This is a genomic window from Benzoatithermus flavus, from assembly GCF_037908215.1.
Taxonomy (GTDB): domain Bacteria; phylum Pseudomonadota; class Alphaproteobacteria; order Geminicoccales; family Geminicoccaceae; genus Benzoatithermus; species Benzoatithermus flavus.
Genome location: NZ_JBBLZC010000003.1, coordinates 56,378 through 113,900 on the forward strand (window position 1 = coordinate 56,378; position 57,523 = coordinate 113,900).

General features: G+C 70.1%; 46 protein-coding genes (2 of these 46 cut by a window edge). 22 read left to right on the plus strand and 24 right to left on the minus strand.

From position 1 onward, the window contains the following. A protein-coding gene (locus tag U1T56_RS04185) for a LuxR C-terminal-related transcriptional regulator (protein WP_418158186.1) crosses the window boundary here: on the plus strand, positions 1 to 178 show its 3' end. The gene continues 572 nt to the left of window position 1, outside the view; 178 of the gene's 750 nt are visible here — the last part of the coding sequence; its start codon lies beyond the left edge, outside the window; it ends in the stop codon at positions 176 to 178. Positions 179 to 445: 267 nt separating this feature from the next. Here the strand turns inward: U1T56_RS04185 and U1T56_RS04190 are convergent, their stop codons facing one another. Beyond that, complete coding sequence (locus tag U1T56_RS04190; protein ID WP_418158187.1) at positions 446 to 3,028, minus strand: two-partner secretion domain-containing protein; 2,583 nt, start codon at positions 3,026 to 3,028, stop codon at positions 446 to 448. Between the two features lie 1,300 nt (positions 3,029 to 4,328). On the opposite strand from U1T56_RS04190, the gene U1T56_RS04195 reads away from it, so the two are divergent. The 5 genes from U1T56_RS04195 (at position 4,329) to U1T56_RS04215 (ending at position 9,249) form a co-directional block, all read left to right on the plus strand. Beyond that, entirely contained in the window at positions 4,329 to 5,543 is a 1,215-nt protein-coding gene (locus U1T56_RS04195; RefSeq protein WP_418158188.1) for a TolC family protein, read from the plus strand. A 12-nt stretch (positions 5,544 to 5,555) separates the two neighbouring features. Continuing rightward, a complete protein-coding gene (locus tag U1T56_RS04200; protein ID WP_418158189.1) occupies positions 5,556 to 6,863 on the plus strand; it encodes a multicopper oxidase family protein in 1,308 nt (435 codons plus the stop codon). A gap of 37 nt (positions 6,864 to 6,900) precedes the next feature. Then, complete coding sequence (locus U1T56_RS04205) at positions 6,901 to 7,398, plus strand: cupredoxin domain-containing protein (protein ID WP_418158190.1); 498 nt, start codon at positions 6,901 to 6,903, stop codon at positions 7,396 to 7,398. Between the two features lie 232 nt (positions 7,399 to 7,630). Next, on the plus strand, positions 7,631 to 8,560 hold the full coding sequence (locus U1T56_RS04210; protein ID WP_418158191.1) for an aldo/keto reductase: 930 nt from the start codon (positions 7,631 to 7,633) through the stop codon (positions 8,558 to 8,560). Continuing rightward, positions 8,560 to 9,249: a DUF6064 family protein gene (locus tag U1T56_RS04215; protein WP_418158192.1), complete on the plus strand. Its 690-nt coding sequence runs from the start codon at positions 8,560 to 8,562 to the stop codon at positions 9,247 to 9,249. Before U1T56_RS04210 ends, U1T56_RS04215 begins: the two co-directional genes overlap by 1 nt. A gap of 97 nt (positions 9,250 to 9,346) precedes the next feature. On the opposite strand, the gene chrA is transcribed toward U1T56_RS04215, so the two are convergent. After that, complete coding sequence (chrA, locus tag U1T56_RS04220) at positions 9,347 to 10,774, minus strand: chromate efflux transporter (protein WP_418158193.1); 1,428 nt, start codon at positions 10,772 to 10,774, stop codon at positions 9,347 to 9,349. Then, entirely contained in the window at positions 10,771 to 11,748 is a 978-nt protein-coding gene (locus U1T56_RS04225; RefSeq protein WP_418158194.1) for a chromate resistance protein ChrB domain-containing protein, read from the minus strand. The genes chrA and U1T56_RS04225 overlap by 4 nt, the downstream gene beginning before the upstream one ends. Before the next feature lie 373 nt (positions 11,749 to 12,121). On the opposite strand from U1T56_RS04225, the gene U1T56_RS04230 reads away from it, so the two are divergent. Beyond that, positions 12,122 to 13,000, plus strand: coding sequence for a DUF1259 domain-containing protein (locus U1T56_RS04230; protein WP_418158195.1), 879 nt, complete (start codon positions 12,122 to 12,124; stop codon positions 12,998 to 13,000). Between the two features lie 86 nt (positions 13,001 to 13,086). On the opposite strand, the gene U1T56_RS04235 is transcribed toward U1T56_RS04230, so the two are convergent. The 8 genes from U1T56_RS04235 to U1T56_RS04270 all read right to left on the minus strand — a co-directional run bounded on the left by U1T56_RS04235 (position 13,087) and on the right by U1T56_RS04270 (position 19,995). Continuing rightward, on the minus strand, positions 13,087 to 13,311 hold the full coding sequence (locus U1T56_RS04235) for a heavy-metal-associated domain-containing protein (RefSeq protein WP_418158196.1): 225 nt from the start codon (positions 13,309 to 13,311) through the stop codon (positions 13,087 to 13,089). Between the two features lie 67 nt (positions 13,312 to 13,378). After that, positions 13,379 to 15,754 (minus strand): heavy metal translocating P-type ATPase, encoded by a 2,376-nt coding sequence (locus U1T56_RS04240; protein ID WP_418158197.1) that lies wholly within the window; start codon positions 15,752 to 15,754, stop codon positions 13,379 to 13,381. Positions 15,755 to 15,825: 71 nt separating this feature from the next. Further along, a complete protein-coding gene (gene copM, locus U1T56_RS04245) occupies positions 15,826 to 16,566 on the minus strand; it encodes a CopM family metallochaperone (RefSeq protein ID WP_418158198.1) in 741 nt (246 codons plus the stop codon). A 16-nt stretch (positions 16,567 to 16,582) separates the two neighbouring features. Continuing rightward, positions 16,583 to 16,774: a hypothetical protein gene (locus U1T56_RS04250; protein WP_418158199.1), complete on the minus strand. Its 192-nt coding sequence runs from the start codon at positions 16,772 to 16,774 to the stop codon at positions 16,583 to 16,585. Positions 16,775 to 16,790: 16 nt separating this feature from the next. Continuing rightward, positions 16,791 to 18,455, minus strand: a complete 1,665-nt coding sequence (locus U1T56_RS04255; protein ID WP_418158200.1) for a cbb3-type cytochrome c oxidase subunit I — start codon at positions 18,453 to 18,455, stop codon at positions 16,791 to 16,793. After that, the gene (locus U1T56_RS04260; RefSeq protein ID WP_418158201.1) at positions 18,452 to 19,153 is read right to left on the minus strand and encodes a cupredoxin domain-containing protein; all 702 of its coding nucleotides are present in this window, start codon (positions 19,151 to 19,153) and stop codon (positions 18,452 to 18,454) included. Before U1T56_RS04260 ends, U1T56_RS04255 begins: the two co-directional genes overlap by 4 nt. After that, positions 19,150 to 19,407: a DUF2933 domain-containing protein gene (locus U1T56_RS04265; RefSeq protein WP_418158202.1), complete on the minus strand. Its 258-nt coding sequence runs from the start codon at positions 19,405 to 19,407 to the stop codon at positions 19,150 to 19,152. The genes U1T56_RS04260 and U1T56_RS04265 overlap by 4 nt, the downstream gene beginning before the upstream one ends. Before the next feature lie 198 nt (positions 19,408 to 19,605). After that, entirely contained in the window at positions 19,606 to 19,995 is a 390-nt protein-coding gene (locus U1T56_RS04270; protein WP_418158203.1) for a hypothetical protein, read from the minus strand. 340 nt (positions 19,996 to 20,335) lie between these two features. On the opposite strand from U1T56_RS04270, the gene U1T56_RS04275 reads away from it, so the two are divergent. After that, entirely contained in the window at positions 20,336 to 21,010 is a 675-nt protein-coding gene (locus U1T56_RS04275; protein ID WP_418158204.1) for a protein-L-isoaspartate(D-aspartate) O-methyltransferase, read from the plus strand. Positions 21,011 to 21,121: 111 nt separating this feature from the next. Here the strand turns inward: U1T56_RS04275 and U1T56_RS04280 are convergent, their stop codons facing one another. Next, positions 21,122 to 21,751, minus strand: a complete 630-nt coding sequence (locus tag U1T56_RS04280) for a PRC-barrel domain-containing protein (RefSeq protein ID WP_418158205.1) — start codon at positions 21,749 to 21,751, stop codon at positions 21,122 to 21,124. Between the two features lie 282 nt (positions 21,752 to 22,033). Between U1T56_RS04280 and U1T56_RS04285 the strand changes: the two genes are divergently transcribed. From U1T56_RS04285 to U1T56_RS04305, 5 genes are all read left to right on the plus strand, one after another. Further along, entirely contained in the window at positions 22,034 to 25,411 is a 3,378-nt protein-coding gene (locus U1T56_RS04285) for a PAS domain S-box protein (protein WP_418158206.1), read from the plus strand. Next, positions 25,390 to 25,788 (plus strand): response regulator, encoded by a 399-nt coding sequence (locus tag U1T56_RS04290; protein ID WP_418158207.1) that lies wholly within the window; start codon positions 25,390 to 25,392, stop codon positions 25,786 to 25,788. Before U1T56_RS04285 ends, U1T56_RS04290 begins: the two co-directional genes overlap by 22 nt. Continuing rightward, a complete protein-coding gene (locus tag U1T56_RS04295; protein WP_418158208.1) occupies positions 25,785 to 26,111 on the plus strand; it encodes an Hpt domain-containing protein in 327 nt (108 codons plus the stop codon). Before U1T56_RS04290 ends, U1T56_RS04295 begins: the two co-directional genes overlap by 4 nt. Before the next feature lie 126 nt (positions 26,112 to 26,237). Further along, positions 26,238 to 27,929: an acyl-CoA dehydrogenase family protein gene (locus U1T56_RS04300; protein WP_418158209.1), complete on the plus strand. Its 1,692-nt coding sequence runs from the start codon at positions 26,238 to 26,240 to the stop codon at positions 27,927 to 27,929. A 95-nt stretch (positions 27,930 to 28,024) separates the two neighbouring features. Continuing rightward, positions 28,025 to 29,170 carry a hypothetical protein gene (locus tag U1T56_RS04305; RefSeq protein ID WP_418158210.1) on the plus strand — a complete coding sequence of 382 codons (1,146 nt, stop codon included), beginning with the start codon at positions 28,025 to 28,027 and terminating at the stop codon, positions 29,168 to 29,170. Positions 29,171 to 29,187: 17 nt separating this feature from the next. On the opposite strand, the gene spt is transcribed toward U1T56_RS04305, so the two are convergent. From spt to U1T56_RS04325, 4 genes are read right to left on the minus strand one after another with little or no spacing between them, the layout of a single operon-like run. Beyond that, a complete protein-coding gene (gene spt / locus U1T56_RS04310; protein WP_418158361.1) occupies positions 29,188 to 30,402 on the minus strand; it encodes a serine palmitoyltransferase in 1,215 nt (404 codons plus the stop codon). After that, positions 30,402 to 30,659: an acyl carrier protein gene (locus U1T56_RS04315; RefSeq protein WP_418158211.1), complete on the minus strand. Its 258-nt coding sequence runs from the start codon at positions 30,657 to 30,659 to the stop codon at positions 30,402 to 30,404. Before U1T56_RS04315 ends, spt begins: the two co-directional genes overlap by 1 nt. A 53-nt stretch (positions 30,660 to 30,712) precedes the next feature. Further along, a complete protein-coding gene (locus U1T56_RS04320) occupies positions 30,713 to 31,657 on the minus strand; it encodes an NAD-dependent epimerase/dehydratase family protein (protein WP_418158212.1) in 945 nt (314 codons plus the stop codon). A 24-nt stretch (positions 31,658 to 31,681) separates the two neighbouring features. After that, positions 31,682 to 33,466: a fatty acyl-AMP ligase gene (locus tag U1T56_RS04325; RefSeq protein ID WP_418158213.1), complete on the minus strand. Its 1,785-nt coding sequence runs from the start codon at positions 33,464 to 33,466 to the stop codon at positions 31,682 to 31,684. A gap of 414 nt (positions 33,467 to 33,880) precedes the next feature. Here U1T56_RS04325 and U1T56_RS04330 point away from each other — a divergent pair, with 414 nt between their 5' ends. Continuing rightward, the gene (locus U1T56_RS04330; protein ID WP_418158214.1) at positions 33,881 to 35,587 is read left to right on the plus strand and encodes an ABC transporter ATP-binding protein; all 1,707 of its coding nucleotides are present in this window, start codon (positions 33,881 to 33,883) and stop codon (positions 35,585 to 35,587) included. Positions 35,588 to 35,594: 7 nt separating this feature from the next. On the opposite strand, the gene U1T56_RS04335 is transcribed toward U1T56_RS04330, so the two are convergent. Continuing rightward, entirely contained in the window at positions 35,595 to 37,118 is a 1,524-nt protein-coding gene (locus U1T56_RS04335) for a Ppx/GppA phosphatase family protein (protein WP_418158215.1), read from the minus strand. Between the two features lie 5 nt (positions 37,119 to 37,123). After that, positions 37,124 to 39,247 (minus strand): RNA degradosome polyphosphate kinase, encoded by a 2,124-nt coding sequence (locus U1T56_RS04340; protein ID WP_418158362.1) that lies wholly within the window; start codon positions 39,245 to 39,247, stop codon positions 37,124 to 37,126. 218 nt (positions 39,248 to 39,465) lie between these two features. Between U1T56_RS04340 and U1T56_RS04345 the strand changes: the two genes are divergently transcribed. The 4 genes from U1T56_RS04345 (at position 39,466) to U1T56_RS04360 (ending at position 44,406) form a co-directional block, all read left to right on the plus strand. Continuing rightward, positions 39,466 to 39,984, plus strand: a complete 519-nt coding sequence (locus tag U1T56_RS04345; protein ID WP_418158216.1) for a SixA phosphatase family protein — start codon at positions 39,466 to 39,468, stop codon at positions 39,982 to 39,984. A gap of 203 nt (positions 39,985 to 40,187) precedes the next feature. Then, positions 40,188 to 42,158, plus strand: coding sequence for an acyl CoA:acetate/3-ketoacid CoA transferase (locus tag U1T56_RS04350; RefSeq protein ID WP_418158217.1), 1,971 nt, complete (start codon positions 40,188 to 40,190; stop codon positions 42,156 to 42,158). A gap of 387 nt (positions 42,159 to 42,545) precedes the next feature. Continuing rightward, complete coding sequence (locus tag U1T56_RS04355; RefSeq protein ID WP_418158218.1) at positions 42,546 to 42,896, plus strand: GYD domain-containing protein; 351 nt, start codon at positions 42,546 to 42,548, stop codon at positions 42,894 to 42,896. Positions 42,897 to 43,284: 388 nt separating this feature from the next. Next, positions 43,285 to 44,406, plus strand: a complete 1,122-nt coding sequence (locus U1T56_RS04360; protein WP_418158219.1) for an FG-GAP repeat domain-containing protein — start codon at positions 43,285 to 43,287, stop codon at positions 44,404 to 44,406. 304 nt (positions 44,407 to 44,710) lie between these two features. Here the strand turns inward: U1T56_RS04360 and U1T56_RS04365 are convergent, their stop codons facing one another. From U1T56_RS04365 to ku, 3 genes are all read right to left on the minus strand, one after another. After that, positions 44,711 to 46,306, minus strand: a complete 1,596-nt coding sequence (locus U1T56_RS04365; protein WP_418158220.1) for a phytoene desaturase family protein — start codon at positions 46,304 to 46,306, stop codon at positions 44,711 to 44,713. 100 nt (positions 46,307 to 46,406) lie between these two features. Continuing rightward, complete coding sequence (gene ligD, locus U1T56_RS04370) at positions 46,407 to 47,306, minus strand: non-homologous end-joining DNA ligase (RefSeq protein WP_418158221.1); 900 nt, start codon at positions 47,304 to 47,306, stop codon at positions 46,407 to 46,409. Positions 47,307 to 47,311: 5 nt separating this feature from the next. Beyond that, positions 47,312 to 48,157, minus strand: coding sequence for a non-homologous end joining protein Ku (ku, locus tag U1T56_RS04375; RefSeq protein ID WP_418158222.1), 846 nt, complete (start codon positions 48,155 to 48,157; stop codon positions 47,312 to 47,314). 128 nt (positions 48,158 to 48,285) lie between these two features. On the opposite strand from ku, the gene U1T56_RS04380 reads away from it, so the two are divergent. The 4 genes from U1T56_RS04380 (at position 48,286) to trpS (ending at position 54,416) form a co-directional block, all read left to right on the plus strand. Then, positions 48,286 to 49,680 (plus strand): UdgX family uracil-DNA binding protein, encoded by a 1,395-nt coding sequence (locus tag U1T56_RS04380; protein WP_418158223.1) that lies wholly within the window; start codon positions 48,286 to 48,288, stop codon positions 49,678 to 49,680. Positions 49,681 to 49,820: 140 nt separating this feature from the next. Next, the gene (locus U1T56_RS04385; protein ID WP_418158224.1) at positions 49,821 to 50,870 is read left to right on the plus strand and encodes a glycosyltransferase family 4 protein; all 1,050 of its coding nucleotides are present in this window, start codon (positions 49,821 to 49,823) and stop codon (positions 50,868 to 50,870) included. Between the two features lie 19 nt (positions 50,871 to 50,889). Further along, complete coding sequence (locus tag U1T56_RS04390) at positions 50,890 to 53,073, plus strand: amylo-alpha-1,6-glucosidase (RefSeq protein WP_418158225.1); 2,184 nt, start codon at positions 50,890 to 50,892, stop codon at positions 53,071 to 53,073. Between the two features lie 305 nt (positions 53,074 to 53,378). Next, entirely contained in the window at positions 53,379 to 54,416 is a 1,038-nt protein-coding gene (trpS, locus tag U1T56_RS04395) for a tryptophan--tRNA ligase (protein WP_418158226.1), read from the plus strand. Here trpS and U1T56_RS04400 read toward each other — a convergent pair. The 3 genes in view from U1T56_RS04400 to treZ are tightly spaced (at most 26 nt apart) and all read right to left on the minus strand, a layout consistent with a single transcriptional unit that may run on beyond the window. Continuing rightward, positions 54,413 to 54,997, minus strand: coding sequence for a hypothetical protein (locus tag U1T56_RS04400; RefSeq protein WP_418158227.1), 585 nt, complete (start codon positions 54,995 to 54,997; stop codon positions 54,413 to 54,415). The two genes, trpS and U1T56_RS04400, sit on opposite strands and share 4 nt — an antisense overlap. 26 nt (positions 54,998 to 55,023) lie before the next feature. Further along, positions 55,024 to 56,625, minus strand: coding sequence for an alpha-amylase family glycosyl hydrolase (locus U1T56_RS04405; RefSeq protein ID WP_418158228.1), 1,602 nt, complete (start codon positions 56,623 to 56,625; stop codon positions 55,024 to 55,026). Next, positions 56,622 to 57,523, minus strand: partial view of a malto-oligosyltrehalose trehalohydrolase gene (gene treZ / locus U1T56_RS04410; protein ID WP_418158229.1) — the final stretch only. The gene runs 1,081 nt beyond the window's last position; only the last 902 of its 1,983 coding nucleotides appear in the window; its start codon lies beyond the right edge, outside the window; the stop codon is at positions 56,622 to 56,624. Before treZ ends, U1T56_RS04405 begins: the two co-directional genes overlap by 4 nt.

Below are 57,523 nucleotides of genomic sequence, written 5' to 3' on the forward strand. Positions count from 1 at the left end.
CGCCCACGAGCTCGGGATCGAGGAGAGCACGGTCAAGATCCATGTCTGGCATCTCATGCGCCGGCTGGGAGTGAGCAACCGCACCCAGGCGGCCCTGCGCACCCGCCAGCTCGGCATCCTCGGTCACGAGCCGGGGAAAGAGCCGCGGGCAGTGGAGGAGCATGCCGCGGCAGCGTGAGCGTGCCGACCCAAAAGGCGAGCCGATGCTCGCCCGGCGGTGATCGAAGGTTTTTTCGAACAGGACGGTCACCTGCCGCGCAGGGATCGGCGATGCGCGATAGTAGTAGCTCAGCGGGCACGGGTGCTCAAACGATGGTTCTCGCGGATAGAGAACATTTATGAGACAAAAACGGGGTGAGCTCGTTCTTTCGGTTCGCGAGCAGCCACCGGTCCGATCGCCGGACGCTCCGGAAGAGAGCCGGGGATCCGGCCGCAGCGGGCGGCGCTAGCCCCCTGGAGCCGTCCTGCAGCCCTCGCCGAAGCGGGTCGCGAGCCTCGGCCCGACCGGGGCCGTCGGCGCACGATCCGGGTCAACATAAGCGCCGGGGAGCGGCTTTGCCGGATCGCGCGGCAGACCGCCCCGACCCATGGCGGTGAAGCTGCTGGCCGTAGCGCTCCGCCGGGCGGCGCAGCTCTCCCGCAGCAGGTTGTCGGCATTCAGGAACACGCCCTGTGGCACCGTCAGCTCGGAGCCGATCTCGTTCTCGGGCGTCACGCCCGCCACCAGGCTGTCGGACGAGATCACGGTCGTGCCGCCGAACAGCTGCACGGCGCTGATGCCCTCGAGCAGCCGCCCGGTCTCGGTGAGGGAGGCCACCCGGCTGTTGTTGAAGGCGATCAGAGGAGCCTGCAGCGTGATCACGCTCCTGCCCGCCTCGGGCAGGAGACCCGTCGAGATCAGCTCGGCATCGCGCAGGCGGATCAGATCCGAGGCGACGTCGATCCGGCCCCCCTGGCTGCCGGCGCCTACCGTGCGGATGCTTGCGCCTTCCACCTCCAGGGTGTCGGCCGTGAGCTGCACGTCCCCGGCGGGGCCGGTGCCGGTGCCGGAGGAGCTGATCTCGCCGCCGTCGCGCACGATCAGGCTCGTGGCGTCGATGGACACGTTCCCGGCAGCACCGGTCGCGTCCTCGCTGTTGGTCTGCACCGTCCCGCCGTTCGAGATCGTCAGGCGACCGGCACGGATGGAAACCTCGCCGGCATCGCCCGGCCCGAAGGTCGCGCTGCTGATCTGGCCGGTGTCGCGCAGCTCGATGCTGCCGGCTCCGACCGTCACCCGGCCGGCATCGCCGGTGGAGCGAGCCGCGGCCCGGCTGAAGATGCCGGTCGCGAGAGTCGATGCGGGGTCGCCGGTGACGGTCAGATGGCCGGCGGTGACCGCGACCTCGCCGGCATCACCCGCCCCGAAGGTGGAGCTGCTGATCTGGCCGGTATCCTGCAGCTCGATGCTGTCGGCTCCGACCGTCACCCGGCCGGCCGGGCCGGTCGAGCCGGATGCCGCATCGCTGGAAATGCTGGTGAGGTTGAACGGCGCTGCGGGGTCGCCGGTGATGCTCAGACGACCGGTGGTCACCGCCACCTCGCCGGCGCTGCCCGGCCCGAAGGTGGAGCTGCTGATCTGGCCGGTGTAGCGCAGCTCGATGCTGTCGGCGTCCACCGTCACCCGGCCGGCATTGCCGGTCGAGCGGGGGGCGGCCCGGCTGAGAATGCCGGTGACGAAGGACGATGATGGATCGCCGGTGACGGTCAGATGGCCGGCGGTGACCATGACCTCGCCGGCATCGCCCGAGCCGAAGGTGGTGCTGCTGATCACGCCGGTAGCGCGGAGCTCGATGGTGTCGGCCTTGACCGTCACCCGGCCGGCATCGCCGGTCGAGCCGAGCTCGGCAGGGCTGAAAATGCCGGTCACGAGAAACGATGCGGGGTCGCCGGTGACGGTCAGATGGCCGGCGGTGACCGCGACCTCGCCGGCCCTGCCGGAGCCGAAGGTGGCGCTGCTGATCTGACCGGCATCGCGCAGCTCGATGCTGTCGGCGTCCACCGTCACCCGGCCGGCATTGCCCGTATCGAACGTGCTGGCCGTCACCCACGAGCCGTCGGCGAGGCTCACGTCCCCGGCCCGGATCGCGACCCCGCCTTCGGCGTTCGCCCTGCCGAAATTGTCGGCGAAAACATACGAGCTGTTTTCGGCCACGAGCCGGCCGCCCTGGATCCGGATCGTGCCGCCACCATCGCCGCTCGCGATCACCGAAGCCTCGCCGCTCAGATGCACCACCCCGGAGACGGCGCCGGTGGCCTTACCCGTCTTGACCGCGACCGCGCCGGGACCGCCCAGGGCCGCCAGGGTGATCCGCCCCGCCCGCGCCCGAACGGTGCCGGGCTCGTCGGCGAACTCGGTGCCGTTCGCGATGCCGTCGCTGTTGCCCCGGATCGTGACGTCGCCGCCCGTGAGCGAGAGCGCCTGGCCTTCCGGCACGTCGAGCACGCTCCGGTCGACCGTGACCGGTGCCGGACGAGCGCCTAAGAACCCGAACGCCTGCGGGGCAGCGACCGAGAGCACGCTCCCGCCCGGCTCGCGCGCGCTGAACACCGCCCCGTCGGCAAAGCGCAGCTCGTCGGCGGTGCTGGCGTGGAACGAGCCCTTCACGTCCAGCTTCGCGTTGGGGCCGAACAGGATGCCGGCTGGGTTGAGCAGCCACAGGTCGGCGCCGGGGACCTTGGAGCGCAGGGTGCCATCGATGGTGGATGGCGCGCCGCCGGTGACCCGGCCGATGATGTTCTTGAGCCCCGAAGGCCCGGTGAAGGTGACCCGCTGCCCCTCTTCGACCCCGAAGCGGGCGAAGCTGTGGAACAGGTTCTGGCCGCGGATCCGGCCGAGCCGGGCGGGGATGGTGACCTCCGGGCCGGCAAGGCGCAGCCTGGGCCCGAGCGTGCCGTCGGTCGCCACCTCGGCCGCGCCCGCGACCGGCCACAGCAGCGTGCCCAGCGCGAGCCCGACGAGCCGGCCGTAGTCCCTGCGGTGCGCCATCGCGCTTCCCTCTCTACCGCCGCATCCCAACCGGACATCCTTCCCTACGCCGCTGCGGAGCACAAGCGCCGGTTCGGCAGCAGATCGGCCGCACGGCGGCAGTCCGATCGAGGCTCGCTCCAGTCTGTGGTGGTCTTGGTGGGACCGCATCGGCCGTGAGCCGGTCACCTGTGACCGAGATCATTCCGGGAATCCGGGATCTCTCCGCAGCATCTCCTGTGTCGCTTCCCATCATCACCGGTCGCCTCCGATCACGACCGGCTCACCTGTGATCGTTGGCACTCGGGCGATCATTGCGGATGGCGCGCGGCTTGTGTATTGGTTCGCGGCGTGCGGCAGAGCGGTTTCGCCGACCGTCGGAGGGGCAGGACGCCGACCTCATGGAGTCCCACCTGATGGACCGAGCAGGCCGAGCCGCTATCCACGTTGCGGCGAGGGCGGCGATTCTTGCTTGACCTTCCAGTCACTGGAAGCTGCATGCCTCGGCTCATGCGCATCACGGGCCTCATCGTTCTCCTCTGCCTCTTCCTGGGGTGGGCCGTCACGCCGGTTCCTGCCGAGGCGGAGCCCTGTCCATTCCATCCGCACGACGGGGCCGGCGCGCATCACGCTTCGGACAATTCCGCCCCGGCATCGGGCTGGAGTGCTGTCGATGGCACGGGCGGACCGATCCTCGCCGAAGACGAGCCTGCAACGAAACATACCCCGGCCGTTCCCGACGACGCGATCGCTTGGGGGCATCCATGCTGCCATGCGGCGGCGGCTTGCGTCCCGACGGCGGGACCCGACCACACCGTACGGGTACCGGTGCGCCGGTCGCTGCCGCCGCGCGAGGCTCCTCCCTTCTGCAAGATTGCTGCCGCCGACATCTTCCGCCCGCCTGCCTCTGCTGCCTGATCGCGCCCGGCTCCGTCCGGGCTCTTGAACCGCACCACCGCTTCCGTCCGCTCGATAGCGGGCGGCGCTTGGTGCGCTTGGCCGGCGGGCCTCGCCGCCCGCCGGCTGGAGCGAGAACCGCGATCGGAAAAAACATCACCATGACGATGCAGCGATCCTCCTGGATCGTGGCGGGTGCCATTGTTCTCGGCGTCGTCGCCCCGCTCGGAGCGCAGACTGCCCAGAGGCCCGCTCCACGCACCGCTTACGACACCTATGTTCCCCTGCTCGAGCGTGATGCACCTGAACCGTCGTTCCTGAACGCCGATCCGACCCCGGACGAGCGCCTCGCTGCCGACGGGCCGGCTGAGAACGGTATCCGCCGGGATGGGCATGCCCATCCTCGGTCGAGGGAGGCCGGCCGATGACCCGCGCCGAGCAGCGACGCATCGCGTTTACCATGGTGCTGTCCGTGCTCCTGCTGGCCGGGTGTGCGGCTTCCGCACCATCCTACCCGATCGCGGCCCTGGATCGGCCGGGCGCCATCGGTGAGATCGCGCGCGGCGTGGGCTACGGAAGCTACGCGCCCCTGTGGCATTCCGGCTACGAGCGGGCGCTCGCCGAGCGCGCCGCAGCACTTTCGGGCTCACCGATGACCGTCGGAAACGCGCTCGAGATCGGCCTCCTCGCCGACCCCGGCACGCGCGGGCTCCTGCAGGAGATCGGCTTCGAGCGCGCCGGCACGATCGAGCATCTGACGGACGGGCAGGATGAGGAACCTGCCTCTTTCGAGTGGCGGCTGATCGACTTTCTCATGCGCAACCGCAATGCCGGCAGCCGGGAGGACTGGGTGCCGCGGAACACCTGGGCCTACGGCGAGCTCTATGCCGCCGTCGCGCACGCGGTGCTGGAGAAAGCCAACGCGATTCGCCGGGCCTACTACGAGGCCGTCGCAGCGGGCGAGATCGCCGCCATGCACGCGCGCCTGGCCGACGCCGCCAGAGCCACGGCCGAGCTCGCCAACGAGCAGTACCGTTCGGGCACGGCGTCGCGGCTGGAGCAGGCGCAGCGCCAGCTAGCCTACGTCGAAACGCTGAAGGCTTCGGTCGCCGCCCGCCAGGAAGCCACACGGGCACGCGAAGCGCTGAACGCGCTCCTGCACTTGCAGCCGGCGCAGGCCATCTGGGCGCTGCCGGATCGGCTGCCCGAGCTGCCGGCGGAACGGCCCGAGATTTCGGACGTCGCTGCCGTAGCCCTCGCGAACCGCCCCGAGGCGCTCTCTGCCGGCGTTGCCGACGCGGGCTCGCCGCTCGGGGCCCGGATCGTGGCCGAGGCGCGCGACGCCTATGACCGCATGCTCACGGCCTACGACACCGCGCGCTTCCAGCGCGAGCAGGTCCTGCCGGTGGCGAACGTGATGCTGGAAGAGACGCAGCTTCACTACAACGCCATGCTCGAGGACGTGTACGCCCTGATCGAGGCCGGGCAGAAGAACATCGAAGCTGGCAAGGAGTACGTCGAGAACGCGGCCGCGTTCTGGGTCGCGCATGCCGAGCTCGCCGACGTGCTGGGCGGTACCATCCCCGGAGATCACGGCGCCGCGGTCACGGCCGACGGTTCTGCTCCCGCCACGAACTGAGAGCACGAGACCATGCTGAGCAGACGCACCTTCGCCACGGCCGGCCTCGTAGCCGCTGGTACGACCATTCTGACCGCAGGCGAGGCCAGAGCCTTGGGCGAGCCCCAGCGCTTCACCGACCCTGCCACCCGCGAGCCGCTGTCGCGGAAGCAACTCGGTGGCAGGACGCCGTTCGTCACGCTCAACGGTGGCTCGCTGCCGTGGCGGATGAAGGACGGGGTCAAGGAGTTCCACCTCGTCGCCGAGCCGGTACAGCGCGAGCTGGCGCCGGGCTCGGTAGCACACTTATGGGGCTACAACGGCAGCTCGCCCGGCCCGACGATCGAGGCCGTGGAGGGCGACAGGGTACGGATCTTCGTCACCAACCGTTTGCCCGAGCACACCACGGTCCACTGGCACGGCATCCTGCTCCCGGCCGGGATGGACGGGGTCGGCGGGCTGACCCAGCCGCAGATCCAGCCCGGTGAGACCTTCGCCTACGAGTTCACGCTCAAGAAGAGCGGAACCTTCATGTACCATCCGCATGCCGACGAGATGGTGCAGATGGCGATGGGCATGATGGGCATGTTCATCGTCCACCCGAAGGATCCGTCGTGGCGCCGCGTGGACCGCGACTTCGGGTTCCTCATGGCGAGCTTCAGGCTCAAGCCCGGTACTTTCGTCCCCGACGCTTCGGAGATGACCGACTTCAACATCTGGGCCTGGAACGGCCGGGTGTTTCCGGGCATCGACCCGCTCGTGGTGCGGAAAGGCGATCGGGTCCGGATCCGGATCGGCAATCTCACCATGACCAACCATCCGATCCACCTGCACGGCTACGACTTCAGGGTGACGGGCACGGACGGCGGCTGGCTTCCCGAGGTGGCGCAGTGGCCGGAGGTCACGGTCGACGTGCCGGTGGGGGCGATGCGCACGATCGAGTTCGTGGCCGACGAGGAAGGTGATTGGGCGTTCCACTGCCACAAGTCGCACCACACCATGGGCCCGATGGGGCACGGGGTCGCCAACATGCTGGGCGTGCGCCAGGCCGGGGCGACACCCCGCGTCAAGAAGCTCCTGCCCGACTACATGTACATGCCGATGGGCGAGAAGGGCATGGCCGAGATGCAGGACATGGCCGCCCACATGCCTCCACCCGAAAACACGCTGCCAATGATGATCGGCGAGGGTCCGTTCGGGCCGCTCGAGATGGGCGGCATGTTCACAACCGTGAAGGTCCGGCGCGATCTCGCCCCCGGCGACTACACGGACCCCGGCTGGTACGAGCACCCCGAGGGCACCGTGGCCTGGAAGGTCGACGCGAACGGCCGCCGGGCCTGACCGCTTTCGTTCCCCCGAGCGCCCCAAGGAGAGAGACATGCGTGCATATGGCAAGGTATTCGCGGCCGCCGCTGCGGCCATCGTCATCGCCGTCCCGGCTTTCGCCGGCGGCAGCCACAAGGGCGGCCACTATACGTTCGGCGAGCCCGGCAATGCGGCCGAGGTCACCCGCACGGTCGAGGTGATCGCCGACGACAGCGACGGCCTGGGCTTCAGGATGGACCTGCCGGCGGTGAAGCAGGGCGAGACCATCCGGTTCGTGGTGACCAACAAGGGCACCGGCCCGCACGAGTTCTCGATCGGCGACACCGCTTCGCAGCGGGCGCATGCCAGGCTGATGCAGAGCAACCCCGACATGAAGCACGACGACGATCCGAGCGCGGTCACGCTGGCGCCGGGCGAGACCAAGGAGATCATCTGGAAGTTCAGCAAGCCCATCCAGGGCCAGCTCGTCTTCGCCTGTCAGATGCCCGGCCACTACGAGGCCGGCATGGTGCACACGGCGAAGCTCGAGAAGGCGAAGAGAGCGAGCTGAGGCTCTCCTCGCGCGGATCGTCGCTCCGCGATCGCCGCGCCATCGAGCTTGCTCCACCCCGACCGTCCCCGCCGGCAGGACGGGTCGGGGCGGCAAGCGCGCGCGACCGGGCCGCCTACGGGCGGCTCTTGTCTCCGGCATCGAATTGCGGCCTTCGTCGGGTATCTGCCGACTGAGCGCTGTGGCATTTCCCGAGCACGCCCGCCGGCAGGCTGCGAGAGAGGAGGCCACGATGAGCAGCCGTCATCCGAAGCGTCGCGCCGTCCTCGCCGCCGGGGCAGCGCTCGCCATGGCCGCGGCGACGTCACCGTTCCCGGCTCGTGCGCAGCCGGCAGCGCCCGCCACGCGCCGCATCCCGTCGAGCGGCGAAGCGATCCCGGCCGTCGGTCTCGGCACCTGGATCACCTTCAACGTCGGCGACGACCCGGTGCTCCGCGACGAATGCGCCGCCGTGCTGGCCGCGTTCTTCGCGGCGGGCGGGCGCGTCATCGATTCCTCGCCCATGTACGGCTCGTCGCAGGCCGTGATCGGCTATGGCCTCGCGAAGCTCGGCGTCCCGCCGGGCCTGTTCACGGCCGACAAGGTCTGGACGTCCTCGGGCACGGCGGGGCCGGCACAGATCGAACAGTCGCGCCGACTTTGGGGCATTCCCCGCTTCGATCTCCTGCAGGTGCACAATCTCCTCGCCTGGGAGGAGCATCTGCGCACGCTGTTCGCGATGAAGGAACGGGAGGAGGTGCGCTATGTCGGAATCACGACCTCCGAGGGGCGGCGGCACGATCTGCTCGAGACGATCATGCGCACCCAGCCGCTCGATTTCGTGCAAGTTACCTACAACATCGTCGACCGCGAGGTGGAAGAGCGCATCCTGCCGCTCGCCATGGAGCGCGGCATGGGCGTCATCGTCAACCGTCCCTTCCAGCAGGGTGCGCTGACGAGGCGGCTCGAAGGCGAGAAGCTGCCGCCGTGGTCGCACGAGATCGGTGCTGTCACCTGGGCGCAGCTCATCCTGAAGTTCATCCTCTCCCACCCGGCCGTCACCGTCGCGATTCCGGCGACCACCCGCGTCGATCACGTGCGCGAGAACGTGGCCGCCGCCACCGGCCCGCTTCCGGATGCGGCCATGCGCCGGCGCATGGTCACTTACGTGCAGGATCTCTGATGCCCGAATGGCGGACCTACACGCTCGAGGACTTCCTGCTGTTCTCTCCACGTGTGTACTGGCGGATGTTCGAGCTGCACAACGCTGCGGTCTGGCCGCTCCAGATCCCGGCCCTGCTGCTCGGGGCGGCGATCCTGGTGCGACTCGTGCGGCCACGCTCCTGGTCGGACCGGGTAATCCCCGCCATCCTCGCCGCTGCGTGGCTCTGGGTCGCGTGGTCCTTCCTCTGGAACCGCTACGCCACGATCAACTGGGCCATGCGGTATGTGGCCCCGGTCTTCGCCGCCGAGGCGCTGCTGCTCCTCTGGCTCGGAAGCCTGCGAGGCCGCCTTCGCTTCGCGCTCGCGCCGACCGCCCCGTCCGCGATCGGCCTCGCTCTTCTCGCTTACGCCCTGGTCCTGCACCCGCTGGTAGCGGGGCTCGCGGGTCGGTCGATCCGAGCGACGGAGCTGTTCGCGATCACCCCCGACCCGACTGCGATCGCGACGCTCGGCCTCGTGCTGCTCGCCGGCTCCGGCGCCGTGGCATGGCCGCTCCTCGTCTTGCCGCTGGTCTGGTGCGTCCTGAGCTGGGCGACGCTCCACACCATGGGAGCGCCGGAAGGCTGGATCCCGCTCGCCGCGGCCGGCCTCGCCGTCGCCGGACGGCTCTGGCCTCGGGTCGGCGGCCAAGCCGGGCTCCTGCCATGAAGCGCGGCGCCGGCGATCAGGAGCGGGCCCAGCCGTTGTCACCCGCCAGCACCGCCGCCGGGCAGGGCAGACCCGCGCGGCGCAGCAGCATCGCCGCTCAAAGACCGATGGTCACGAGGCGGTAGAGTATCCCTGCCGCGGAGCAGGCCGCCAGCACCGGGAGCATGCCGACCTTGAACCGGAAGACCGCGAGCAGCGCGGCCATGGTCAGGGTCAGGGAGGCCGGGTCGATGCTGGCCGGCACCGGCACGGGCAGCGTGAGACCGAGCGCTCGAACCTCGTGCACCTCGGCGAAGAGCACGTGCAGCGCGAACCAGACCGCGAGATTGAGGATGACGCCGACCACGGCGGCGGTGATCGTGGCTAGGGCCGCGCTCAGCGCCCGGTTGCCGCGCAGTGTCTCGACGAAGGGTGCGCCCGCGAAGATCCATAGAAAGCAGGGCACGAAGGTGACCCAGGTCGTGAGCACGCCGCCGAGCACCCCGGCGAGGAGCGGCGGCAGGCCGCCGGGCTCGCGGAAGGCCCCCATGAAGCCCACGAACTGGGTCACCATGATGAGCGGTCCGGGCGTGGTCTCGGCCATGCCGAGCCCGTCCAGCATCTCGCCGGGGCGAAGCCAGCCGTAAGATTCGACCGCGGCCTGGGCGACATAGGCCAGCACGGCATAAGCACCGCCGAAGCTGACGACCGCCATCTTCGAGAAGAACAGCGCGATCTGGCCGAAGACGTGGTCGTGGCCCAACGTGAGCAGGATGAGAAGCACCGGCCCGAGCCAGAGCAGCAGGCAGGCGCCTGCGACCTCGAGCGACCAGGAAAGGGGTGGGCGGGCATGTGCCGGGAGCTCCTCGCCGAGCGCGGTCCCGGCATCGGCCACCGCCCGCCCGGCGGCCGGGCCGTGCCCACCGCCCACGAGGAAGTCGGGGTGCCCGGCACGGCCGCCGAGATAGCCGATCAGGCCGGCCGCGAGGACGATGAGCGGGAAAGGCACGCCCAGGAAGAAGATCGCCACGAACGCCGCGGCGGCGAGCCCGACCATCACCCGGTTCTTGAGCGCGCGCCGGCCGATGCGCACGACGGCTTCGAGCACGATCGCCAGCACGGCGGCCTTGAGGCCGAAGAACAGGGCCTGGACGAGACCGACCTGCCCGAAGACGGCATAGACGATGCTCAGGGCCATGATGGCGAGGAAGCCCGGCAGCACGAACAGCGTGCCGGCGACCAGCCCGCCTCTGGTCTTGTGCAGAAGCCAGCCGATGTAGATCGCGAGCTGCTGCGCCTCGGGTCCGGGCAGGAGCATGCAGTAGTTGAGCGCGTGCAGGAAGCGCGCCTCGCCGACCCAGCGTTTCTCCTCGACCAGGAGCTTGTGCATGACCGCGATCTGGCCGGCCGGGCCGCCGAAGGAGAGAGCTGCGACCCGCGCCCAGACCCGCACCGCCTCGGCAAATGGGATGCCGTGCGCGGGCGGGGTCGATACCGCCACTCCTTCGGCCATGCCGTCGGCGCGTGCCTCGCCTGTCCCCGTCATCGACGCCTCCGGCGGAAGTGGGCGTAGAGGTCCTCGAACACGACACCGCCGCGGGCAAGCCGCTCCTCGTCGTCGCCGGTGGCAGCGGAGATGCCGTCGATCAGGGTCCTGATCCCCTCCGCCTCCACGCGGGCGAACTTGCCGTCCTTGAGGTCGATATCGTGGACGATCTCGGCGATCGCCCGCAGCGCCGGGTCGGTAAGCCCGGCGCGGGCCAGCAGCACCTCGAAGGTGCAGCGGTCGCCCTCATGGGTGAACTCGGCCTCGAACATGTCGAAGCGCAGCTCGCCGGGTGCCGGCACGTAGCCCTTGGGCGGCACGAACTTGAAACGGGGCTCGGGGTCGATGAAGCGCCGGATCAGCCACGCCGAGGCGATGCGATCGACATGCACTCCGGCCCGCGTCACCCAGACCCGGCGCTCGAGCTTGCCCGGATCGGGCTGCTCGGCCACGGCCGGTTCGGCCGGTGCTTCCTGGCGTAGCCGCGCCTCGAGCGCGAGCAGCAGGCCCTCCACCGCTTCCCGGCCATCGGCCCCGAAGAAGTCGATGGCGGTGATCTGGGCCAGCCGCGTCTTCAAGCGGGCGAGCTGCGCCCTGGCTTCCGCGAGCTGCTCCGGCGACCTTTGACCATCGACGGCCGTGGCAAGGGCACGAACCTCTTCGGTGAGCTTTCCGTAGTCGGCGTTGCGTGCCCGGCCGAACAGGGCGCGGACCTCCTGGTCGGTCAGGCCATCCACGAGCCGGGCCTCGCAGACCAGCGCCTCGCCGCCGGCCTGCACGATCTCGCGCAGGAGCCACTCGAAGTCCTCCTGCGCCTCGGGCGTGGCGGGCAGCGCATAGACGGTCGCCTTCACGGCCACGGCGCCGAGACCCTGCAGCCGCCGCCAGACCTTCACCCGCAGGTAGGCCGGCTTGGTCGGTAACTGATGGATCAGCAGCAGCCAGCGACCAGGAGCAGTCTCGTCCAGGCTCATGGTCGAACTTGTAGCGCAAGTTCGATGCTTTGCAACACTTGTATCTCTCAATTTGTTCAGTGTAGCATCCGCAGCATCGATGAGGGCCAGGGAGGGATGCTCCGGCACGGGATGGTGGTCCACGACGTCCTTTACGCCTGGGCGGCGGACTGCCAGCACGAGCCTCACGACTGGCCTCCGACGGCATGAACGTCGGGCGGCCTCGAGGCCGGTAAGCCTTCTTTCTCGCATCCCGATCGCCACCCATCGGCGCTCGGCAGAAACAGGCGTGTGAGAAACGGCTGTATCGTCGCTCAAATCACTGCGATGCGAATGAACCACTGACCACATGGCTGGTTGATATCGATCTCGGCCCCGATCATGGAGGCGAAAGATGCGCACGCTCACCCTGGCCACTGTCCTGGCGCTCGCGTTCGCGGCATCGGCCCATGCGGAGGCTGACTGGAAGCAGGTCGAGCAGGTGCTCGGTCGCGAGGTGGCCGGGCAGCCGGGCGGGGTGCACCGCTTCAGCCTGCCGCGTTCGGACCTGAAGGTCACCGTCGACGGGATCGCGATCAAACCAGCCCTGGCGCTCGGTTCCTGGCTCGCGTTCAAGGAGATGAACGGTAGGGCGATGGTCATGGGCGACCTCGTCCTCACCGAACCAGAGATCGGCCCGGTGATGTCGCGCCTCGCCGAAGGCGGAATCGAGATCACCGCGCTTCACAACCATCTGCTGCGGGCTCAACCCGCGACGTTCTACATGCACGTCGAAGGGCACGGTGATCCGGTGAAGCTCGCCCAGACGCTGCGGCTGGCGCTCGAGCAGAGCCGGACGCCGCTAACCTTGGCGCCTGCCGCCGCGGAACAGAAAGGGCCAGAGCTCGACACCGCGGCGCTCGAGCGCGTCCTCGGCCGCAAGGGCAAGACGAGCGGCGGCGTCTACCAGCTCTCGATCCCGCGCGCCGAGATGGTCAGCGCGAACGGCACCGAGGTGCCGGCATCCATGGGCACGGCGATCGCCATCAACTTCCAGCCGCTCGACGATGGCCGGGCGGCAACGACCGGCGATTTCGTGCTCCGGGCGGAGGAGGTGAACCCGGTGCTGCGGGCGCTGCGCGAGCACGGGCTCGAGGTGACGGCAATCCACAACCACATGCTCCAGGACGAGCCGCGGCTGTTCTTCATGCACTTTTGGGGTGTGGACGAGGCCGGGAAGCTCGCCGAAGGGCTTAAGGCCGCCCTCGACAAGGTCCATGTCGCCAGGAGCTGAGACGAGGATGCCGCTCCCGCAGCCGGCCCACGCTCCCTCGAGAGGACGGCGGCCCGGCGATGGGCCGCCGCGTTCGCATGGGCGCGTCAATGGCCGCCGCAGCCGCAGGCGGTCTTGCGCATCTCGGCCGGGCCGACCTCGTAGCCCGCGGCCCGGATCGCCTCGACGCTCTCGGCCCGCTCCGCACCCCGCACCGCGACCCGGCCGCGGGCGAGATCGACCTCGGCCGCCGGCGCCACCTCGGCCACGGCTTCACGTATCGCGGCGATGCAGTGGCCGCAGGTCATGCCCTTCACGCCGAGCTCGAGCACTGGAATTCTCCTTGCGGTCGGTGCTCGTGCCGGAGAAGGGCCTTCCAGCAACGGGAGGGTCAAGGCCTCACACGCGTACGGTCCTGAGCCGCGCGGCGTTCAGGATCACCGACACCGAGCTCAGCGCCATGGCGGCGGCGGCGATCATCGGGTTCAGGAGGATGCCGAGGAAGGGGTAGAGCGCGCCTGCTGCCACCGGCACGGCGAGCGCGTTGTAGACGAAGGCGAAGAACAGGTTCTGCCGGATGTTGCGCATGGTGGCGGTGCTCAGGGCCCGGGCGCGCGCGATCGCGGCGAGATCGCCCTTGACCAGTGTCACGCCCGCACTCTCCATCGCCACCTCGGTCCCTGTGCCCATGGCGATACCGACGTCGGCCGCCGTCAGCGCCGGTGCGTCGTTGACCCCGTCGCCCGCCATGGCGACCACCCGGCCTTGTGCGCGCAGCCGCGCGATCACGGCACTCTTCTGCTCCGGCAGCACCTCGGCCTCGACCTCCTCGATCCCGAGCCGGCGGGCGACCGCTTCGGCCGTGGTGCGGTTGTCGCCGGTGAGCATCACGATCCGCACCCCGGCCTGCCGCAGCGCCTCCAGCGCTGCCGGCGTGCTCGCCTTGATCGGGTCGGCCACCGCGATCAGGCCGGCGAGGCGGCCGTCGACCGCGACGTACATGACCGTGGCGCCCTCGTGGCGGAGCGCCGTCGCCTGCACCTCCGCATCGCCCACGGCTATCCCGAGGCCGTCCATCATGGCGCGGTTGCCGAGCGCCACGGCCTTGCCTTCGACCTCGCCCCGCACGCCCTTGCCGGTCACGGACTCGAACCCGGCCACCTCGGGCAGGGCGAGGCCCCGCTCCTCGGCCGCCTGGACGATCGCCGCCGCGAGCGGGTGCTCGCTCGCCCGCTCGAGCCCGGCGGCGAGCCGCAGCAGCTCCCCTTCGTCCTGCCCCATCAGCGGCACCACCGCCGTCACCTTCGGCCGCCCCTCGGTGAGCGTGCCGGTCTTGTCGACCACGATCGTGTCGACCTTCTCGAGCCGTTCCAGCGCCTCGGCATCGCGGATCAGCACGCCGAGGCCGGCTCCCCGGCCGACGCCGACCATGATCGACATCGGCGTGGCGAGGCCGAGCGCGCACGGGCAGGCGATGATCAGCACCGAGACGGCGGCGATCAGGCCCATGGTGAAGGAGGGCTCCGGCCCCCACAGCCACCAGGCGAGAAAGGCCAGCGCCGCTACCACGATCACCGCCGGGACGAACCAGCCCGCAACCTGGTCGGCCAGGCGCTGGATCGGGGCGCGCGAGCGCTGCGCTTCGGCCACCATCTGGACGATGCGCGCCAGCATGGTCTCCGCACCGACCTTGTCCGCGCGCATGACGAAGCTGCCACGGCCGTTGAGCGTGCCGCCGATCACCCGCGCACCGGGCTGCTTCTCCACCGGCAGCGATTCGCCCGTGACCATCGATTCGTCGACAGCACTCGCCCCTTCCAGCACCTCGCCGTCGACCGGCACGCGATCGCCGGGGCGGACCCGCAGCCGATCGCCGGGGAGGATGGCGTCGATCGGCACCTCCTCCTCGCTGCCGTCATCCCTCAGCCGCCGCGCCGTCTTGGGAGCAAGGCCCAGGAGTGCCTTGATGGCGCCGCTGGTGCGCTCACGCGCGCGCAGCTCGAGCACCTGGCCCAGGAGCACGAGGGTCGTGATCACGCTCGCCGCCTCGAGATAGACCGGCACGACCCCCTCGGCCGAGCGGAAGCCGGTGGGGAACAGGCCCGGCGCTGTCACCGCGACCAGGCTGTAGAGCCAGGCCACGCCCACGCCCAGCGCAATGAGCGTGAACATGTTGAGGCTGCGGTTCCTGATCGAGGCCCAGCCACGGACGAAGAACGGCCAGCCGGCCCAGAGCACGACCGGGGTGGCGATCAGGAGCTGCAGCCAGACATTGAGCCGCGGCGGGACCACGGCGTTGAAGCCGTGGCCGATGACATGCATCCCGTTCTCGAGCAGCACCACCGGCACGGTGAGCAGGAGGGCGATCCGAAACCGCCGCGTCATGTCCAGAAGCTCGGGGCTGGGGCCGGCCTCGCCCGTGGTGACGTCGAGCGGCTCCAGCGCCATGCCGCAGATCGGGCAGGAGCCGGGGCCGACCTGCCGGATCTCGGGGTGCATCGGGCAGGTGTAGATCGCGGTGGCGGGCGTGGGTGCGGGGGCCGGCCCGCCGCCGAGATAGCGCTCCGGTGCCGCCGCGAACTTGGCCTTGCAGCCGGCGCTGCAGAAGTACCAGGTGCGGCCGAGATGCTCGTGGCGGTGCGGCGTCGTGTGCGGGTCGACCGTCATCCCGCAGACCGGGTCTTTCACCACCGGCGTGCCGGGCGGTGGCGCGTGCCCGTGCTCGTGGTGACGGGCGGCACGAGCGCCGTGCTGCGGTCGGGCGGTCTCGTTCATCGGCCGGGCTCCGGATCGGGGCGAGGGAAGGCGTGCCGCGAGCCCGCCCCGGCGGGCCCGCGGCGGCAGGCTCAGCGCTGCGGGTGCTTGGCGAGCCAGTCCTGCAGGGTCGCGATCTCCTTGCTCTGAGCGTCGACGACGCTCTGGGCGAGCTGCCTGATCTCGGGATCCGTGCCGTACTGGAGCGCTACCTTCGCCATGTCGATGGCACTTTGATGGTGCGGGATCATGAGCCGCGCGAAATCACCGTCCGGATCGCCGGTGAGTGCCATGCTCATGCCCTGGTGCATGCGCATCATCGCCTGCCAGTAGGCCATGGTGGCCGGGCTCTGGGCGGCCATGCCCTGCGGCCCCATCATCATGCCCCGGCCGCCCATCATGCCCCGGCCGCCCATCATGCCCGGACCGCCACCCATCATGCCTTGGCCCATCATGTCCTGAGCCATGGCACCGGGACCCATCTGGCCGCCCATCATCCCGCCGCCCATTGCGGGCATCTCGTGGGTGTTGATGATGATCGTGACCGCCGAGGTCGGGCGCATCATCATGCCCCGGCCGCCCATCATGCCGGGACCCATCGGCATGCCGTTCGTCATCATCTCCTGCATGCGCTCCATCATCTCCGGGCTCATCATGCCCATCATGCCGCCCGGCCCGGGCTGCGCTGGCGGGGCGGCAGGCTCGGATGCCTGCGCCGGATGGTGCTGCTCGTGCTGAGCGCCCTGGTCTTGGGCACGGGCCGCCGGTGCGGCCGCGAGCACCAGGCCCGCGAGCAGGAGGGCCGTCGAGCTGAGCAAGGCGAGAGGCTTCATGATCGTCTCCTCGGGTTCAATGACGGGAAGCGAAAGCGCCGCGTTCCGCGGCACGGATACGCCAGGCGAGCGCCGCGAAGGCGGCTCCCCCGGCACCCCAGAGCAGCGCCGCTCCGGGCATGGCGAGCGCGGGCACCAGCGCGTAGGCCAGGGCGAGCAGCAGCCAGACCGACGCGACGAGCACGACGAGAGCGAGATCGAAGCTCACCGATGCATCCTCCCTCTCAATGACCGGCAGCGCCCGCTGCCGTGATCGGCAGGGCCTGCATGAGCTCGAACGCGACCGCCGTGGCGACGTACATCGCGAGCAGGAGAACGAGGACCGCGGCGGGCCCGCTCCATGCGGCGACGAGCGGCCCGCCCGGCGCCGACGGCATGGCCGTGACCTCCCGGCTCGCTAGCGAGCGGCGCAGCCAGGTGGCGGCGAGCGTGGCGGCATAGGCGAGGAGGCCCGCAGCCATGACCACGCCCGCGAGCGCCAGGATCGTCGTCAGCACGGCCCAGCTCGTCGGTGCCCCGGCATCGTAGCCGGCGTCCATGACCCGGCGCGGCAAACCCTGCAGCCCGGCGGCCACCCCGGCGAACGCGAACACCCAGAGCGCCGGCGAGACGAGCCAGGGCAGCCGTCGCAGCCAGGATCGTGCCGCGAGGCCGGCGCCGGCCAGTGCCGGCGCCAGACGGGTGAAGGCACCCAAAAGCGTCAGGCTGACCGTGCCCACGGTGAGCAGGTGGAAATAGCCCGGCACGAAGAACGTGTCGCTCAAGAGCGGCGCCAGCTTCTCCTGGATCAGGACGAAGGCGAAGGTGCCGCCCAGCGCCAGGTTCACCACCGCCATACCGAGGGCGGTCATGGCGGGCTCGTGCCAGGGCAGCCTCTTCAGCCAGCCGAGAAGCCCTCTCGCCCCTTGCGCCCGTGCATGCTGCTCGAGCGAGATCGTGAGGAGCAGGAACACCGCGACCGTCGGCACGCCCACGAACAGCGACAGGATCGAGCCCAGCACCCGGATCGACGGCGCCAGGCCGGGCTCGAGGAACATGTGGTAGAGCGAGGTCGGCGGTACGAACACGAGGTAGAGCGAGAACACGAGCTTGGAGAACCGGCCGCCAAAGCTCGAGGTGACACCGGTGAGCTCGCGCACGAGCACGTACCAGACCAGCACCGTCCCCATGAGCGGCAGGTAGTGCAGGTTGTGGAACAGAAGATGCCAGCGGGTGGCATGGTCGAAGGGCTCGGCGGCGAGGCCTGCGGACCAGAGTGCCGGCGGGGTGAACACCGCCAGCATGGCAATGGCGCTGACGAGCAGCAGCCCGGCCCAGGCCACGGCACCAAAGCCCGGCGCCGACCATTCGGCGCCGCCCGTCTCGCGCTTGCCGGCAAGCGCCGTGGCGAGCGCGGTGAGCGCGATGGCGGCGAGCCCGAGTCCCAGAAGGAGATAGCCGAGATAGAACGGCAAGGCCGCGGCGGGATCGGTGCGGGCGAGCTCGGGCGTGCCGTCGTAGAGCAGCGGCGTGCCGCTGGCAGCACCGACGAAGCCGAACGCGAGTCCGGCTGCGACCGCGCCCAGACCGGTCCAGCCGAGCCAGGACAGCGCCAGCAGCGGCTGCGGCCGCGTCTCGGTCGCCACGAGCGCCAGCAGCAGCGCGCCCTGACCGAGATAGAGCCAGTAGAAGAACACGGCCGCACCGTGGCCGGTGAGCAGCCGGTAGCCGCCTTCGGGATCCATCGGCAGAAGGCCGGCGCGTGACAGCGCGGTGCCGAGCCCGAGCAGCACGCCGAGCACGAGCGTGGCCAGCGCCAGCAGGACCATGGCGCCGAGCAGCGCCCGCTGCGACCGCGGCAGCCGGCGCACCGCCAGGAGGCTGGGATGGGAGATGGTGGTTGCGTTCATGTCACGATGATCCGGCCGTGCATCCGATCGTGGCCGAGGCCGCAATAGACGGTGCAGTAGAGCAGGTGTTCGCCGGGGCGCTCGAACCGCACCAGGAGATCGCTGGGCAGGCCCGGCCGCAGCCGGACGATGCGGCTGCCGAGGCCGAGCTGCAGCGAGGCGCCGTGGCCGACGTCGAGGGAGAGCATCCGCAGGCGGTAGGGCACGCCGGCCGTGAGCCGGAGCACGGAAGGCTCGAACAGCCATTGCTGCACGAGCAGGTAGACGTCGACCGGGTCGCCCGTCGGTACCGGCGGATCGTCGTGCCCGGCATCGTGATCGTGCGCGGGCGGCGCCATGCCGGGCATGACCATGCCCGCATGACCCTCGTGGCCTGCCGTGGGCATGACCGCGTTGAGACGGGCGCCCCCCGGCATCGGCGGCTGCACGCTGCCGTCCGGCAGCCGATAGCGCTCGATGAACGCCTCGGCCTCGGCGCGGAAGGCCGCGTTGTCCGGCATCCCGGCCAAGCCGTGACCGCCATGTCCGCCACCGACCTCGCCATGGTCCTCGTCCGATCCGTGCCCGAGCCCCAGGCCCGGTGCGGCGCCGTAAGCCGCCCACAGGCCGTAGAGCGATAGGATTCCGAGGCTGGCACCGACGACGAAGCCGCGCCGGGCCGTGAGGGCCGGCCTGCTCTCCATTCGCAGCTCGGTCATGCGCCCTCTCCGGTGTCGCCAGCGCCGGGCTTGCCGCCGTGGCCGTGCCCGCCATGGCCGCCGTGCATGAACAGGTGCATCAACGGGCAGAGGAGCACGAGAGCGTAGGGCAAAAGGCCGAACAGGTGCGCCCGGTGCTCGGTGAACAGGAAGAAGCCGAGCACGACGGCGATCACGACCAGCACGAGCCAGAAGCGCGGCGACCATCCGGAGCCGTGCCGGCCGGCATGGCTCTCATGCGACAGGGTTGCCATGGCTCACCTCGCGCCAGTGACGAGGACGCGAAAGCGCGCGGGACGGATGGAGCGAACGGGCGTGAGCGGAACCGCCCGGCGTGTCGGCCGGGCCGGTTCCGCCTCGCCAGCAAGGAGAGTTCGACATGGAGGATCCTCGTCCGGAAAGGGTGACGTCGTCGTGCCGCCGAGTCTCCGCTCGACGCACGACGGGACGGATTACGCGCCGGACGAGACGATGGGCGGCGGGAGCGGTGGGGTCAGCACCAGCCCGGCCGAGCCGATCTCGGTGTCGGGCCAAGCGCTCGAGGTGGCCGTGACGAGCGGATCGAAATGGGTCGTCGGGAGCATGCAGCAGCCGGCATACGCCGAAGCGCAGTGGTGCGCCTGCTGCAGGCCGAGCCGATCGCCCCGATCGTGCCCAGACGGGCAATGGCCGAGATCGATGCTCGACGCGGCGTCCGCCACGACGGGGCCGAGGTCTTGAGCACGATGCGGGTGTGTGGCGGCAGCGGGCAGAGCCGAGGGGAGCAGCAGGCAGGCGACGGCCAGCATCCGCAAGAGCAGGCCTGCGACCGAGCGGTAGCGATGCTGGAGCGAAAGCCTCATGCCGGCCGTTCTCGATCCTCTCGACGCTTCGCGAATCATGCTCCGATGGTCGGGCATCGCCTTGATCTGGGTCAAGATGCCAGCCGCGCTACCGGCACCATCTTCCGGTGGGGTACCGCCGGCCCACCGAGAAGCGGCTCTGGCCCACCGGAACCTACACCGCTTCGGTCGTTTCCTGGCAACCTCGCGACGCGGCCCGCAAGGATCGGAACCCGCGTGGAGCCATCCGTGCTATGGTCCTGGTGCAGAGGCCAGCACCCGCGGGCCGGAATCGTCATGACGGCGCGGCTTTCCCCCGCACCGACCGACCCGGCGCCGTCGAGCCGGAGGAGGTCGTACCATGAAGCCGATGACCGAGGCGCACCTTGCGATCCTGCGCCGGCACATGGTCGAGCTGATCGCGATCGAGGTCGAGCTCTTGAGCGAGGAGCTCGGCAAGGCGGCGCTCGGCGAGCGGGTAATGGCGGCGATGCAGGACGTGCCGCGGCATCTCTTCGTGCCGCCTCAGCTCGCCGCTTACGCCTACCACGACACCCCGCTGCCGATCGGGTTCGACAAGACGATCTCGCAGCCCTTTCTCGTCGCGGTCATGACCGATCTGCTCGATCCGAAGCCGCACGAGGTGGTGCTCGAGATCGGCACCGGGCTCGGCTATCAGGCGGCGATCCTGGCCGAGCTCGCGGGTCGGGTCTGGAGTGTGGAGATCGTCGAGGAGCTGGCTGCCGTGGCCGCGGCGCGGCTGGAGCAGCTCGGCTACACCAATATCGGCCTGCGCATCGGCAACGGTGCGCGCGGCTGGGCCGACCACGCGCCGTTCGACAAGATCCTGGTGACCGCCGCGGCCGAGACGGTACCGCAAGCGCTGCTCGAGCAGCTCAGGCCCGGCGGGCGGATGGTGCTACCGATGGGGCCGGCCACGGAGCAGCTCCTCACCGTCGTCGACAAGGACGCGGCCGGGCAGCTCGAGCAGCAGGCGCTGATTCCGGTCCGGTTCACCCAGCTCGAGACGGAATGACGAGGGGCCGGGGCAGGGCGCCCGCCGTCTCCGGCTGCGGCACGCCCTGCCCGAGGGCCGAAGCCGGACGGCGCGGAAGTCCCTGGCGAGGGTCTGTCCGCGAGCCTGTTCCTACTGGGCAGGAGCGGGGGGGTTCGCGCTCGGCGAGGGTGGCGGCACCACGGTGCCGCCGGCACCCATTCCCGGGGTCGCCGTTCCGGGGGCCGTGCCGGTTCCCGCCGGCGGCGGAGTCCTTGCCGCCTGGGCCGCCCGTTCCGCCGCCTCACGCTCCGCCAGGGTTTGGAACTTCGGCGCCTGCTCGAGCTGCTCGCGGCTGACATCGAGGCGCAGCACGAGATCCTGGTCCTCGTCCCGGCTCACCTTGAGCGTCTCCCAGGGCACGGCGACGTCCCGCTCGCCGATCCCGAGAAAGCCGCCCACGCCGACCACCACCGCCTTGAGCCGCCCGTCCGGGGCGAGCAGGACGTCGCTGATCTTGCCGAGCGACTGGTTGGCGCCGTTGTAGATCTGGGTGCCGATCAGGTTGCTGGCGAGCATCTCGCCCGGCCGTTCGGCATCGACGAAGTCGAGCTGGCTGGTACCGGGAGCAGCCGGTGCCGGCGTGGGAGTGGTGGTGCCGCCCGTCTGCGGGGGCGGCGCCGCCTGCTGTCCGGCGGGTGGGGTCGGCGTGGTGTTCTGCGCCAGCGCGGGCGCCGCGAGCAAGGCTGCCAACGCGGTCGCGAGCTGGAGCTGCCTGCGCATGACCATCTCCTCGGATAGAACGGCCACGGCAACAGGCCCGTGGCCTGTGGTCATGTGAACATGGATGGTGGTGACGGGTTCCACCTTGCGCGTCCAGCGGGAGGTGATCGGGGATGCCGGACGACGGAGACGCCCGGCATCCTGGCCGTCCTCTCGCGCCATCGACGGGCTCGGCGCCGGAAATCTTCAGCATTGGGTTGCTTTGACGCATTCAAGAGCGCTCGTAAGTTGATATGCCGATGGCGGCGGCAGGACGAGCCTGCCGATGACGCGAGCCCCCCGATGACGAGCAGGAAACGGACCGGGCGCCCCGGTATTGCCGGGAAAGCCTTCCGCGAGCTGAGCGAGGCGGCGATCCGCCGCTGCAGCCATGTGGGTCTGCGGACCCGCCTCATGCTGACCCACGGCTTGTGCATCGTGCCGCTGGTGCTCCTGATCGGCTTCGCCCTCGACCTGCAGTTCCGCAGCCAGCTCGAGCGCGGGGTCGAGCTGGCCGAGCACGCGGCCGAGCATCTCGCCGCCGAGCACGCATCGATCATGGGTCAGGCCCGCGACGCGCTCGAGCAGATCGCCAGGATCGGCCTCGAGGACGGAGGGGATCGAAGCCACTGCGATCTCGGGCTCGCCGACGTCGTCGCCGCGAACGACTGGGCCACGAACGCGGCCCTGCTTGCGCCCGATGGCACGGTCCGCTGCCACAGCTTCGGACGCCGCGCGCCGGCGAGCTATGCCGATTGGCGCCTGTGGGAGCGGGTGCGCGCCGCGGACGGCATGGTCGTGAGCGATCTGCTCGTGAGCAAGGTCACCGGCCTGCCGATCCTCGCCGCCGCCATGCCCCTGCGCGACGCAGGTGGGCGGCTCACCGGCATGGCGGCGGTCGCGATCGATCCCGACCTGCTCGTCAAATATCTCATGGCCCGCTTCCAGGACGTCGATCTCGTCGCCCTCGTGATCGACTCGGAAGGCAGGCTCGCCGCCCGCAAGCCCGAATCGCCGTTCGTCGGCCTCAGCATCGCCGCCACCCCGCTGGCGCAATGGGCGTTGGCAGGGGCGAGCGAGCCCGCCGAGTTCACGAGCCTCGACGGGATCGAGCGTCTCTACGTCCAGCGTCCGGTGCCGGGGACCGGCCTTCGGGTCGTGGTTGGGATCGAGGACAGCCGTCTCGTCGCCGGTGCCTGGCGCTATGGTCTCTTGGCTGCGCTCGCGGTCATCGGCACGCTCGCTCTCTCGGCGCTGATCGCCGGGGTCTCCTCGGCCGCGTTCGTCGTCCGGGATGCGCGGCGGATGGCGATGGCGGCCGAGAGCGGCCGGAATCTCGCCGGGGTCGAGCTCGGCCTCGCCGCGGCGCCGGAGCTCCGTGCGCTCCATGCCGCCTACCGCGCCATGGCGGAGCGGCTGCGCGACTATGCCGAGGCGAGCAGCGACTGGTGGTGGGAGACCGACACGGAGCACCGCTTCACCGCCTTCTCCGAGCGCTTCGAGGAGGTGCTGGGCATCGCACCCGCGCGGCTCCTGGGCCGGCATCGCTGGGACAGCCGCCGCGACGATCCGGCCGACGGCGACTGGGACGCCTATCGCCGCACGGTTGAGGCGCAGGAGCCTTTTCGCGACTTCACCTACGCGATCCTGGACGATGCGGGTAACCGGCGCGTGCTGCAGGTGAGCGGACGGCCGGTGTTCGATCCCGATGGCAGCTTCAAAGGCTATCGCGGCATCGGCCGCGACATCACCCTGCACCACCGGCTCGAGCAGGATCTCGCCGCTGCCGTGACCCGGATGCGCGCCGTCCTCGACACGCTGGTCGATGCCGTGATCACGATCAACCGCTCCGGCACGATCGAATCGGCCAACCCGGCTGCCGAGCGCATGTTCGGCTATCCGGTCGAGCGGCTGATCGGCCGCAACGTCGCCATGCTGATGCCCGAGCCGCATCGCAGCGCTCACGACGGCTATCTGCGCCGCTACTTCGCGACCGGCGAGAGCCAAGTCATCGGCCGGCATCGCGAACTCACGGCGCAGCGCGCCGACGGATCGGTGTTCCCGATCGAGCTCACGGTCGCTCCGATGCAGCTCGACGGTGCCACGATGTTCGTCGGCATCGTGCGCGACATCACCGAACGGCGGAAGGTCGACCAGCTCAAGGCCGAGTTCGTCTCGACCGTGAGCCACGAGCTCAGGACTCCCCTGACCTCGATCGTGGGCTCGCTGGCGCTGATCAGCGGCGGTGCCGTGGGCGAGATCCCCGAGCGCGCCAGGCGGATGATTCAGATCGCGCACAAAAACGGCGAGCGCCTGGTGCACCTCGTCAACGACATACTCGACCTCGAGAAGCTCGAATCCGGCCGCATGGAGTTCGATCTCGAGCCCGTGCGGCTGCGCCAGGCGCTCGAGCAGGCGCTCGAGGCCAACCGCCCCTACGCCGACAAGCACGAGGTCCGCCTGTGCCTCGCTCCCGGCGCCGACGACGGCACGGCGCTCGTCGACCAGCACCGCCTCGGGCAGGTGCTGGCCAACCTGATCTCGAACGCGGTCAAATTCTCGCCCGCAGGCGGCGAGGTGACGCTCGGGCTCGTGCGCGAAGGCGAGGAGCTCGTGCTCTCGGTCGCCGACCGCGGCCGCGGCATTCCGGACGCGTTCAAGAGCCGCATCTTCGGCCGTTTCGCGCAGGCCGACGCCAGCGACACGCGCGAGAAGGGCGGCACCGGGCTCGGCCTCAGCATCACGAAGAGCATCGTCGAGCGCCTGGGCGGGCGGATCGACTTCGAAAGCGAGCTCGGCCGCGGGACGACGTTCTTCGTCCGGCTGCCGGTCTGGTCGGGCGGCACGATCGAACCGGAGCGCACGGCGACACCGGCACGCATCCTGGTCTGCGAGACCGACACCGCCGCCGCCACTCGGCTGCGCGCCGTGCTCGAGAGCAACGGGTTCGCGGTCGACGTGACGCGCCCGACCGATCTCGCGCAGGCGATGGCGGAGAACGCTTATGCGGCGGTCATGCTGCACCTGCCACCGTCGGACGACGGCGACATCGGGCGCAGCCTGAGCGGTGCTGCTCCGGGCGCCGAGCCGCTGCCCGTGGTCGTGCTTTCGGCCGATGCGGCGGGGCTCGGCGGTGCTGCACCTCCCGAGCGGGCCGAAGACTGCGCCACCGGCGCTCGCCTGCTGCGCTCGATCGCAACAGCCGTGCACGGGCGCGCAGGCGCCACCCGGATCCTGCACGTCGAGGACGATCCTGACATCGCCACCGTGGTCGCCCAGGCGTTGGAAGATCCCGCGGTCGAGGTGGTCCGCGCCGCGAGCCTCGCCGAGGCCAGGCGGCGCCTCGCGCAGGACGGACCGTTCGACCTCGCGGTGCTGGATGTCGGCCTGCCCGACGGCAGCGGGCTCGATCTTCTGGACCCGCTCATCGGCCAGGGCGACGTGCCGACGGTGCCGACCATCATCTTCTCGGCGCAGGAGGTGCCCGAGATCTGCCGCAGCCGCGCGGCGGCGACGCTGATCAAGTCGCGGGCGAGCCTCGAAGACCTCGTGAGCACGGTGCAGACACTGGCCGCGGCGCATCGGCATCGTTCGGATCGGGCACGGCCGACGGTCGACGGCGGATCCCGGCATGACGTCACGGCAGAGGAGAGCGAAGCGTGGCAGAGCTGCAGCGCGTGATGTGCGTCGAGGACGAGGACGATATCCGCATCATCGCGGAGATGGCCCTCGCCGATGTCGGCGGCCTCGAGGTGATGACGTGCGCGTCGGGAGCGAGCGCGCTCGAAGCCGTGGCGGGGTTCGCGCCGCAGCTCGTCGTGCTCGACGTGATGATGCCGGGCATGGACGGGCCCGCCGTGCTGGCGCGGCTCAAGGAACGGGCCGACACCTGCCACCTACCGGTCGTGTTCATGACGGCGAAGGTGCAGCCTTCCGAGGTGGCGCGCCTCAAGTCCCTGGGTGCCGCCGACGTGGTGGCGAAGCCGTTCGACCCCATGACTCTGGCCGAGCAGCTCCGCGCCATCTGGGCGGGTCTGGGCGGGGAGGCCAGGCCGTGAGCGCCGCCCTTCATCTCGAGCAGGTCGTGGCGCAGCTCCGTGCCAGGTTCAACGACGAGCTGGTGCCGCGACTCGACCGGATCAGAGCACTCACGCGAGCGCTGCCCACCGATCCGGCGGCCATCCGCGAGCTGCAGATGGCGGTGCACAACATCGCCGGCATCGCCGGGACGTTCGGCCATCCGCGGCTCTCGGCGACGGCCGCGCGGATGGACGAGCTCTTGAGCCAGCGGGTCCCCGAGGCGATCGATCATGGCCTCCTGGCGCGGCTCGCCCAGGATCTGCATCCGGATACGCTGCTGGGCGAGCCGCCCGGCGGGTGAGCGCATCGTGCCGGCATCGCCCGACCCGGATCTGCGCTAGGATGACGATCGGGCAGGGCTGACGCGGCTCGCGCACCGGCGCTCGATTCGACCGGCGCGAGCCGGCCTTGCGTGCGGGAGGCGGCGATGCGTACCTTGGCCGAGCTCACCGGCGGCAATCTCTACCGCAGCGACCCCGACCTCGTGCGGCGGCTGGAGCGCGGCAGCGCGCCGACGCTGGACGGTCGGGATCGGGAACGGCTCGAGCGCTTCGGCGCGTTCGTGGCCGAGACGGTCGAGCCGGCGGCCGCCTACACCGACCGCTACGCCCCGCCCAGGCTCGAGCCCTGGGACGGGGAGGGGCGGCCGATCGACCGGATCGTCCGCAACCCGCTCCATGCCGCAGCGCATGCCGAGGTCTACCGGCACGGCTTCGTTGCCCTCAACCACGTACCCGAGCGTCGCCCCTATCGTCTCACCTTCGCCTTCGGCTACCTGCTGGCGCAGGCCGACATCTCGCTCCACTGCCCGGCGACGCTGACCGGTGCCGTCGCCTGGGTGCTGGACCGCCATGCGCCGGAAGAGCTGCGCCGGCGCTTCCTGCCGGCCTTCTTGCGCACCGACGGCACCGCCGCCACCGGCGCCACCTGGGCCACCGAGGTCGGTGCCGGGAGCGATCTCGGCGCCACGGCGACGGTCGCCCGGAGGACGGACGGGGAGGACGTCGGCCTCACCGGCCTCAAATGGTTCGCGAGCAACGCCGATGCCGATATGGCCCTGGTGACGGCCCGGCCCGAGGGAGCGCCCGCCGGGTCGGCCGGGATCGGCCTCTACCTCGTGCCGCGGCGGCTGCCGGACGGAAGCCTGAACCGCTATCGCATCCGCGCCCTCAAGGAGAAGCTCGGCACGCGCGGTCTCGCCACCGGCGAGATCGAGCTCGACGGCGCTGGCGCCTGGCAGGTGGCGGCACCGCCCGAGGGCCTGAAGGCGATGCTCGACGCTTTCGGCTACAGCCGTATCCACAACGCGATGGCGGCAGCCGGCCTGCAGCGCCGCGTGTTCCTCGAAGCCCTCGCGCACGCGCGCGGCCGCGAGGCGTTCGGCCATCCGCTCGCCACCTACCCGATGGTCCAGGACGTGCTGCTCGACCTGCTGGCCCGCCAGGAGGCGAGCCTGCTCCTGGCGCTCGAGGCGGCAGCAGCATTCGATGCGGCGCTCGCCGATCCTGCAGCCAAGCCCTGGCTCCGGCTCGTCACCGCGCTCGCCAAGTTCCAGACGGCGACTTGGGTGGTGCCGGCGGCGAGCGCTCTCGTCGAGCTCATGGGCGGCAGGGGCTATGTCGAGGACCATCCCGCCTCGCGCCTGCTGCGCGATGCCCAGGTCCTGCCGGTCTGGGAGGGCGGGGCCAACATCCAGGCGCACGAGGTGCTGCGGCTCCTCTCGGCCGGCAATGCGGCCGCAGCCTACGCGGCGCGGCTCGAGGGCGTGCTCGGGCGGCTGGAGGGGGGGCTCGGCGATCTCGCCCGGCCCGTGGCCGAGGCCCTCGCCGCCTGCCGTCGTGTCGCCGCCGGCCTCGCTGCGCGGCCGGAGGAAGGCAGCCGGATCGCGCGCCGCCTCGCCCGCGTGATGGCGGAAGCCCTCGCGGCAGCGCTCCTCCTCGAGGCTGCCGCTGCCGATCTCGCCGCCGGCGACGCGCGCAAGGCGCTCGTGGCGCGGCGCTTCGTCGAGGGCTGCCGTGAACGGCCTTGGGATCTCGTGGGCGGCGAGGGACCCTGGCAGCGCTGCTTCGCTGCCATCGTCGACCACGCGCCGATCGCCGCGAGCCTGCTTGCCGCCTGAGCCTTCCGCTCGCCTTGCATCGGTCGCTCCGGACGGCTAGGCGGGGTCGGCGAGGTGCCGGGGCCTCGCGTCATCCCAGCCGGCGGAGGAGAGCCTTGGCGCCTTCGGATCTGCGTCTCGAGTCCGTCTCGGGGAAGGCGGGCCTCACCAGCTTCATCGGTCTCACCCGCAGGATCTACGCGGGCGACCCGAGCTGGGTCCAGCCGCTGACGCTCGAGCGGCTCGATCACCTGAACCAGAAGAAGAACCCGTTCCTGCGCGCGATCGACGTCCGCTACTGGATCGCCTGGCGGGGGAGCGAGCCCGTGGGCCGGATCAGCGCCCAGATCAACCGGCGCCATCTCGAGCGCTACCGGGATGCTACCGGCCATTTCGGCTTTCTGGACGCGATCGACGATCCGGCCGTGTTCGCGGCTCTGCTCGGCGCTGCCGAGGACTGGCTGCGCCGACAGGGCATGCGCCGGCTCGCCGGGCCCTTCAACCTCTCGATCAACGACGAGTGCGGGCTGCTCGTCGAGGGCTTCGACACTCCGCCCAACCTGATGATGGGCCACGCCCGGCCCTATTACCGTGAGCGCGTGGAAGCACTCGGCTACACCAAGCTCAAGGACCTCCTGGCCTACGACTTCGACGTGGCCGCGCCTTGGCCGCCGGCCGCCCGGCGCCTCCTCGACCGGCTGCGCCGGATGCCGGGGGTGCGCATCCGCCCGCTCGACATGCGGCGCTACGAGGAGGAGATCGCCACCGTCTGCCGGATCTTCAACGATGCCTGGGCCGACAACTGGTGGTTCATCCCCTTCGGCGAGGACGAGGCGCTGTATCTCGCGAAGAGCCTGAAGCCGCTCGTCAACCCCGGCAGCTTCGCGATCGGCGAGCTCGACGGCGAGCCCGTTGCCATGACCGCGGCCCTGCCGAACCTCAACGAGGCGATCCGCGACCTCGATGGCAGGCTGCTGCCCTTCGGCTGGGCCAGGCTGCTCTGGCGGCTCAAGGTCAAAGGGCTCAAGACCGGCCGGATGCCGCTCATGGGGGTGGTAAGGCGCCTGCAGGGCACGCCCAAGGGAGCGGCGCTGGCCTTGGGCATCATCGACGCGGTCAAGAGCCACCACGCCGCCCGCGGCTACGAGCGCGCCGAGCTCTCCTGGATCCTCGAGGACAACGAGGCCGTGAAGGCCGTGATCCACGCCGTGGGTGCCGTGCCCTACAAACGCTACCGGATCTACGGCAAGGCGCTCGCCTGAGCACCCTGCCGTCACCCTCAGGCGGTCCGGGCCAGCGCCGCCCCTTCCTCGGTGAGTTCGGCCACCACGGCCGCGAAGCGCTCGATCACGACGTCTACCTGCGCGAAGCTGTGTGCCGCCGACAGGCTCGCCCGGAGCAGGCACAAGGAGCCGGGCGTGCCCGGCGGCAGGGCCAGGTTCACGTACACGCCGCGCTCGCGCAGCAGGTTCCAGGCGCGCGCCGCTGCGATCTCGCCGGGCAGCGGCACGGCGATCACCGGGCTCACCGGCGAGCAGGGCCTGAGCCCGATCCCGACCAGCCCCTCGTGCAGCCGCCGCGCGTTGGCCCAGAGCCGGGTGCGCAGGGTAGGGTCCTCCTCGATCCGCTGCAGGGCCGCACGTACCGAGGCGATGCTGGACGGGCTCGGCGAGGCCGTGAACATGTAGGGCCGGGCGCAGAAGCGGAGCAGGTCGAACTTCGGGTGATTCGAGGCGCCGAAGCCGCCGATGGCGCCCAAGCTCTTGCTGAACGTACCGACGACGAAGTCGACCTCCTCCTCGACTCCCTCGGCCTCGGCGAGGCCGCGGCCGGTCTCGCCGTAGACGCCGAACGAGTGCGCCTCATCGACGAGGAGCCAGGCGCCGTGCTTCTTTTTGACCTCGACGAACGCCTGGAGCGGGGCCGTGTCGCCCAGCATGCTGTAGAGCCCTTCGACCACGACGAGCTTGCACTCGCCCTCGGCACCCAGCCGGGTCAGACGCCTGTCGAGATCGGCGGGATCGTTGTGCCGGAAGCGCACGATGGTCGCACCCGAGAGCTTGCAGGCATCGTAGATGCTGGCGTGCGAATCGGCGTCGATCAGCACCACGTCGCGCGGGCCGGCGAGGCCCGCGATCATGGCGAGGTTCGCCTGGTAGCCGGTGCTGAACACCATGCAAGAGCGGCGCTTGAGGAAGCGGGCGAAGGCCTGCTCCAGCTCCTGGTGCGGCCCGTAGGTGCCGTTCGCGATCCTCGAGCCCGTGGTGCCCGTGCCGTAGCGCTCGAGCGCCTCCTGGGCCGCGGCGATGCAGGCCGGATCGTAGGTGAGGCCGAGATAGTTGTTGGTGCCGACGAGGATGGTCTCGCGGCCGTCGATCACGGCCTCGGTGGCCGAGCGCAGCTCGTCGATCCGCACCGCGAACGGGTCGGCGCCGAGCTGCAGGAGCTGCTCGTGGCGGCTCGCGAACGGCGCGTACTTGTCGAAGATGTCCATCATGCGCCCCCGCGTGCTTCGAGCTGCCGTTCGACGAGGGTGACGAGATCGGCCACCGTCGTCATGTCGGAGACGAGATTGATCGGGATGTCGATCTCGAACCGGTCCTCGACCTCCATGATGAGGTCCATGGCCGCAACCGAATCGATGTTGAGGTCGGCAGCGAGATCCGTCTCCGGTCCGATCGTGCGTCCGGCCGTGTTGAAGCGCTGGAGGATGGCGGCGACCTCGCCCAGAACGCGATTCGTATCGGTCATGATTCCCGCTTCCGTTGCAAAAATCCGTCACCGCCGCCGGTCGGCCGCGGCCCTTATAGCCAGCCGGCCTCGCGATACCAAGCGAGCGTCGACGACAGGCCGCGGGCGAAGCCGATCGAGGGGCGCCAGCCCGGCAGCGCCGTCATGGTGGCGGGATCGCACACCCAGTCCGGATGGAACAGCTCGGCCACCTTCCCGCGCCAGAGCAGCGGTGCCTGCCCGCGCGCCCGCGCGTAGCGCTCGAGCAGCCCGGCTGCAAGGAAAAGAGGTGCGCGGGGCAGGGGCACCAGCCTGACCCGTCGCCCCAGCACCCGTTCCGCGATGTCGGCGAGGTCGCGCCAGCCATAGCCGCCGGCGCGGCCGTCGTCGGGCTCGAGCACGGCCGCGGGCGGCAGCGTCGCCCCGAGCATCGCCACCAGAAGGCGGGCCAGATCCTCAACGTGCAGGAGCGAGAAGCGCGCGTCCGTCCCGGCGGGAGCCGCGAGCCAACCACGGGCGAGGCCCTGGATGATCGGCAGCGTGGCCCGATCGCCGGGACCGTAGACGGCAGGCGGGCGTACGATGGTGATCGCAAGCCGGTCGGCCCGTGCCCGCGCTTCCGCTTCGCCCAGCGCCTTGCTCTCGCCATAAGGCGAAAGGTGCGGCTCCCGCGCCGCCAGCGAGGAGACGTGGATGAACGGCCGGCCCGGCAGGGCCGAGGCGGCGGCTTCGGCGAGCCGGGCGGTCCCGGCGGCGTTGGCGGCGAGAAAGCCCGCACGGTCGGGCGCGTTGATCGCGCCGGCGACATGGACGACGGCATCGGCGCCCTGCACGAGTGCGCGCAGGCTCGCCTCGTCCGCGAGCGAGCCCGGCACGAGCTCGGCCCCGGTTGCGGCGAGCGCTTCGTCCTGCCGGCGCACGAGGGCGCGGACCGCATGGCCGGCCGCACGCAGCGCAGCCACCAGCGGCCGGCCCACGAAGCCCGTGGCGCCGGTCACCGCGACGGTGGCGGAGATCATGCCGGGGCGCTGCGACCGGCCTCGTCAGCTCGCGACGGCGAGCTGCTCGAGCTGGGCCCGCGCCCGCCGCTCGGGCGAGGCGGTCACGTCGCGGATGGCGCCGCTCAGATAGTCGGCCTTGACCGCGGCCCGGCTGAGCTTGCCCGAGGTGGTGAAGGTCAGGGAGCGGGTGGGAGCGAGCACCACCTCGCACTCCACGCCCGCGACCCGGCGCACCACGGCGGCGACGGCGGCGCGCAGCTCTTCCTGCGCCTTCTCGAGCATCGCCCGGCACTGCACCACGACCACCACCCGCTCGCGGTCGTCGTCGCCGTTGACGGCGAAGGCCGCGACGTCGCCGGCGCGCACACCGTCGAGCTGCTCCACCGCCCACTCCACGTCCTGCGGCCAGATGTTGCGGCCGCCGACGATGATGAGATCCTTGGTACGGCCGGTGATCACGAGCTGGCCGTCGACGAGGTAGCCCATGTCGCCCGAATCCAGCCAGCCGTCCTCGAGCAGCACGGCATGGGTGGCGACGTCGTTGCGGAAGTAGCCCTGCATCAGGCTCGGGCCCTTGATGCACACCCTGCCGACGCAGCGTTCGGGCAGGGCCCGGCCGTGCCCGTCGCGGATCTCGACCGCGTAGCCCGGCATCGGACGGCCGCACAGGACGAAGCTCCGGATCGCCCGCGCCGGACGGGTCTCGTCCACCGGCACGGCGCGCCGCTCGACCTCGAGTGCGCGGCCGCGGTCGATCGTATCGACCGCCACCCCCTGCCCGAGCGGGGCGAAGGTGACGGCGAGCGTCGCCTCGGCGAGGCCGTAGCTCGGCAGAAAGGCGCGCTCGTCGAAGCCGGCCTCCCGGAAGCGCTCCGCGAACTCGGCCAGCACGTTGCCGCGGATCATCTCGCCGCCGATCCCGGCGACGCGCCAGCGGCTGAGATCGAGGCCCTCGGGCACGCCGCTCTGCGCCCGGCGGGTGCAGAGCTCGTAGCCGAAGGTGGGGCCGAACGAGATCGTTCCACCGAGATCGGACAGGAGCTTGAGCCACAGGAGCGGCCGGCGCGCGAACGCCGTGCTCGGCAGATAGTCGACGGTGATCTGGTTCATCACCGGTGTCAGGCAGCAGCCGACGAGGCCCATGTCGTGGTAGAGCGGCAGCCACGACGTGCAGCGGTCGGTGGGCCCGAGCTTCAGCCCGTACACCGAGATGGCATGGGCGTTGGCGGCGATGGCGCGCTGGGTCACGAGCACGCCGCGGGGAAAGCTCGTGCTGCCGGAGGAGTACTGGATGTAGCAGGGCTCGTCGGGACCGAGCGGTGCGACGGGTTCGTCCGCAGCCGGCCAGGTCGCGATCTCGGCAGCGGTCGCGACCTCGACGACGCCCGTGGTTTCGGCTGCCTCCTTCAAAGTGGCCACGAGATCACCGGGCGCTACTGCCAAGCGGGCGCTGGCCGAGACGAGCATGCCGCGCAGCCGCTGCACGTAGGCGTCGTGCCCGCCGATATTGATGCACAGCGGCAGCGGCACCGGCACGAGGCCGGCATACTGGCAGGCGAAGAACGTGGTCACGAAGTCGGCCGAAGTCTCGGCCACGATCGCGACCCGGTCGCCGCGGTCGAGCCCGCGGCCTGCGAGACGGGAAGCGAGATCGAGCGCCCGCTCGCGCAAGGTCCGATAAGGCAGGACCTCGACGAGCTCGCCGCGTGCCGAGAAGAAATTGAAGCCGGTCTCCCCCTGTGCGGCATAGTCCAAGCCGGCGGCCAGGGTATCGAACCCCTCCGCCCGGAACGGCAGCAAAGGATTGGTCGTCGGCGTTGGCTTCATCGTGGTCATCGATAGCCTTGTCGGGTCTGTCCGCGGTTTCCCGGATCCGGCTCGGCGCCGAGGCCGCCACCTCGCTTGCACAGATAGAGAGTCGAAATTCCTGCTACCATTCACGTTCTGTTACGGTTTTTTGCGGCCGAGCTTTCGATATGGCCGTAAGCCCTTGATGTAGAAGCCTTCTACGTTGTCGAGGTGCCCGGAGCCGCCGACATGTGGTGGCGGCTAGTGCATTTTTGCCGCACTCTTCGGCGCGACTGCTGCGGTCGTGGAGCAGAACATTGGCGGCTAGCCCGCGTTCCGGCAGGGCAGGCGCGCGGTTGCGTCGCGTGCCGTGGTGTGTTTCTAGGCGGGATGTTGTCGGCCGGCGTCGCGCCCGGCCAGGGCGCCGCGGCGCCGTCCAGCAGGTGGCCGGTCGTGATCAACATTCTTAGGATCTTCTTCCGGGCGCGTGGCGCCAATCCCTGGGTCGTGCTCGCCTGCCTCATCGTGGCGAGCCTGTGCGAGGGGGTGAGCCTCGCCACCATGGTCCCGCTGCTCGGCGCCGCCTCGGGCTCGTCGCACCCGTCCTTCGTCTCGCGGCTGGTCACCGACACGCTGGACCGGCTGGGCCTCCATCCGTCGCTGGGCGCTCTGATCGCGGTCCTGGTCGGCTTCATGCTGCTGAACGCCGCGGTCTCGCTCTTCGCCATGCGCAAAGTCGGCTATGCCAACGCCGAGGTCGCGAACGACATGCGCGCGCGGCTGATCCGCCACCTTCTCGGCGTGCGCTGGAGCTATCTCCTCGATCATCCTGCCGGTCGGATCGCCAACGCCTTCAGCGGCGAGGTCAGCCGCTCGCAGCAGGCCTACCAGCTCGCGGCCCAGTTCGTGGCCGAGGCGGTCGAGACCGTGGTCATGCTGCTGCTCGCCGTGCTCGTGTCGTGGAAGCTGGCGCTCGGGGCGCTCCTTGTCGGGCTCTCGACCGGAAGCGCGGTTCACTTCCTGGTCCTGCGGGCGAAGAAGGCCGGCAGGCGCCAGACCGAGCTCACCAAGGAACTCGTGAGCCTTCTGACCGACACGATCGACAACCTGAAGCCGCTCAAGGCCATGGGAGCACAGCAGGCGTTCGCGGGCTTCTTCGAGCGCCGCCTGCACCGCCTGCGCAAGGCGCTGCGCCGGCAGGTCCTGAGCCGCGAGGCCCTGCGCAACGGCCAGGACGCGCTCCTTGCCGTCTGCCTGGGTGTCGCCGCCTACTTCGCGCTCGTCGTGTTCTCGAACTCGCTCGAGCAGGTGATCGTGGTGGGCGTCGTGCTCACCCGGACCGCCAAGGGCATCGGCCGGATGCAGACTTTCCTGCAGCAGGCGGTGATCGTCGAGGCCCCTTTCATGGAGGTCGAGAACCTGATCCGCGAGCTCGAGGAGAACCAAGAGAACCGGGGCGGCGGCGTCGAGCCCCGCTTCGAGCGGGAGATCCGCTTCGAGCGGGTTTCGTTCGGCTACGGTGCCAAGGGCGTCCTGCGCGAGGCCTCGCTCGAGGTTCCTGCGGGCAGCATCACCGTGCTCACCGGCCCCTCCGGCGCGGGCAAGACGACGCTGATCGACCTCGTCCTCGGCCTGCATCGCCCGCAAGCCGGGCGCATCCTGCTCGACGATCTCGACCTCGCCGCGGTCGATCTCCAGGCCTGGCGCACCCGCGTCGGCTACGTGCCGCAGGAGCTGATTCTGTTCCACGACACGGTGCTCGAGAACCTGACGCTCGGCGATCCCGCCTATAGCGAGCGCGATGCCGAGGAGGCGCTCCGGCTCGCCGGCGCTCTCGAGTTCGTCATGCAGCTTCCCGAAGGTATGGGCACGGTGGTCGGCGCCAAAGGGGCCAGGCTCTCGGGCGGGCAGCGGCAGCGCATCTCGCTCGCCCGCGCTCTGATCCGCCGTCCGAAGCTCCTGATCCTCGACGAGGTCACGAGCGCCCTCGACCCGGAATCGGAACGGGCGATCTGCCGCAACATCGCGGCCCTGCGCGCGCGCACGACCGTGCTCGCCGTGACCCACCGGCCAGCCTTCCTCGAGATCGCGACCCGCATCTACCACCTCGAGAACGGCAGCGTGCGCGCCATGCGCGAGCAGGAGCCAGCGATCCTCTGAACGCCCCTCAGGCCGTTGCCGTGACCCGGAACCGGCCGAGACCCAGGGCTTTCGCCACGGCACGCAGCCGCGGTCGCGAGATGTCGGGATCGGGCGCCATGTCGGAGACGGGCAGATGCAGCACGAGCTCGTCGCCCGCGATCTCGAGCCGGCTGCTCGCGAGAAGATCGGGTACGGCGGCCGACACCCGGTAGCCGAGCTGCAGCGTGGCCCCCAGGAGCTCCGCGCGCCTTCGCTCCGGCTCCGGCAGGAGCGAGAGGATCGGGCGGATGAACAGATCCTCGGGGCTGCCCTCGTAGCGGATGAAGCAGGCGTAGGCGAGGAAGGCGCGCTCGGCGTGGGTAAGGCCGATGAAAGGATACTGGGCGAGGCGATAGAACGCCTCGCGCGCGCGGAAGGCCGGATGCTCGCGCCAGGCCGAATCCGAGAGCTCGCATGCCGCGAGCCGCAGCCGCCGCTGCTCCGGCGTCTCGTTCGGGAACACCGATCGGGTCCATTCGCCCATGGCCCGGCCGATCGTCGGCACGCGCGAGCGCGTGCGGCCGAAATCATGGGCACCGGCGAGCAGCGGATCCTCCTGCAGCTCCTCGGGCGTGAGGCGCAGGAACACGCGCCCCTCGCGCAGGCCGAAGGCCGAGAACACGACCGCCTCGGGCTCGATCCGGCGCACGACCCGCTCGAGCAGGAGCGCCGCGGCGCGCACGGTCGGCATGCGCCTTCCCGGCATGCCGGGCACGGTCTTGAGCTCCTCGTCGTCGAGAGCGGCGATGCTGCGCCCGAGCTTGACCGCTTCCTCCGCCGTCAGGCGATAGTCGTGCACCACCTTGAGCGGCGTGTCGGTGATGGCGAGCCGGATGCGGGCGAGCGCCCGCCAGCCGCCGCCCACGACGTAGAACGATTGCCCGCGACACACTCCTTCGAGCCAGGGCAGGCTCGCGAGGCGCTCGTCGATCAGGCGTGTGGCCGCCGCCCGGTCTTCGAGCAGCATCCGGGTCACTGGCAGCGTGCCGAGCGGCAGGCTGCCGTAAGGGGCGATCGGCCCGTCCGGGGTCACGAGCGAGAGATCCACGCTGCCGCCACCGAGATCGCCCACCACCCCCCGCGGCCGGTGGAAGCTGTAGGCGACGCCCATGGCCGCCGTGTGCGCCTCCTCGTGGCCCGAGAGCACGGTGAGCGGCCGGCCGGTGGCGCGCCGGGCCTCGGCCAGGAACTCGGCCCCGTTCATGGCACGGCGCACGGCCTCGGTCGCGACGTACTCGACCTCGCGTGCGCGCAGCGCGCTCGCGATGTGGGCGAAGCGCCGGAGCGCGTGCAGCGCGCTGTCCATCTCCTCCCGGCCGATCCGGCCGGTGGAGGCGAGGCTCCTGCCCAGCGTGGAGACCGACTTCTCGTTGAAGAGGGCTATCGGCGCCCGGCACAGCCGCTCGTAGACGACGAGCCGGATCGAGTTCGAGCCGATATCGACGACGGCGAACGGCTCGTGCCGCTCGCCTTCCTGCGCGCGCGGCGCGCTGCGGGGTGAAGCTGTCATCGGCCTTAGACGGTCGCGCTGTCGGGGAGATAGGAAAGCTGCAGGCGCGTGACCCCCTGCTTCTTGAGGGCGCTGCCGCGGCCCGACAGGCTCGGGTTGGTCATGAAATAGATGTGGGCCGAGAACGCCTCCTCGTCGGGCTTGACCCGCTCGTACGTGCCGTCGGGCTTCAGGATCCAGCTGTTGGTCACGTCCTTCAGGTTCGCCACCATCACCTGCGACATGATCTGCTGATGACAGGTCTCGTTCTCGATCGGCACCAGCGTCTCCACCCGCCGCGAGAGGTTTCTCTGCATCCAGTCGGCCGAGGAGATGAACACCTTGGCCTTCCTGGAAGGGAGCCCCGCGCCGTTGCCGAAGCAGACGATGCGGGAGTGCTCGAGGAAGCGGCCGACGATGCTCTTCACCCGGATGTTCTCGGACAGGCCCGGCACCCCCGGCCTCAGGCAGCAGATGCCGCGGATGACGAGGTCGATCTTCACGCCAGCACAGCTGGCCTCGTAGAGCTTCGTGATGATCTGCTCGTCCACGAGCGCGTTCAGCTTGGCCCAGATCTGCCCCCTCCTGCCCGCGCGCACATGTTCCATCTCCTCCTCGATATGGTGCACCAGGGTCTCGCGCAGGTTCACGGGGGCCAGCGCCAGCTTCTCGAGGCCCACAGGTGTCGCGTAGCCCGTCATGTAGTTGAACGCCTTGGCGGCGTCGCGGCCCAGCGCCGGATCGCAGGTGAAGAACGAGATGTCGGTGTAGACCTTGGCGGTGACGGGGTGGTAGTTGCCGGTGCCGAAATGGCAGTAAGTGCGGTAACCGTCGGCTTCCTTCCGCACCACGAGCGAGACCTTGGCATGGGTCTTGAGCTGGATGAAGCCGTAGACGACCTGGACACCCGCCCGCTCGAGATTCCTGGCCCAGCGGATGTTGAGCTCCTCGTCGAAGCGCGCCTTGAGCTCGACCAGTGCCGTCACCGACTTGCCGGCATCCGCTGCCTCGATGAGCGCCGCCACGATCGGGCTGTCCTCGCTCGTGCGGTAGAGCGTCTGCTTGATGGCGACGACGTTGGGGTCGCGCGCCGCCTGGCGCACGAACTGCACCACCACCTCGAAGCTCTCGTAAGGATGGTGGACGACGAAGTCTTTTTTACGGATCGCGGCGAAGCAGTCGCCGTTGTAATCCTTGATTCGTTCGGGAAAGCGCGGGGTGAAGGCGGGAAACAGGAGCTCCGGCCGGTCCTTGACGATCACCTGCGAGGCATCGGCGAGGCCCAGGATCCCGTCGACCTCGTCCACGTCTTCGGGCTCGACGTGGAGGTGCGTCGTGAGGAAGGTGCGCAGCTTCTCGGGCATCGCCGCATCGATGCTGAGGCGGATCACGTTGCCGAGGCGGCGCCGCTTCAGCATGGTCTCGAACAGCCGGACCAGATCCTCGGCCTCCTCCTCGATTTCGATGTCGCTGTCGCGCAAGACCCGGAAGAAGCCGCCGCCCTTGCAGACGAAGCCGGGGAACAGGAAGTCCGAGAAGGCGAGGATGAGCTGCTCGAGACGGATGAAGCGCGCCTGTTCGCCCGGCAGCCGCACGAAGCGCTCGAGCTTGCCGGGCAGGAGCACGAGGCCGACCAGCGTGTCGCCCTTGCCCCGATCCAGCTCGAGCACCACGCCGATGCCGCGGTTCGGGATGAACGGGAAGGGATGGGCGGGATCGACCGCGATCGGCGTCAAGACCGCGATCGCCTCCTCCTCGAACCGCTTGCGTAAGAATGCGAGATCCTGGTCCGTGAGCTCGCTCGTGTCGAGGACGACCACCCCGTGCTGGCGGAGCTGGGCGGTGAGCTGGTGCCAGCAGCGCTGCTGCGCCTGGACGAGCGTGCTCACGCGCTGCTTGATCGCGGCGAGCTGCTCCTGGGGCGTCATGCCGTCGGCGGTCACCGGGGGGATGGGCAGCTTCGCGAGCTCCATCAGGCCCGAGACCCGCACCATGTAGAACTCGTCGAGATTGTTGTCCGAGATCGACAGAAAGCGCAGCCGCTCGAGCAGCGGATGGTTCGGGTTGTACGCCTCCTCGAGCACGCGGCCGTTGAAGGCGAGCCACGAGAGCTCGCGGTTGATGAAATGCTCGGGCCGGATCTCCGGCATCGCCGGTGTGGCCGGCCTGGCATGGCGATCGGCCGCCGCCTCTCCATCGCGGTGGATGACGGCAGCTCCTGCGTCGACGCGATCTGCGGTCATGGCCCTGCCTTCTGCCGCATCCTTGCGGCGCGTGCACCATGCGTCCGGTCCGTGGCGGTTCTATAACCACTTCGGGCCGCGCTTGTCATGCGATCGGGCCCGCCACGCGGGAGCCATACCTCAGCATGCTGGAGCTTCTCCTTTTCCGCCACGCCAAATCGCGTCGCGACCAGCGTGGGATCGAGGACCATGAGCGCGACCTCGCCCCGCGTGGCGAGGCCGCCGCCCCGCGCATGGGCCGCCTTCTGCGCGAAGAGGGGCGCATCCCGGACCTCGTGCTCTGCTCGAGCGCCAGGCGCGCCGAGCGGACCTGGCGCCTCGCCGCCGCCGAACTGGGTGCCGCAGCACCGGAGGCGTTCTTCAGCCGCGAGCTCTACATGGTCCCGCCCGAGCGGCTCCTGGAAGGCATCCGCCGCCACGGGGGCGAGGCACGCCGCCTGATGCTGGTCGGCCACAATCCCGGCCTGCAGGAGCTGGCGCTCCTGCTCGTCGGCGAAGGCAAGGCCGGGCCGAGAGCCAGGCTCGCCGAGAAGTTTCCGACCGCCGCCATCGCCTGCATCACCTTCGATGCGCCGGGCTGGGACCGGCTCAGGCCGCATTCCGGACGGCTGGAGGCGTTCTGGCGGTCGCGCGATCTCGACTGAGGTGCTCGCCCGCGCTCGGCCGACGGCAGGCTCGGAAGCGATGGCGCGTTCCTCGGCGAGGGCTGCGACGCCGGCCGCTTCTGCTGCCCGTCCTGCGGCAGCGTCCTCGGATCCCGTACGTCGAGACTATGGTCGCGCTCCTGGTGATTGGGGTCTACTGCCGCATCGGCTGGATTCGAGCTGGCATCCACGGGAGGTGAACCATGACAGCGACACAGGCCGACAAGCGGCGCATCGGCCGCGGCGAGGCACGGAACAAGATCGTCACCCTCGAGGCGGCGGCGGCTCTCGTCCGCAGCGGCGACACGATCTGCACCTCCGGTTTCGTCGGCATCGGAACGCCGGACGACCTGCTCTCGGGTATCGAGCAGCGCTTCCTCGCCACCGGGGAGCCCAAGGATCTCACCCTCCTGTTCGCGGCCGGCCAGGGCGACGGCAAGGAGCAGGGCCTGAACCGGCTCGGCCACGACGGGCTCCTGAAGCGCGTCGTCGGCGGCCATTGGGGCCTCATCCCCAAGGTGGCGCGGCTCGCGGTTCAGAACCGGATCGAGGCCTACAACCTGCCCCAAGGCTGCATCTCGCATCTCTACCGCGACATCGCCGCCGGCAAGCCGGGCACCTTCTCGAAGGTGGGCCTCCACACCTTCGTCGACCCGCGCCAGGCCGGGGGCAAGATCAACGCGCGGACCAAGGAGGACATCGTCCGGCTGATCGAGATCGACGGCGAAGCGTGGCTCTACTACAAGGCCTTTCCGATCGACATCGCGCTGATCCGCGCCACCACCGCCGACCCCGCCGGCAACCTCACCATGGAGCGCGAGGCGCTCACCCTCGACAATCTCGCCATGGCGATGGCGGCCCGGAACTCGGGCGGGCTCGTCGTCGCCCAGGTCGAGCGGGTCGCGGCCCTGGGCTCGCTCCATCCGCGCGCGGTCAAGATCCCGGGCATCCTGGTCGACGCGGTGGTGGTCGCGAACCCTGCGAACCATCGCCAGACCTACGCCACCGTCTATTCGCCCGCCTTCTCGCAGGAGCTGCGCGTGCCGCTCGAGAGCCTGCCGCCGATGCAGCTCGACGCGCGCAAGATCATCGCAAGGCGCGCGGCCATGGAGCTCACGGCCAACAGCGTCGTCAATCTCGGCATCGGCATGCCCGAAGGTGTCGCCTCGGTCGCCAACGAGGAGAAGATCCTCCCCTTCATCACCATGACCGCCGAGCCCGGCGTCATCGGCGGCGTGCCGGCCTCGGGGCTCAACTTCGGCGCCGCGGTCAACACGGACGCGATCATCGACCAGAATCAGCAGTTCGACTTCTACGACGGCGGTGGGCTCGACCTCGCCGTACTCGGCATGGCCGAGTGCGATACGGCCGGCAACGTCAACGTCAGCCGCTTTGGCCCCAAGCTCGCCGGTGCGGGCGGCTTCATCAACATCAGCCAGAACGCGCGCGCGGTCGTGTTCACCGGCACCTTCACCGCGGGCGGGCTCGAGGTCGCGGTCGAGGACGGGAAGCTCCGGATCGTTCAGGAAGGCCGGGCCCGGAAGTTCGTGGCCGCGGTCGAGCAGATCACGTTCAACGGCGCTTACGCCGCCGAGCGCGGCCAGCCCGTGCTCTACGTCACCGAGCGCTGCGTGTTCCGGCGCGCTGCGGCCGGGGTCGAGCTCGTCGAGGTGGCACCCGGCATCGACATCGAGCGCGACATCCTCGCCCACATGGACTTCGAGCCCATCATCCGCGCTCCCGATCTCATGGACCTGCGCATCTTCGTGGATGTGCCCATGGGGCTCGACCGGTCCCTGTTCGACCTCGATCTCGACCGGCGCGTCACCTTCGATCCGAAGCGCGACACGCTCTTCCTCAACTTCGAGGGCCTGCGCGTGCGCACCGGCAACGACGTGGACGCGATCAGGGCCGCGGTCGAGCGCCGCTGCCGCGAGATCGGGCATCGCGTGCCGGTGGTCGTCAACTACGACAATTTCCGCATCGACCCCGAGCTGGTCGACGCCTACGCCGCCATGGTCCACCACATGGAGCAGAGCTGGTACACCCACGTCACCCGTTACACGAGCAGCGCCTTCCTGCGGCTCAAGCTCGGCGACGCGCTCGAGCGGGCCGGGGTGCGGCCGCATCTGTTCGAAAGCGCGGAGCTCGCGGCGCAGGTGGGGGGGACGTGAGGAGCCGGGAAGAGCCGATGGCCCTGCCCGGACCCGTCGTCCCGGCCCTCGGGGCCCTTGCGCGGCCTTGCACGCCTGCGCGAGCTCGCGGCGGCCGGAGCGGGCGGCGGCGAGCCGCTCGAGCTCGAGGGCGTTCCGGGGCCGCAGGCTCGCCCGCGGCTCGTCGAGATGCCGCGCCCATCCGGCCGGGTCCTCGCCGGGCCGGGCAGGAGGCCCGAGCCCGGCCGGATAAAGGAATATAGCCAAGAAAAGTGGCGACCGGCCGGGCGGGGCGCGGGTGCGAAACGGGCTGCCGGCGCACAGGCCCGGACGCTCGCGGTGTGGTCTTCGCGAGCTCCGCCTGCTAGAATCGGGTCCGGGATCGCCCGCTGGCGGGAGGGCCGTCCGATGCCCTTGTTCGTCTCACAGGGTCGCTACACCGAGGGCGCGATCAAGGCGATGCTGGCCAAGCCCGAGGATCGCACCGCCGCCGTGGCCAAGCTGGTCGACCGGGCGGGAGGCAAGCTGATCGCCTTCTATCTGCTGTTCGGCGAGTACGACTGGATGATCGTCTACGAGGCGCCGAGCGGGCAGGAAGCCGCGGCGATCATGCTCGCCGCGGTGGGCGCCGGTGCGATCACGAACACCAAGACCATGCTGGCGATGAGTGGAGCCGAGGCGCAGGCGGCGTTCGAGCTCGGCCGCGCTCTCGGGGCGGAGCACGGGGTTCCGGGTCCGTCCCGAGCCGGCCGGCCATGATGCCGCCGCGGTCGGGAGGTCCGCCATGGAGCGGGCACGACGCATCGAGACCAATCCGGAGATGATGCCCGGCGAGCCGGCGATCCGCGGCGCGCGCATTCTGAAACCGGCTCGTATGGTCTCGCTGTGCTGGTTGATTGCGTAGGGCGTTCCCGAAACTTCGGGACAGGGATGTCGTCGGAATATCAACCTAAAAAGAACAACGCGGCATCATCGGGCGCCGGCGCCGTGCCTCTCCCTCGGAAGTTCTCGGAATATCTCCCCTCGCGAAACGTCGGGCCATGAACGGGATGGTCCAAGTGGCCTCTCGTTGCCGTGTCCGGTGGCGTCGCCTCGGGCGCCGTGTCGTCCGGAGCGGAGCGGTGCGCCGCATGGAAGGGAGCGGGCGATGCGACGAGGGCTGCTGGCTCTGATTCTCCTCGCGGCCGGGATGCAGGCGCCACGGGCGCACGCGTTCCGGAACGTCCTGATCGACGGGAACGGGCCGGGGGAGGCCTGGGGCAAGGCGGTGGGCGACATCGACGGCGACGGGCGCAAGGATCTCGTCGTCGGCGGCTTCGATCCGCGCCATCCCGGCCTCTACTGGTACCGGAACCCGAGATGGAGCAAGGCCGTCATCGACGCGAGGGTCCGCATCGGCACCGACATCGAGGTGGCCGACCTGAGCCGGGACGGGCGCGCCGACGTGGCCGCGATCTTCTACGAGCGCGGACGCTACGGCCTCGTCTGGTACGAGAACACGCCGGCCGGCTGGCGGCGGCACGTCGTCGATGCGAACAGGATGCTGCACGACATCGAGGTGAAGGATCTCGACGGCGACGGCCGGCCCGACGTGGTCGGCCGCGGCTGGGGAGCCGGGGGCAGAGCGCTGCACGTCTGGCGGCGGACGGCGGCGGGTGGCTGGGCGCACAGCCGGATCGGGCTGCCGGAGGGCGGGGAGGGGCTCCTCGCCGTCGATCTCGACCGCGACCGCAGGCCCGATCTCGCCGTCGGCAAGTATTGGCTCGAGAACGTGAGCCGGCCCGGTGCCGTGGCGTTCCGGCGTCACACCTACAACCTCGCCGCCCCGGCCAACGCCTACATGGCGGCCGGCACCATCGACGGCGACGGGCGAGTGGACCTCGTCGTCTCGCCGGCGGAACGGGCCGGACAGTACTACCGCGTATCGTGGTTCCAGGCACCGGCCGACCCGAGGGCGGGAACGTGGACCGAGCACGTGATCGAGAACCGGGTCGAGTGCGTGGTCCATTTCGCAGGTATTGCCGACTTCGACCGGGACGGCCACGACGACGTGGCCACGGCCATGATGCAGCAGGGCCGCAATCCCAAGATCAAGATCTACTACAACCGGCGCGGCGACGGGACGTTCGGCCCGCCCACGATCGTCGCGCACACGAGCTCGCACAGCATGCGGATCATCGACGTGCGCAACAATGGCTGGCCGAGCCTGTTCGGCGCCGACTGGAACAGGTCGCCGCGCACGCCGGTCAGGATGTGGGAGCAGCCGTAGGAGCCGGGCTCCGGCGGCGCCGGGCGGGGCGACACCACTGCTCGGGCAGCGGCATCGATCTCCTCGCCCGGCACGAGCCGGGCGAGGAGATCGCGCTTTTGGGAGGCGTGCTGGATGTCGTAGTCGCCGGGCTCACCGTCGGCACCGATATCGTCATACCGTCTTCTTCGACCTCGACGGTGCGCTCCTCCGGGAGCGGGCGAAGCTCGATGTAGAGGCTTCGGTTGCCTTGTCGTAGCTCGTCCTCATGGGTGGAAATCCTGAGAGCTAAGGGGGCGTGACACTCCCTCGGTCTCCATCCTCGTCAGCTCAGCCGCTTGCCGCGGTCCTTCAGCACCTCGCGCGCGGCGTTGTGGCCGGGGATGCCGGAAACGCCGCCACCGGGGTGCATGGAGCTGCCGCAGACGTAGAGGCCGCGGACAGGGGTGCGGTAGTCGGCGTAATGCGCGGCCGGGCGGGTGAAGAAGATCTGGTCGGGGGCGAGCTCGCCGTGGAAGATGTGGCCCTGCGGCAGGCCGACGATGCGCTCGAGGTCGGGGGCCAGGAGCACCTGCATGTCGATGATGTCGTCGCGCCAGCCGGGGGCGAAGGTCTCGATCGCGTCGAGCACCTTGTTCACGAAGTTGTCGCGCTCCTGCTCCCAGGTGGCGCCTTTCAGCTCGTAGGGCGCATGGCCGCCGAACAGGTTGACCACGTGCTTGCCGGGCGGGGCCAGGGTGTCGTCGCGCATGGTGGGGACGACGGGGGTGACGAAGGGCTTCTGCGAATACCAGCCGTACTTCGCGTCGTCGTAGGCCCGTTCGAGATAGTCGATGTCGGGCGCGATGTGGACGTAGGTGGGATAGTCGAAGCCGGTCTTGGCGGGGTCGAACGAGCGGTACCGCGGCGGGCGGTGGCAGGCGACGTTGATCTTGAACGCGGTCGAGAAGGTGCGGTAGCCGCGGATGTCGCGCAGGTAATCTTCGGGCAGGTGCCGGGGTGCGACGAGGCGGGTCATCAGGGTTTTGGCGTCGACGTTCGAGATCACGACGGGTGCCCGGTAGTCCTCGCCCTTCTCGGTGACGACGCCGACGGCGCGGCCCTCCTCGACCAGCACCTCCCGGATCGGGCTGTCGGTCCTGATCTCGAGGCCGAAGCGGGCACCCGACCGGGCTATCGCCTGGGTGATCCTGCCCATGCCGCCCTTGATGAAGCCCCAGCCGCCCGCTCCTGCGTGCTCGCCCATGATGTGGTGCAGGAGCACGTAGGCCGAGCCCGGCGTCTTGGGGCCGGCGAAGGTGCCGATCGAGGCGTAGTAGGCGAGCGCCGCCTTGACGATGTCGCTCTCGAACCACTGCGAGAGGTAGGCGTCCGCCGACTGGGTCAGGAGGTCGAGGATGCGGTAGAAGCGGGTGCCGATCTTCCGGTACTCCCAGACCAGCTGCGCCGTTTCCTTGAAGTGCCGCCAGTCGGCCTGCGTCGGGTCGACCGGGGTCGCGAACAGGAGCTTGCGCACGACCTGGAGCGCTTCCTGGAGATAGGCGTCGAAGGCAGGATAGACCTCGGCGTCCTTCTTCGAGAAGCGGGCGAAGTTTTCCTGTGTCTTCTTCATGTCGTCGGAGAAGACGAGATAGTCGTCGCCCCAGAGCGGACAGAACAGATCGTTTGCCGGCAGCACCTCGAGGCCGAACTTCTTGAGCTCGAGGTCGGCGATGATCCTGGGATGCAGGATACTCATCACGTAGGAGAAGATCGAGGCCCTGAAGCCGGGGGTGAACTCCTCGGTGACCGCAGCCCCGCCGAAGATCGGCCGGCGCTCGAGCACGAGGGTCTTGAGGCCCGCCTTGGCGAGATAGGCGCCGCAGACGAGGCCGTTGTGGCCGCCGCCGATGATGAGCGCGTCGTAACGGTTGGCCGCCATGGCCACTCCCTGTCGTCTCGGTTCTTGGTCCCGAGTCTGCCAGGGCCGGGCGGGTGCCGCAATCGCCGGCGAGCGCGGGGCGGGAATGCGCGAAGGCCGGTCAGAGATCCTCCGGCAGGGCCTGCCGCAGGCTCGCGATCCCGGCCCAGGGGTCGGGTCGGTTCCGCAGGAGCCCGGGCACGGTGCGCACCGTGAAGGTGGCGGGATCGAGGCCCGGTCCAAGCTCGTCCCAGGCCAGCGGCATGGCGACGGGCGCTCCCGTACGGGCACGCGGGCTGTAGGGCGCGACGGCCGAAGCGCCGCGGGCGTTGCGCAGCCAATCGACGAAGATCCGGCCGCGGCGCTCGGCCTTGCGGATCGCGGTCGTGAGCCGGTCGGGGGCTGTGGCGGCGAGGCGCTCGGCCAGGGTCTTGGCCGCCGCCTGATGCGCGGCCCAGCCATGGGCGGAGGCGAGCGGGACGACGACGTGGAGGCCTCGGCCGCCCGTGGTCTTGACGAAGCTCGCGAGGCCGAGCCCCGTGAGCATCTCCCGCGCGATTCGGGCCGCTGCCACGACTCCCTCGAACGGAGCACCCTCGCCGGGGTCGAGATCGAGGATCAGACGGTCGGGATGCTCGGGCGTGGCGGCCCTGGCCGGCCAGGGATGGAGCTCGAGCACGCCGATCTGGACGAGGGCGATCAGGCCGGGAAGGTCGCGGACGGCGAGATAGGGCTCGGGCTCGCCGGGAATCGCGACGGTCTCGACCCGGTCCGGGACCGTGGCACCGGGATGGCGCTGGAAGAAGCAGGCTTTGCGTCGGCCTTGCGGGCAGCGGACAAGCGAGAGCGGCCGGCCGGCGAGCTCGGGCAGGATCCAGTCCGCGACCGTCTCGTGGTAGCGGGCGAGCTCGCGCTTGGTGATGCCCTGCTCGGGGAAGAGCACGCGGTCGGGGTGGGTGAGGGCGATGCCGGCGACGAGCGCGGGTTCCTGCTCGGGCTCGGGGCGGCGGCGTGCTGCCATGCGGCTCACGCCGTCCTGCGGCCGTGGCCGCGCGCGGGCTTCGGCGCCGCCGCCTCGTTGGCGTTGGCGCTCTCCTGGAGATCGTCGAGGCTGCGCTTCAGGGCCTGCATGAGGTCGATGATCTCGGCCGGAGGCCGTTGCGGTGCCTTGCGTCTGGGCTTTCTGCCCTCGAGCTTGCTCTGAATGAGCGCTCGCAGGGCCGCCTCGTAGTCGTCCTTGAACCGGCCGGGCTCGAACGGGGCCGACTTCTGCTCGATCAGCGCCTTCGTGAGCTCGACCATGCGCGGGTCGGGCGGGGTGGTGTCGAGCGTGCCGAAATACTGGTCGGCGGCGCGCAGGTCCTCGGCGTAGCGCAGCGTCTGGAGCATGAGCCCGTGGCCGCAGGGCCGCACCGCCACCACCCGCTCGCGCCGGTGCAGCACCACCTCGCCGATACCGATCCGCCCGGTCTCCTTGAGCGCGGTGCGTAAGACCGCATAGGCGTCGCCGCCGATCTTGTCGGCGGGGAGGAGGAAGTAGGGCGTGTCGACGTAGATGTCGTCGAGCTCGCGGGCGTCGATGAACTGCTCGAGCTCGATCGTGTCGCTGGCCAAAGGTGCCACCGCCTTCAGCTCCTCGTCCTCGAGCAGGACGTGCCGGCCCTCGTCCACCTCGTAGCCCATCACGATGGCGTCGTTCTCGACCGGGCCCTTGCCGGGCACCACCTTCTCGTAGCGCACCCGCTCGCCCGTGGGCTTGTGGATCTGATGCAGGTGGATGTCCCGGCTCGTGTCGATCGCCGGGTAGAGCTGGACCGGGAACGTGACCAGCGAGAGGCGGAGATAGCCTTTCCAGTAGGCGCGCGGTGCCATCACGTCACTCCCGTCCAGCCACGGCCGATACCCTCGTCGGCGTCCAATCAACGGCCGGCCGTAGCACGAGGTTGCTTGGAACAAAAATGGAACATATATAGACGAGTCAAGATCATCGGGTGCAGGGGATGTCGCTGCAGCAAAAACTCGGACGTCTCGCGGAACCGGCCGTCTCGCTGCGCTCCTCGCCCGCGCCGCTCGAGATCACGCTCGAGCATCAGGCCGACTTCGCGGGCTGGCGGGCAGCGGCGCGACGTCTGTGGGCCGCAGGCGTGCCGCCCGAGGCGGTGCGCTGGCGCGTGGACGGCGCCCAGCCGAGCCTGTTCGAGGCGAGCCTGGACCCGGCGGTCGCGGCTGCGCCGCGTGCGGTCTGCAACGTGCCGCGGCGGTTTCTCGAACTCGCCGAAAAGGTGGCGCTCCATGCCGATCCGGGGCGGTTCGCGCTGCTCTACCGCCTGCTCGTCCGGATCGGGCGCGGCGAGCGGCAGCTCCTGAGCCGCTCCGGTGATCCGGACGTCGAGCGGGCCGAGGCGATGGCGGCGGCGGTGCGGCGCAGCGCCGCCAAGATGAAGGCGCTCCTGCGCTTCAAGGAGGTGACGACCGGGGAAGGCCGGTGCTTCGTCGGCTGGTTCGAGCCCGAGCACTACGTGCTCGAGCGGGTCGCTGCCTTCTTCGCCGACCGGTTCGGGACCATGCGCTGGGCGATCGCCACTCCCTATCGCAGCGTGCGCTGGGACGGCGAGCGGCTCCGCTTCGGCCCCGGTGGCCGGCGCGGCGAGGTTCCGGCCGAGGATGCGCCCGAGGCGGCCTGGCGCGCTTTCCATGCCGGTATCTGGCAGGCGGCGCCGGCATCGGGCGAGCCGGCGCGCGAGGGCAAGGGGGTGCCGCTGCCGGAGCGCCCGGTGCCTGCGGACCGGCCGGAGCCCTCGACCCTGGCCGAGGCCAGGGAGGCGGCGGCCGCCTGCCGCGCTTGCCCTTTATGGGCGCGGGCGACGCGGACCGTGTTCGGCGAGGGGCCGCGCGATGCGGCGGTGATGCTGGTGGGCGAGCAGCCGGGTGATCGGGCGGATCGCGAGGGGCGGCCCTTCGTGGGGCCGGCGAGCCGGGTGCTCGACCGGGCGCTGGCCGATGCCGGACTCGACCGCAGCGTTCTCTATCTCACCGACGCGGTCAAGCACTTCAAGCACGTGCGGCGCAGCCAGCGCCGCATTCGGCAGACCCCGGAGCGACGCGAGATCGAGGCCTGCCGCCACTGGCTCGAGCTCGAGCGGCGGCTCGTGCAGCCGCGGCTGATCGTTGCCCTGGGCGTCGTTGCGGCAGAAGCGCTCCTCCGCCGGCCGGTGTCACTGCAGCTCGAGCGTGGCCGGATGATGGAGCTTCCGGACGGGGGCGGACACGCCCTCGTGACCGAGCATCCCTCGGCCATCCTGCGCATCCCCGATGCGGCGGCACAGGCGCGGGAATATCGCCGGCTCGTGGGCGATCTGCTGCTCGCCGTGCCTTATCTCCGCCGTGCCGCCTGATCGCCGTCCATGGGCTCTTTGCTGCCGGACGACGGCCTGGCCGCGAGATGGCCGGTATTCCATGAAGCGGAAAGGAAACTACATCCTGCCCGACGGGTTTCCCGTTCGAGCTTTCGTCAGTTGACCAGGGAACGAGCGACATGCGGATTGCGCAGATTGCGCCGTTGATCGAAGCTGTACCGCCGCGCCTTTATGGCGGGACCGAGCGTGTGGTAGCCTATCTCACCGAAGCGCTCGTCCGGCTCGGTCACGAGGTGACCCTGTTCGCGAGTGCCGATTCCGGGACCTCGGCCGAGCTCGTGCCCTGCGCACGCCAGGCTCTGCGCCTGGATGCCGACGTGCGCGACCCGCTGCCCCACCAGATCCTGCAGCTCGAGCTGGTGCGGCAGCAGGCGCAGCGGTTCGACGTGCTGCACTTCCATACCGATTATCTGCATTTCCCGCTGTTCCGGCCGATCGCCGAGCGGACGGTGACCACGCTGCACGGCAGGTTGGATCTTCCCGACCTGCACGGCATCTATCGCGAGTTCCGCGACATGCCCGTGGTCTCGATCTCGAACGATCAGCGCCGGCCGATGCCCTGGGCGCGCTGGGTCGGCACCGTCCATCATGGGCTGCCGCTCGATCTTCTGCCGTTCACGCCCGAGCCCAGAGGCGGCTATCTCGCCTTTCTCGGCCGGATCTCGCCCGAGAAGCGGCCGGATCGGGCGATCGAGATCGCCTGCCGCGCCGGCCTGCCGCTCAGGATCTTCGCCAAGGTCGACCGCGCCGACGAGCGCTACTTCCACGAGCGGATCGCACCCATGCTCGACCACCCCCTGATCGAGTTCGTGGGCGAGATCGGCGATGCCGAGAAGGGCGAGGCGCTGGGCCAGGCCTTGGCGCTCCTGTTCCCGATCGACTGGCCGGAACCCTTCGGGCTCGCGATGATCGAAGCCATGGCCTGCGGCACGCCGGTGATCGCGTTCCCGTGCGGGGCGGTGCCGGAGGTGGTCGACGAGGGTGTGACCGGCTACGTGGTCGGGAGCATCGATGCGGCCGTGGCCGCGGTACGGCGGGTGCGCGAGCTCGACCGCCGGCAGGTGCGGCGCCGGTTCGAGGAGCGCTTCAGCGCCGAGCGCATGGCGAAGGACTATCTCGAGATCTACGATCGATTGGCTTGGCGGAGTCACAGGGCAGAAGCGGCGTGATCCGCAGGGGGCGACGGCCATGGACCTGAAGGACGGCACGGGCGGCCCGGCCACGCCGCCCCATTACATCGCGAGCGCCAAGTCGCTGCCGGAGCGGCGGCTGCGCACGCTCAAGCACGCCGATGCGTTCGCGATCCTGGATCCGTTCGGAGACATCCCGGGCGACGAGGGGGCGCCCGAGGGACTCTACGTCAAGGATACGCGTGTGCTCTCGTGCTGGCGGCTCGAGGTGGCTGGGGCGAGGCCGCTCCTCCTGGGCTCGGCGGTGCGCAACGACAACGCCTTCCTCTCGTGCGATCTGACCAACCCCGATCTCGTCGCGAACGGGGAGGTGGTGGTACCGCGCGACAACCTGCATCTGCGGCGGATCGGCCTCCTCGAGGAAGGCGGCTATGCCGAGCGGCTCGTCATCGAGAATCACGGCATGGGGCCGGTCGAGCTTGAGCTCGACTACCGGTTCGCGGCCGACTTCGCCGACATGTTCGAGGTGAGGGGCGAGAGCCGACCGAAGCGGGGCCGCCTGCTGCCGCCCAGGGTCGAAGGCGAGGAGGTCGTCCTCGCCTATGACGGGCTGGACGAGATCCGTCGCACCGTGCGGCTGCGGTTCGACCCGAAACCACACGAGCTGACCCCGGACCGGGCACGGTTCTTCATCCGGCTCGGGGCCGGCGAGAGCGCAGCCTTTCACGCCTCGATCGGTGTCGCGATCGGCGGCGACGTGGCCGGGCGGAGCCCGCCCGCCTTCCTGCCGGCGCTGCGCGGCAGCCAGCTCACGGCGATCCGCCATCTGGCACTCTTGCCGCAGCTCTCGGCCTCGAGCCAGGACTTCTCGGTCCTGCTCCGCCGCTCCAGGGCCGATCTCGCCATGCTGGTGACACCGACTCCGCAAGGCCCGTACCCTTATGCCGGCATTCCCTGGTTCAGCACGGTGTTCGGCCGCGACGGGCTGCTCACGGCCCTCTCCTGCCTGTGGCTGGCACCCGGAATCGCCGAAGGGGTGCTGCGTTTCCTCGCCGTGCATCAGGCGACCGACTACGACGCCTTCGCCGATGCCGAGCCCGGCAAGATCCTGCACGAGATGCGCAACGGCGAGATGGCGAACCTGGGGGAGGTGCCGTTCGGCCGCTACTACGGCAGCATCGATTCCACGCCCCTTTTCGTGCTCCTGGCCGGGGCCCATCTGGAGCGGACCGGCGACGTGGCGTTCGCGCGCGAGCTCTGGCCCGCGATCGAGGCAGCCCTCGGCTGGATCGGGAAGGACGGGGATCGCGACGGCGACGGCTTCGTCGAGTACGGGCGCCGCGCCGAGAGCGGACTCGTCAACCAGGGTTGGAAAGACAGCCAGGACGGCGTCAGCCATGCCGATGGCAGCCTGCCCGAGGGGCCGATAGCGCTCGTCGAGGTACAGGCCTACGTCTACGGCGCCTATCGTGCGGCGGCCGCCATCGCCCGTGCCTTGGGCGAGACGGCCCGCGCCGGCGAGCTCGAGGCCGCGGCGAAGCGCCTGCGCGAGCGGTTCGAGGCGGCGTTCTGGCTCGAGGATCGCGGCACCTACGCTCTGGCGCTGGACGGCAGGAAGCGCCCTTGCGCCGTGCGCAGCTCGAACGCCGGCCATGCGCTGCTCACCGGTATCGCCGCACCCGAGCGCGCGGCGCGGGTCGCGGCGACGCTCATGGACAAGGACGGGTTCTCGGGCTGGGGTGTGCGCACGCTCGCGGCCGGCGAGGCGCGCTACAACCCGATCTCCTACCACAACGGCTCGATCTGGCCGCACGACAACGCCATCATCGCCATGGGCCTCGCGCGCTACGGCCACAAAGATGCGGTCTTGCGCATCCTGAGCGGCATCGCCGAGGCGGCGGGTCATCTCGAGCGGCACCGCCTGCCCGAGCTGTTCTGCGGCTTCGGGCGGCGCAGCCGCTCGGGACCAGTGCGCTATCCCGTGGCCTGCGAGCCGCAGGCCTGGGCGGCGGCAGCACCTTACGGGCTGCTCCAGGCCTGCCTCGGCATCAGTTTCGCGGTCGATGCGCGCGAGATCCGTTTCGACCGGCCGGAGCTGCCGCCCTGGCTCGACCAGCTCGTCGTCCGCGACCTGCCGTTCTGCGGCAGCAAGCTCGATCTCGCCGTGCAGCGCGTGGGCGAGAGCGTGATCGTGCGCGTGCTGCGCCGGGACGGCGATGCCCGCGTGGTGGTGACCAAATAGCGATGGCATCGAGGAGCGGGTTTTGCCGTGTCGTGACCGGGCCTTCGTCCCGGTCGTCCTGCTCCTGCCTTGCCGCCTGGCTAGCCAGCGCGCCATCCGCTGCTTGCGGCAGGCTCGATGGTGTGACATCCATCATGCATGATCGACGCCATGAGATCCGCCAGAGCTCGTTGGTGGCGCTCCCTCTAGGAGCGGCGCGTCGTCGTTTTCCCTGTTCATCCGATGTCGCCGCCGTGGATCGGTGGGCGACGCGACTCCCGGCGACAGCTTCCTGATCCCGGCGGCTCCGAACCGGAGAAGCCGCCATGAACGCTGCTGCCGAAAGACCCGTCATCCTCACCGGCGATCGCACGACCGGCCCGCTTCACCTCGGCCACTATGTCGGCTCGCTGAAGAACCGGGTGAGGCTGCAGGACACGCATCGCCAGTTCCTGCTGCTCGCCGACATGCAAGCGCTGACCGACCATGCGCACGATCCGGACAGGGTGTGCCGCAACGTCGTCGAGGTGGCGCTGGACTATCTCGCCGTCGGCATCGACCCAGAAAAGACGATCATCTGCGTCCAGTCCGGGCTGCCGGCTCTCGCCGAGCTGACGATGCTCTACCTGAACTTCGTCACCGTTGCCCGCCTCGAGCGCAACCCGACGATCAAGGAGGAGATCCGGGCCCGGGGCTTCGGCCGGGACATCCCGGCGGGCTTTCTGTGCTATCCGGTGGCGCAGGCGGCCGACATCACCGCTTTCAAGGCGACGGTCGTGCCCGTGGGCGAGGACCAGGCGCCGCTCATCGAGCAGACCAACGAGATCGTGCGGCGCGTCAACAGGCAGATCGGCCGCGATGTGCTCGTGGAGGCCGAAGCCGTCATTCCGCGTGTGGGCCGGCTGCCGGGGATCGACGGCAAGGCGAAGATGAGCAAATCGCAAGGCAATGCAATCCTGCTGTCGTCCTCGCCCGACGAGATCCGGCAGGCGGTGCAGCGGATGTACACCGATCCCAACCATCTTCGCGCGAGCGATCCCGGAACGGTCGAGGGGAACGTGGTCTTCACCTATCTCGACGCGTTCGACGAGGACGAGGCTGCCGTCGCCGAACTGAAAGCGCGATACCGCCGTGGCGGCCTCGGCGACATGGAGGTGAAGCGACGGCTCGAAGCCGTCCTGCAGGATCTGCTCGCGCCGATCCGGGAGCGCCGGGCGGCCTATGCCCGTGATCCGGCATACGTGCTCGACGTCCTGCGGCAAGGAACCGGAAGAGCCCGTGCCGTCACGGAGGCCACACTCCAGGAAGTCCGGGCGGGATTAGGGCTGTTCCGGCTCGACCGGCCGGTTCTGCAGGCGTCCTAGATAGCGGTGGTGTCGAGAGGCGGCGGGAACAGACGGGCCAAGGCCTGGGGATAGGAGACGTTGACGAACCGGTCGAGGCCGAGCTCGGCCACGGCTTCGAGAAGTACTTCCGGGTCCTCGTGCTCGGCGGCAGCGCTCATCAGCCGCCGTCCCTCGACCTCGATCTCCGCCGTCTCGGCCCGGCAGCCGCGGACTTCGTGGAGGCGGCGGCGCTTGCGCAAGCGCACGGTGGTCAGGTTGCGCCGACCGCTCGTGAGCTCCTCGATCAGCTCCTCGGGTCCGTAGAGCTCGCGGTGCAGGGGCTGGCCGGTCTGGAGAATGCTCATGAGCTCGCGCTCGAGCGTGAGCGCCGGGATCGGGAAGGGTAGGCGCGCCGCAGGGCTCCAGAGCTGCAGGCCGTTGCGCTCGAGGAGGAGTTCCTTGATCTCGAGCGCCCCGCTGCGGATCTTGATGTCGCGGCTCAAGAGGCCGAACGCGACGATGTAGGTCTCCTCGCTCCAGGGCTCCGCGTCCGGCTGCGGCAGGTCCGGGAACGAATCGGCCCAGGCGCGGTACTCGTAGCGTGGCCTGACGGGCAGCATCTCCGTCTCCTCGTTCGCGTCCGGCTTCAGGCCGTCACGGCGATGATCACCCCCTCGTCGGCCCTGAGCGCCAGCTCGGCGCCGACACCCTCGCCCTCGCGGTCGAGATGGGTCGAAAGGGCGATGCGGCCGCCGAGATCGCCCTCGCCGAAGACGACGACCTTGGGCGAAGGCTCGAGGTTGAGCGCCACCACGTGGCGGCAGCGCTCGTGCTGGCGGGCGTAGACCAGGACGTCGCCCTCGACCGCAAGGGTCCGGTAGCTGCCGAGGGCGAGGCAGGGCTCGCGGCGGCGGAGCTGCAGGAGCGCATGGACGAGGCGCAGCATCGAGCCCGCCTCCTGCTTCTGTACCGCGACGTTGATGACCTGCCAGTCGGGGGCGAGCGGCAGCCACGGCTCGACCGTGGAGAAGCCGGCGAAGGGCGAGCTGTCCCACTGCATCGGCGTGCGCTCGGGATCGCGGCCTTGGCCCGTGCCGGGCATGTTCTTGCCGAACGGATCCTGCTCGCGCTCGGGCGGGATCGGCACGTTCTCCATGCCGAGCTCGTCGCCGTAGTAGAGGGTGGGCGTGCCGCGCAGCGTGAGCAGCAGCATCGCGGCGACGCGCGCCTGCGCCCGGCCGACGCGGCTCGCGATCCTGGGCTGGTCGTGGTTGCCGAGCACCCAGTTGGGCCAGCCGCCGAAGGGAAGAGCGGCCTCGTACTCCTTGATCATGTGGCGCAGGGTCGGGGCGTGCCAGGCAGCGCCGATGAGCTGGAAGTTGAACGGCAGATGCGCGCCTTCGAGGCCGTCCACGCCGTAATAGGCGACGAGCCGCTCGATCGGCAGATAGATCTCGCCGATCAGGAGCCGGTCGTTCGGGTACTCCTCGAGCACGCGGCGCAGCTCGCTCACCACCTCGTGGATGTCGGGGTGGTCGCAGCTATGGAGCGGCTGCACCCGCCTGAAGGGCGGGTCGCCCGGCTTGTACTCGGGGTTGGGCGGATCGTCCCGGAATTCCGGGTCCTTCATGAGATGCCAGATCACGTCGACGCGAAAGCCGTCCACGCCGCGGTCCAGCCAGAACCGGAGCACGTCGCACATCGCGGCCCGCACGTCCGGGTTACGCCAGTTGAGATCGGGCTGCTCGGGCAGGAAGGCGTGATAGTAGTACTGACCGCTCGTTTCGTCGAAGGTCCAGGCGCTGCCGCCGGCCTGGCTCTGCCAGTTGTTGGGCGGGCCGCCGTCGGGGGCAGGGTCGCGCCAGACGTACCAGTCACGCTTCGGGTTGTCGCGCGAGGTGCGGGACTCCTCGAACCAGGGATGCTCGCTCGAGGTGTGGTTGGGGACGAAGTCGAGGATCAGCCTGAGGCCGCGCTCGTGCGCGGCCGCAAGGAGCGCGTCGAAGTCTTCGAGCGTGCCGAAGAGCGGATGGATGTCGCAGTAGTCGGCGACGTCGTAGCCGAAATCCTTCATGGGCGAAGGGTAGATCGGCGAGATCCAGATCGCGTCGACGCCGAGCCAGGCGAGATAATCCAGCCGCTGCAGGATGCCTCCGAGGTCGCCGACACCGTCGCCGTTGCTGTCCTGGAACGAGCGCGGGTAGATCTGATAGATGACGGCCTTCTGCCACCAGGGGCGTTCGGTCATCCCTTCCGTTCCCTTCGTGCGCGGATCTCCTCGGCCTTGTCCAGCGCCTTCTCGAGCTCGCTCTTGCGCCCGGGCCAGGGTGCTCCGGGGCGGAGCAGGAGCGCCGCGTGGCCGGGCAGCACCCAGGGGCGGTCGGGAGCGGGAGCTTGCGCGCCGATGCCGCCATAGTCGGGGTGCTCGCTCGACCATAGGAGCGTCCAGTCGGTGCCCTCGGGCGGGGCCAGGAGCGGCTCGGGCATGATGGTGAGCTCGAGGTCGATGCCGAGATTGACGAGCAGGAGGCGATCATCGTCCGCCTGCCCGAAGTAACGCAGGACGAACGCCTCGGGTCCGAGCACGGCGCCGTCCACCCGGCCGGAAGCGCAGCACGCGAAGCGCAGCGTCGGGTCCTCGCGGCGCAGCCGCAGGAGGTCGCGGTTGAGCGCCACGTGCTCGTGGTGGCGGTCGAACTCGGCCCAGTCGAGCTTGCAGGCCGCGAAGGTTGCCGGGTCGTCCGGCCGCTTCAGGACGGCCTGCAGCTCGGGGGTCGCGAGGCTCGGGAACTGGGACACCTCCTTGCGCCGGCCGGCGTCCACCATGTCGGCGAGCTCGCCCTTAACGTCGAGGAAGTAGTGGAAGGGCTGGGAGGCGCCGAACTCCTGGCCCATGAAATACATGGGCGTTCCCGGCATCAGCACCATGAGCGCCGTGATCGCACGGTAACGGCCGGCACCGGCGATGTGGTGGGCGCGATAGCCCCGACCCATGTTGGCGAGCTGGTCGTGGTTCTGGGTGAAGTTCACGAGCTGACAGGGCTCGAGCCCGCGCGTCGGCGTGCCGCGCGGCCAGTCCTGCCAGCGATAGCGCTGACCCTGGTAGAGGAAGCCGTGCTTCGCGGCCGAGACGAACTCCTGCGGGC

Bases quoted from the DNA above. Each gene is read 5' to 3' on its own strand.
- U1T56_RS04190 (WP_418158187.1), bottom strand. From the start codon at position 3,028: ATGGCGCACCGCAGGGACTACGGCCGGCTCGTCGGGCTCGCGCTGGGC.
- U1T56_RS04195 (WP_418158188.1), top strand. From the start codon at position 4,329: ATGACCCGCGCCGAGCAGCGACGCATCGCGTTTACCATGGTGCTGTCC.
- U1T56_RS04200 (WP_418158189.1), top strand. From the start codon at position 5,556: ATGCTGAGCAGACGCACCTTCGCCACGGCCGGCCTCGTAGCCGCTGGT.
- U1T56_RS04205 (WP_418158190.1), top strand. From the start codon at position 6,901: ATGCGTGCATATGGCAAGGTATTCGCGGCCGCCGCTGCGGCCATCGTC.
- U1T56_RS04210 (WP_418158191.1), top strand. From the start codon at position 7,631: ATGAGCAGCCGTCATCCGAAGCGTCGCGCCGTCCTCGCCGCCGGGGCA.
- U1T56_RS04215 (WP_418158192.1), top strand. From the start codon at position 8,560: ATGCCCGAATGGCGGACCTACACGCTCGAGGACTTCCTGCTGTTCTCT.
- chrA (WP_418158193.1), bottom strand. From the start codon at position 10,774: ATGACGGGGACAGGCGAGGCACGCGCCGACGGCATGGCCGAAGGAGTG.
- U1T56_RS04225 (WP_418158194.1), bottom strand. From the start codon at position 11,748: ATGAGCCTGGACGAGACTGCTCCTGGTCGCTGGCTGCTGCTGATCCAT.
- U1T56_RS04230 (WP_418158195.1), top strand. From the start codon at position 12,122: ATGCGCACGCTCACCCTGGCCACTGTCCTGGCGCTCGCGTTCGCGGCA.
- U1T56_RS04240 (WP_418158197.1), bottom strand. From the start codon at position 15,754: ATGAACGAGACCGCCCGACCGCAGCACGGCGCTCGTGCCGCCCGTCAC.
- copM (WP_418158198.1), bottom strand. From the start codon at position 16,566: ATGAAGCCTCTCGCCTTGCTCAGCTCGACGGCCCTCCTGCTCGCGGGC.
- U1T56_RS04255 (WP_418158200.1), bottom strand. From the start codon at position 18,455: ATGAACGCAACCACCATCTCCCATCCCAGCCTCCTGGCGGTGCGCCGG.
- U1T56_RS04260 (WP_418158201.1), bottom strand. From the start codon at position 19,153: ATGACCGAGCTGCGAATGGAGAGCAGGCCGGCCCTCACGGCCCGGCGC.
- U1T56_RS04265 (WP_418158202.1), bottom strand. From the start codon at position 19,407: ATGGCAACCCTGTCGCATGAGAGCCATGCCGGCCGGCACGGCTCCGGA.
- U1T56_RS04270 (WP_418158203.1), bottom strand. From the start codon at position 19,995: ATGAGGCTTTCGCTCCAGCATCGCTACCGCTCGGTCGCAGGCCTGCTC.
- U1T56_RS04275 (WP_418158204.1), top strand. From the start codon at position 20,336: ATGAAGCCGATGACCGAGGCGCACCTTGCGATCCTGCGCCGGCACATG.
- U1T56_RS04280 (WP_418158205.1), bottom strand. From the start codon at position 21,751: ATGCGCAGGCAGCTCCAGCTCGCGACCGCGTTGGCAGCCTTGCTCGCG.
- U1T56_RS04285 (WP_418158206.1), top strand. From the start codon at position 22,034: ATGACGAGCAGGAAACGGACCGGGCGCCCCGGTATTGCCGGGAAAGCC.
- U1T56_RS04300 (WP_418158209.1), top strand. From the start codon at position 26,238: ATGCGTACCTTGGCCGAGCTCACCGGCGGCAATCTCTACCGCAGCGAC.
- spt (WP_418158361.1), bottom strand. From the start codon at position 30,402: ATGGACATCTTCGACAAGTACGCGCCGTTCGCGAGCCGCCACGAGCAG.
- U1T56_RS04315 (WP_418158211.1), bottom strand. From the start codon at position 30,659: ATGACCGATACGAATCGCGTTCTGGGCGAGGTCGCCGCCATCCTCCAG.
- U1T56_RS04320 (WP_418158212.1), bottom strand. From the start codon at position 31,657: ATGATCTCCGCCACCGTCGCGGTGACCGGCGCCACGGGCTTCGTGGGC.
- U1T56_RS04325 (WP_418158213.1), bottom strand. From the start codon at position 33,466: ATGAAGCCAACGCCGACGACCAATCCTTTGCTGCCGTTCCGGGCGGAG.
- U1T56_RS04335 (WP_418158215.1), bottom strand. From the start codon at position 37,118: ATGACAGCTTCACCCCGCAGCGCGCCGCGCGCGCAGGAAGGCGAGCGG.
- U1T56_RS04340 (WP_418158362.1), bottom strand. From the start codon at position 39,247: ATGCCGGAGATCCGGCCCGAGCATTTCATCAACCGCGAGCTCTCGTGG.
- U1T56_RS04345 (WP_418158216.1), top strand. From the start codon at position 39,466: ATGCTGGAGCTTCTCCTTTTCCGCCACGCCAAATCGCGTCGCGACCAG.
- U1T56_RS04350 (WP_418158217.1), top strand. From the start codon at position 40,188: ATGACAGCGACACAGGCCGACAAGCGGCGCATCGGCCGCGGCGAGGCA.
- U1T56_RS04355 (WP_418158218.1), top strand. From the start codon at position 42,546: ATGCCCTTGTTCGTCTCACAGGGTCGCTACACCGAGGGCGCGATCAAG.
- U1T56_RS04360 (WP_418158219.1), top strand. From the start codon at position 43,285: ATGCGACGAGGGCTGCTGGCTCTGATTCTCCTCGCGGCCGGGATGCAG.
- U1T56_RS04365 (WP_418158220.1), bottom strand. From the start codon at position 46,306: ATGGCGGCCAACCGTTACGACGCGCTCATCATCGGCGGCGGCCACAAC.
- ligD (WP_418158221.1), bottom strand. From the start codon at position 47,306: ATGGCAGCACGCCGCCGCCCCGAGCCCGAGCAGGAACCCGCGCTCGTC.
- ku (WP_418158222.1), bottom strand. From the start codon at position 48,157: ATGGCACCGCGCGCCTACTGGAAAGGCTATCTCCGCCTCTCGCTGGTC.
- U1T56_RS04380 (WP_418158223.1), top strand. From the start codon at position 48,286: ATGTCGCTGCAGCAAAAACTCGGACGTCTCGCGGAACCGGCCGTCTCG.
- U1T56_RS04385 (WP_418158224.1), top strand. From the start codon at position 49,821: ATGCGGATTGCGCAGATTGCGCCGTTGATCGAAGCTGTACCGCCGCGC.
- U1T56_RS04390 (WP_418158225.1), top strand. From the start codon at position 50,890: ATGGACCTGAAGGACGGCACGGGCGGCCCGGCCACGCCGCCCCATTAC.
- trpS (WP_418158226.1), top strand. From the start codon at position 53,379: ATGAACGCTGCTGCCGAAAGACCCGTCATCCTCACCGGCGATCGCACG.
- U1T56_RS04400 (WP_418158227.1), bottom strand. From the start codon at position 54,997: ATGCTGCCCGTCAGGCCACGCTACGAGTACCGCGCCTGGGCCGATTCG.
- U1T56_RS04405 (WP_418158228.1), bottom strand. From the start codon at position 56,625: ATGACCGAACGCCCCTGGTGGCAGAAGGCCGTCATCTATCAGATCTAC.